The sequence below is a fragment of the Aggregatibacter actinomycetemcomitans genome, from assembly GCF_003130205.1.
Classification (GTDB): Bacteria; Pseudomonadota; Gammaproteobacteria; order Enterobacterales; family Pasteurellaceae; genus Aggregatibacter; species Aggregatibacter actinomycetemcomitans_A.
In genome coordinates, this window is the sequence record NZ_NRDF01000008.1 from 1 (window position 1) to 57,671 (window position 57,671).

A 57,671-nucleotide genomic window follows, 5' to 3' on the forward strand; every position below is an offset into this window, starting at 1 on the left:
TTTTTCAAAGCGTTGCAACCGGACAACAACGGAAGAATGGGCGGCAATATGGAAGTGTTGTGCGGCTTCACGAATGCCCCAATGTTCTTCTAAGACAAGTTTGACAATGTGATGTTTGAATTCGATTGAATAATGTTTACCCATAAAAATCTGCACTTTAACTGGTTGGTTGTGATGTCCAACTTTTGGGGGGCAGATCAAAGTGCGGTTTGTTTTTACGGCGTTTTTATTCGCCTTGTACGGCTAATTCGCTTTGCCGGTCGGTTGTTGCGCGATGGCTAAAAATTCCTTGAAAAAGGTCGGGAAGGTTTTTGCCGTGCAGTTCGGATCCAAAATCGTTACCAGCGTGTCGGAAAGGGCGATGAGCGCAAAGCACATTGCCATGCGGTGATCGTTGTAGGTTTTGATTTCCGCCGCTTTAAATTCCGTGGGTTTTAACGGTTGAATGCGAATAAAATCTTCACCTTCTTCAACCTCTGCGCCTACTTTACGCAGTTCCGTCGCCATGGCGGTTAAACGATCCGTTTCTTTCACGCGCCAGTTGTAAATGTTACGAATCACGGTTTCGCTTTCCGCAAAGAGCGCGGTGGTGGCGATGGTCATGGCGGCGTCGGGAATGTGGTTCATGTCCATATCCACGCCATGTAACGGGGCTTGTTCCGCCAGAATAAAATCGTCGCCCCAAGTGATATTGGCGCCCATTTTTTCTAAGACATCGGCAAACAGGCGATCGCCCTGAATGCTGTTTTTGCCGATGCCTGTCACTTTCACTTTGCCTTTAATGGCGCCTGCGGCGAGGAAATACGAAGCGGAGGAGGCATCGCCTTCCACTAAAAACGTGCCGGGCGATTGGTAGGATTGTTTGCCTTTCACGATAAAGCGTTGGTAATGCTGATTTTCCACAGTCACGCCGAAGGTTTTCATCATGTTGAGGGTGATGTCGATGTACGGTTTGGACACCAAATCGCCGATAATTTCGATTTCGCTGTCGCCCTCCGCAAGGGGCGCCGCCATTAAAAGTGCGGTCAAAAATTGTGATGAAATGGAGCCGTCGATTTTAATTAAACCGCCGCGTAATCCCGTGTTACGAATGGCGATAGGCGGGTAGCCTTCATTTTCTAAATAACGAATATCGGCGCCTGCCTGTAATAACGCGTCTACTAAGTGCTGAATCGGGCGTTCTTTCATGCGCGGTTCGCCCGTTAAAATTACTTCGTTTTGGGCGGAATCCGCGCTGCGAGCCAAACAAAGTGCTGCCGCCAGCGGGCGCATGGCGGTGCCGGCATTGCCTAAAAATAGCGCCAAGCCGTCGTGCCACTGAAAGGCGCCGCCCAAGCCCTGCACTTCGCATACGGATTTATCTTCGGATAACGTATATTGCACACCGAGCTGTTTTAAGGCATTGAGCATGTGGCGGATGTCATCGCTGTCCAACAGGTTGGTTACTTTGGTGGTGCCGTGCGCCAATGCTGCCAGCAATAAGGCGCGGTTGGAGAGGCTTTTCGAGCCGGGTAAATGAATGGTGCCTTCAACGCGGGCAATGGGATTGAGCGTAATGGAAATTGCTTGCTGCATAAGTTGTCCGTTATAAGCCTAAAATTTCGCTAAGTGCGGTTAAAAAACGTTGATTTTCTTCCGGCAAGCCGATGCTGATACGTAAATGATTCGGCAAACCATAACCGGCAAGCGGACGCACGATCACGCCTTTACTCAACAACGCCTGATAAATGGGGGCGGCAGGCTGTTGTAAATCCAGCATGACGAAATTCCCCCTTGGACGGTACATAACGCAGTCCTTTTTCATCGAAGAAATTTTCTAATAATTGCAAGCCGATTCGATTGTTTTCGGCGACTTTCGCTACAAATTCGTCATCTTTAATAGCGGCTGTGGCGGCGGCAAGTGCCAGGCTGTTACAGTTAAAGGGCTGGCGTACGCGATTTAACAGCCCTGCGATTTCCACCGAGGAAGCCGCATAACCGATACGCAAACCGGCTAATCCGTAGGCTTTGGAAAGGGTTCGGCACACGATAAGATTCGGGTATTTCGCCAACAAACCGAAAGAATCCACCCGTTCGCTCGGATCGGTAAATTCCACATAGGCTTCGTCCAATACCACAATCACTTGCGGCGGCACTTGTGCTAAAAAGTCGGCAATTTCTCCCGCTGTTGCAAAGCTGCCCGTCGGGTTGTTCGGGTTGGCTATGTAGATCAATTTGGTCTTCAGCGTGATGGCTTTCAGAAATGCTTTCAAATCATTGCCGTAATTTTTCGCCGGAATTTCCACGCGTTTGGCATTCAAGGCCTGGCTGATTAGCGGATAAACAATGAAGCCGTATTGGGAATAAATCACTTCATCCTGTTCGGAGGCAAAAGTGTGGGCGATGAGTTCGATTAAATCGTTGGAACCGTTGCCGAGGGTGATTTGTTCCGGCTGTAAACTGAATTTCCCGGCAACCGCCTGTTTGAAATAAAATCCGTTAGAATCGGGGTAAAGATTGAGGTTATCTAATTGCGCCTGAATGGCTTTTTTCGCACTTGGCGGCAAGCCGAACGGATTTTCGTTGGAGGCGAGTTTGATGATGTTTTCAATGCCTAATTCGCGTTCCAGTTCTTCAATGGGTTTGCCCGCTTGATAAGGCAAAAGGGTTTTAACGCCTTCATTGGCACGATCAGTGTATTGCATGGTTGCTCCGAGTGGTGATGAAAGAAAAGTGCGGTCAGAATTCCGAATGTTTTTACAATTACCTTTCCTTCCCTTGTTTACGGGGGAAGGTGCCCGAAGGGCGGAAGGGGGCTATATCGTCCCCTCAGCCTGCGGCAGCTCCCCCCGTAAACGGGAGGGAGCGAAGAAGAGTACAGAATAAAATGTGTTTGAAAAACCAACCGCACTTTTATGATAGTTACGCGTTTTCTCCGCGAATTTTTGCATGAAAGCAATCAACGCCTGTACGCCCTCAATCGGCATGGCGTTATAAATGGAGGCGCGCATACCGCCTAACACTTTGTGTCCTTTTAATGCCTGTAAACCTGCGGCGGTGGAGTCGGCGACGAATTTGGCATTCAGTTCATCATTGCCGGTGCTGAAGGTGATGTTCATTAAAGAGCGGTTGGCTTTCGCCACGTTATTGCGGTAGAAATCGCTGCCGTCTAAATAATCGTAAAGCAGTTTCGCTTTTGCCAGGTTGTGTTTTTCGATTTCAGGCAACCCGCCGATAGCCAATAAATGCTTGAATACCAAGGCGCATAAATACCACGCGAAAGTCGGCGGGGTGTTGATCATGGAATCGCTGTTTTTCTGAATTTCGTAATTCCAAATAGACGGTGTGGCTTTGCGCGCGTTGCCGATAAGATCATCGCGCACGATCACGATGGTAATCCCCGCCGGACCGAGATTTTTTTGCGCGCCGGCATAAATTAACCCGAATTTGCTGACATCCACTTTGCGGGAAAGAATGGTGGAGGAGAAATCGCCCACTAACACGCCGTTGCCTACATTCGGCACATCAAAAATTTCTACGCCGCTGATGGTTTCGTTCGGGCAGTAGTGCACGTAATCGTATTGTTCGGCAATATCACTGAAATCTAAAGGTTTCACTTTTAGCTCATCACTCGGTTCCAGAATATTGATTTCGTCAATTTCGCCGAAAGAACGGGCTTCTTTGGCGGCGGTGGCAGACCAGTGACCGCTGTTTAAATACAACGCTTTGCCGTTCTCACGTAATAAATTCATCGGAATGGCGGCGAATTGACCGCGTGCGCCGCCTTGTAAAAACAGGACTTGGTAATTTTCAGGAACATTATAAAGTTTGCGAAAATCCGCTTGGGATTGGATGATTAATTCCATGAACAGTTTGCCGCGGTGGCTGACTTCCATCACCGACGTGCCTTGCCCTTGCCAGTTCAGTAATTCTTGTTGCGCTTGTTCTAATACCGCCTGCGGCATCATCGCCGGACCGGCACTGAAATTAAATACGTTCGCCATATAATTATTTCCTTAAAATAAATAAAAAGAGGATTAAGTTTTATCACCTTGCTGTTTTCTAATCAATGTTTTTTGCGGAAATTTTTTGAATTTATCTCTGCGTTGAAGAATCTGCCCGAAAATACGCGAATGCTTTGACGAAGTAGTGAAAAAAGGCTACATTATCGCCATTCATTTTTTATAACAAGGGAGCAAATCGATGGACAATGTGAATAAATCTTTTCAGGATGTTTTGGAGTATGTGCGTATGTATCGCTTAAAAAATAAACTATTGCGCGATATGGACGATAATAATCGTAAAATCCGCGATAACCAGAAACGCGTATTGTTGTTACAAAATTTAGATCAGTACATTCGTGACGACATGTCTATTCGTGATGTGCGCACGATTATCGAAAATATGCGTGATGACTACGAAAACCGTGTGGACGACTATGTTATCCGCAATGCCGAATTGTCTAAACAACGGCGCGAAATCAGCAGTAAAATGAAGTCACAACAGAAATCCCATAGGGAATCCGCGAAAAAATAAAGTGGCGCGGGAGGTAAAAGAATGGTGAGGCAACTCGCCATTTTTTTGTGGTGAAATGGTGTTAATGTTAATAAAGTGCGGTCAAAATCCGCAGTAAATTTTGACCGCACTTTTTTTCGTAAGCTTCAAGGGAAGCTTAAGGTGAGGCTGGTCCTTAATAGATAAGAGGGACAATTGTAATGGCAACAATGGCCGCGATAATACCGTAAATGATCATCGGTAACACAGTACGCTTGATTATTACGCCTTCTACATTGTTAATGTTCAGGACTGAGCTAACGGCAACGATGTTGTTGATGCATACCATATTACCCATTGAACCGCCTACGGATTGTAATGCAAGTATCAAAGTCGAGGACAATCCGGTAAGTTCAGCAGTAGAAAGCTGTACGCTACCGAAAGTTAGATTAGACACTGTATTTGAACCGGAGAAGAAAGCCCCTACTGCCCCTAAGTATGAAGAAAATATAGTCCAATATTGACCCGTTGCTTCTGCAAAACTTTTACCGATGATTTTTACCATTGAATTATCGCCACCGACTAACATCAGATTTACCATGATTAATGCCCCGACAAGCGCAAAGAATGGGTTCTTTGTTTGTTTGAAACTACTGGCAAAAATATCTTTAGTTTGGGTTTTAGTAATAGAAAATATCGGAATTGCAATCAATACAGTGACAATAAATGGCAGTAATGCCGGCACATAGAGTAATTTATAGCTTGCGCTGATTTGCGTCGAGAAAATATCTTTTAGGCTGAGAATTAACCCTCTGCTTATGTCGAAAGTTCCTAATGAACCCAGCTGAACACTGAACCATGACGTGGTATCGTTCATTATCGATTTAAATGGAAGTTGTTGTAGGCGGGTTATGATTAAAATTATGATTAATAATCCGGTAGGGAATAATGCCTTAGCTACCTTTGGGAAATTAACCGCAGGACCATTTAATGCATCCTCGGTTTTTTCCAAACCAATACCTCTATTAGCTAGAAAAATTGAAATAAACAGACCGATAGCGCCTCCTACCAGTGCCGGAAATTCATAATTAACTTGCGCCAGTAAAAAGTAAGGCACGGTGCAAGAGAAAATTGACAGATAAATATATCGAATGTTTTTGATAATTTCTTTGCTACTGACGATAAAGCGTAATGCAATAAGTGGAATAATAAGTGCCGCTATACTATGAATTAGAGCCGACATAGAACCAATTTCAAGAATTTGATTTTCTGTTAGATTTAACGAGCCAAAACCGAACCATGTTGGCGTACCCACTGCACCGAAAGAAACCGGTACAGAATTCATTACCAGCGTTAACATTGCTACTTTTAGTGCAGGAAAGCCTAGTCCTACTAAAATAGGTGCGGCAATTGCTGCCGGTGTACCAAAACCACTGGCACCTTCAATCATGAAAGTGAAAGACCAGCCGATAATCATAATCTGAGCAACAGGATTAGGGTTAATATTTCCTAACCATTTGCGCAGTGTATTTGTGGCTCCGGAGATTTCTGAAAAGCGGTTAAATAAAATTGCACCGAAAATTACTGTAACCGGCGTCTGTACTGCAACTAATGCTGAAGCGATGTTTGCACTAACAATAGTAATATCGGTACCGAAGAATACTAGTTGGATAATGAATACCACGGCAGCAATCCAAGGGAGCGCTATATAAGATGGTAAAGCATTGCGGTTAACCATTAAATAAATTAATAGAATTATTGGAAAGACACTTAAGAAAAGAGCCATAGAGTACTCCGATGCTAAATTAGTTAAATTAATAGCTCATGTAATTATATGAGCTGTGTAAATATGGTAAAACTGACACCCCTGACCTAACCATAAAAGTTAATTTTCTTGGTTAACAGGGGGATTTTTTATGCTTATTTTTTAGGTGTGAATTCTTGGTTTTTAATTATTATGGTTTTACTCAAATTAAAGGCGGCGTATATAAAATACGCCGTTTGGTGTTTTACGTATTAATAGGTTATAGCTTACTTAAATCTACTAATGCGTCTTTAGTAATGTCACTAATTTTTTGATTACTGGTAAGTGTCATGGCAACATGCATTTCCTTTTTGAAAATATCCAGCATATTTTCCACGCCCAACTGACCTGCCGCACCAAGTGCATATACAAAAGAGCGTCCGATCATGCAGGCATCTGCCCCCAGCGCAATCATTCTGACAATATCTAACCCGTTACGAATCCCCGAATCTGCCAGAATTTTAATTTCACCTTTTACAGCTTCTGCAATCGGTGGAAGGGCCCGTGCACTAGATAACACACCATCTAATTGACGACCACCATGATTTGACACCACGATACCATCTGCACCGAAAAGTACGGCGTCTTTGGCGTCTTTTGGATCTAAGATCCCTTTAATAATCATTGGACCATCCCAGAATTCACGGATCCACTCCAAATCTTTCCACGAGATAGAAGGATCAAAGTTTTCTGTAAGCCAGCCAATGTAGTCATCTAAACCAATTTGCTTACCCATATAGTGAGACACGTTGCCTAATGTATGAGGTTTACCTTTAATTCCGACATCCCATGCCCAAAAGGGATGGGTTATCCCTTGAATGATACGACGGATTTCCTTATAAGGACCGCTCATACCTGAATGCATGTCCCGATAACGTGCACCGGGAGTTGGCATGTCGACAGTAAATACTAAAGTTGAACAACCGGCGGCTTTTGCCCGCTCAAGAGCATTGCGCATAAACCCTCTGTCTTTCAACACATAAAGCTGAAACCACATCGGACGATCAATCTTTGGAGCAACTTCTTCAATAGAGCAGATTGAAACTGTCGAAAGAGTAAATGGAATATTTCTGCTTGCAGCCGCTTTGGCGGCTTGTACTTCACCGCGGCGTGCATACATACCCAGCGCTCCCACGGGCGCAAGAATTGCAGGTATGGATAATTTTTCTCCAAATAACTCAATTTGAGTGTCCAATTGTGACATGTCTTTTAACACACGTTGCCTAAGTGCGATATTTTCCAGATCGTTTACATTACGTTTTAGGGTTTGTTCTGCATAAGAACCACCATCAGCATAATGAAACATAAAAGGTGGAACTTTGCGACGTGCGGCTTCACGATAATCGTTAGCGGACGAAATAATCATTGGTATTACCTCTTTTTATATTACATATTGATAACTATTATTTAACAATAATGTAAGTAATTTTTCTTTGCAAACAATTTAGTCAAGATACTTACATATTTTTTGTAAAATGTGCAGAAGATCACAAAATTGTGACGATTATTTGAGTGAGTTTACCTGTGGAGGTACCAATACTTAGCTGGAAATGGAAGTGTATGATACCGAACAGGCCAGATTTATTCTAAGAGATGAATATTCATAAATAGCAGAAAGAAAGTGCGGTGGAAAAAACAGATAAATTTCTACTGCACTTTTACTCTTAGTTATTAACGCCAAAAGTCTTAGTAGTTTTGTCGTATTTCAAACCGGAGTGGGAACCTTCGGAACCGTTAAAATAGATGTCTTTTGGTTGGGAGCAGGCGGCGATGGTTAAAATGCCGGCGAGGACAAAAAGTAATTTTTTCATGGAACACCTTTACTGATAAATTAAAATAAAATGGGTTGCTAAATTAAATGTGGCGCGATTATAGCACAACAATGTGGCGGGTAGTTAGTTCGGCATAACGTATAAAAACAAAAGGTTTAGTTTTTACTAAACCTTTTGTGGTTTAAAGTGCGGTGGTTTTTACGGGTGTTTTTTTATTATTCGTTAAACATTGCGGAAATGGATTCTTCGTTGCTGATGCGACGAATAGCTTCGGCAAGCATACCGGATAAGGTTAAGGTACGGACTTTGCCTAATACGCGTATTTCCGGAGAAAGTGGGATGGTATCAGTGACCACCACTTCGTCAAGGGCGTCGCTGGCAATATTTTTTGCCGCAGAACCTGAGAATACGGCGTGGGTGGCATAGGCGAATACCCGTCTTGCACCACGTTCTTTCAGGGCTTCCGCCGCTTTGCATAAGGTGCCGCCTGTGTCGATCATGTCGTCAACCAAGATACAGTCACGATCCGCAACATCGCCAATAATGTGCATGACTTTGGATACATTCGCGCGCGGGCGACGTTTGTCTATAATCGCCATGTCGGTATCGTTCAATAATTTGGCAACAGCACGGGCACGAACCACACCACCAATATCCGGAGAAACCACAATTGGGTTGGTAAGGTCGGTTTTTTTGCGAATGTCGTTAAGTAATACCGGTGAACCGAACACGTTGTCTACCGGCACATCAAAGAAGCCTTGAATTTGTTCGGCGTGTAAATCGCAGGTTAATACACGGTCAACACCGACACCGGAGAGAAAGTCTGCAACCACTTTGGCGGTAATCGGTACGCGCGCGGAACGTACCCGACGATCTTGACGGGCATAGCCGAAATAAGGGATGACAGCAGTAATACGCCCGGCGGATGCGCGGCGCAATGCGTCAACCATCACCAATAATTCCATTAAATTATCGTTGGTCGGTGCGCAGGTGGATTGGATAATGAATACATCGCTACCACGTACGTTTTCGTTAATTTGGACTTGTACTTCACCATCGCTGAAACGGCCCACGGTGGCATCACCTAATTTGGTGAACAGGTTTTCGGAAATGCGTTTCGCGAGCTCCGGTGTGGCGTTACCGGCGAAGAGTTTAATATCAGGCATCGTAAATTGACCTCAGGAGTTAGGTTGTAAAATAAGTTGGTTAATTCGTTGAATCAGGCACGTTTTTCAACATTTCATGCAAGGGAGAATGATTTAATCCTTTTGCGACGAAACCAAAACAATTTTTTGGTTTGGCTTGGAGAACTGATTGGGCAGATTTTTTATCATCAAATTCCGCAAAAACGCAAGCACCAGTCCCGGTTAATCTGGCCGGTGCATATTTTACCAACCAGTTCAGTGACTCTTCAACCTCTGAATAATGATCTCGCACAACTTTTTCACAATCGTTTGCATATTTTTCCGCTAATAATTGTGACAGCGATTTTTTCGGCGTATTACGTGGCAAGTGCGGGTCAGAGAACACCACGGCAGTGGAAATAGACACATTCGGCTTGAGCACCAGATACCATTTTTCCGGTGGTTCGCAGTATGTGATTTTTTCGCCTACGCCTTCTGCAAACGCCGCTTTGCCGTGCACGAAAATCGGTACATCGGCGCCGAGGGTTAAGCCCAGTTCGGCAAGCTGCCCGGTGTTCAAACCGGTTCTCCATAAATGATTTAAGGCGACCAATGTCGTTGCTGCGTTGGACGAACCGCCGCCCACGCCGCCGCCCACAGGCAGGATTTTATCTAACAGCAGATCGGCACCCAGCGTGCGGCCGGTATGCTGTTGCAGCAATTTCGCCGCGCGATAAATTAAATTGTCTTCCGCTTTTAAATCGGCAATGGCGGAAGTTAAACGAATCTCGCCATCCGGGCGCACTTTGATGTGTAGCCAATCGCCGAAATCGACAAACTGAAACAGGGTTTGTAGCTCGTGGTAGCCGTCCGCCCGCTTGCCGTTAATGTACAAAAAAAGATTCAGCTTTGCCGGGCAGGGAAAGCGCAAACCTTGTTCGCTTTGCAAGGCTCCAGGGGTGAAAAGTGCGGTGGAAAATTGATACGTTTTCATTGAAACAGCCATTCATCTACGCGGATTTTCAACGTTTGCCCTTCCGTTTTCAGTAAAATATTTTTCGGCATCGGCGGACGATGATTCATGTGATAGGACAAATAGTCTGCCGTCCAAGGTTTGCTGTCGATGGTACGACTGAAGGTGGCTAACAGATGGTTTTCTCCCACTTGATAATCAGCGTTATCTTCCGGTTGACCTTTTAGCCAGAAAGCGAATTGTTCCAGCGGAAAATCCATGCCGATAATTTCACGTAACAGCATTTTTGCATCGGCAGCGGAGCGTTGGCGTCCTTTGTTGTCAGAAATGGTCATTCCTTGATCGTGCATTTGAATTTGCAGGGTTTCGCTGCTGATGGTGGAATAGAGTTTCAGGGTATAATCACGCGGGTTGTTATATTGCCAGTCGAAACGCGTGGAGAAGCGTTCTTTGTTGCTGATGTAACCTAATTGCCCCAGCGCCCGATAGCTTTGGATTTGTTTTAATTGGGTGAAATGCTGCTGCCAAGTGCGGTCGGTTTTTTCGATGTATTTTATGTTAGTCGGACGTTCCTGATCGGTGACACAAGCGGTTAAAAATAACGCGGCTAACACAAGTAAAACGTAGGATTTTAATTTTTTCATAAACAATTTTTATCCCCAAAAATGGTGGCTATTTTACGGTTCGTAATGAGGGCGGCAAGCTTATGCCGATGGTTTAAAGTGCGGTAGGATTTCCGTACGTTTTTGCTTTACGGCAAAAATCCGCCCGCGGTTTAACTGATCGCGAATGGCTTTATTTTCAAAGCCCGCCGCGATGATGGATTGAATATCCACTTTTAATGCCGCCCGATATAGGGCGACGGCAAATTCCTGTTGCGGGTACGCAATGTGCGAGAAACCTTTGCGTCCGCGCGTATCGGCAAAACACACCAGCAAAAATTCCATAAAACGTAACGGTTTGCGCCAAATATCAAAGGTATTGAACAGTTTGACGATGGTTTCCGGGCGTAATTCAAAAATTTTGTGAATGTGGGTGTGATATTCGCAGGTGAGTTCCGCCAGTTGTTGATAATAACCGGGCACTTTTAAGCGTTTGCACAGGCTTTGGGTCGGTGCAATACCGAGCTTTTCATGACTGTGATGATGCGGCCAGTTTTGTTTCGGCGTTTTGGCTTTGCCCAAGTCATGGCAAATGGCGGCAAAACGCACCGCACTTTTGTGGCAATCCACTTGTTCGGAAAGCAACGTCGCCTGTTTTAACACCATCATGGTGTGCACGAAACTGTCAATTTCCGGATGATATTTCGCCGGGTTCGGTACGCCATATAGGGCATCCAATTCAGGGAATAACACCTTGAGCGCACCTACCAGGCGTAAGGTTTCAAAATAAATTTCAGGATTTTTCTCGTTTAGCGCTTTTTCTGTTTCCGCCCATACCCGCTCGGCGGTTAAATGTTGCAGCTCCCCTTGGGCGGTGAGATCTTTCATTAATTGCAGGGTTTCTTCGGCAATCTTGAAACCTAAATAGTGATAACGGGCGGCAAAGCGCGCCACACGCAGAACACGCAGGGGATCTTCAATAAAAGCGGGGGAAACGTGGCGTAACACACGGTTGGTTAAATCCTGTGCGCCACCATAAGGGTCGAACAGATTGCCCTGCAAATCCTGTGCCATGGCGTTAATGGTGAGATCGCGGCGGATTAAATCCTGTTCCAGAGTAATATCGGGAGAAAAATCGCAAATAAAACCGGTGTAGCCCGCACCGGATTTACGCTCCGTGCGGGCGAGGGCGTATTCTTCTTTGGTTTGCGGGTGCAAAAAAACGGGGAAATCCTTTCCCACTTGATGATAGCCTTGTTGGAGTAGTACTTCCGGCGTGGCGCCCACAATAACCCAATCGCGATCTTGAACAGGCAGGTTGAGAAGCTGATCGCGCACAGCCCCGCCAACTAAATAAATTTGAAAATCACTTTCGGACATTATGCCCAACCATCGCGACGACGGCGTTTCGGCATGATTAACGGTAAAATCAACCCAATTAATAAGCCGACGCCAAGCACAGAACCGCCATAAATGAACCATTGAATAGCAATTTCGCGTTTGCCCGCATCTAACATGGCTTCCAAATCGCGGTTTTTGTTTTTGGTGATTTCCAATTCGCGTTTCAGCTGTGAATTTTGTTCTAAGAGTTCGCTGCTTTGTTGTTCCGCTTGTTTGGCACGTCGTTGCATTTCAATAGTACGTTGTTGCCAGTCGCTGTCTATACGGCCTAGCTTCATGCTTAATTCCTGAATTTGGTGTTTTAATTTGGGATTTTCCAGTTTGCTGCTGGCTTCATTACTTAGCTCACTGCTTAAAATCCAGGCTTCGCGATTTTTGCCATCGCGGATTAGAGTATATCGATCTTTTTGATCCAATACAGTTACCGGCTCACCTGATTTAATAGCACCGGCAATTTTATATTGGTCACCTGCACCTTTACGTAAGTAGGTGGAAAGGTTTTCTGTTACATATTTGGTTTCTGCTTGTGCAGTAGTGATACCTAAGCCCAGAAAGGTTAGTGTGAGAAAGTATTTAATGTTTTTTTGCATACTGTAGACCCTAAGTTAGTGAATAAGAATTAAAAGTGCGGTAATCAATGACCGCACTTTTAGTCCGATTAATGAAAAATTGCTTTGAGCAAATAGTAAATAATAATAGAGAACAATGCACCGGCAGGCAGAGTAACAACCCATGAAACCACGATGTTGCGAATTACGGTCAGGTTAATTGCCGCAATTCCGCGCGCGAAACCGATGCCTAATACAGCACCCACTAAGGTTTGTGTCGTGGAAATCGGCAAGCCTGTACCGGATGCCACGACCACGGTCATCGCGGTGGCGAATTGGGCAGCGAAGCCGCGACTTGGGGTTAAATCCGTAATGCCCGTACCGATAGTTGCCATTACTTTGTAGCCCATGACGATCAAACCGCCCATGATACCGGATGCGCCCAGGGGCAAAATCCACCAAACGAGGGGGGTGTTGTTTGCGATTTGGCCACCACTTTTGATAATAGCGACCACCGCAGAAAGCGGACCGATAGCGTTCGCAACATCGTTAGAACCATGGGCAAATGCCATAGCACAAGCGGTCATCAGCATTAAAATACTAAAGATCTTTTCTACGCCGCTAAAGGTACCGCCATGGAGCATTCTTTGTTTGAATTTTTTACTACGAAAGTAAAAATAGCAGTAAATAACGGCTACTGCGCTGATAGAAAAAGAAATCAGGAAGTTTTCCTGACTGCTTAAATTTAACCCTACATGCTTTAACCCTTTGGCCAGGGTAACAATGCACAAGATGAAAATAGTAATACCCATATAATAAGGACCATATTTTTGTGCGTTTTTAAGTGGGCTTTCTGTGTCAAAAATCAGTTTTTGCGTGCTGATAAAAATGGCGTAAGCCAACATACCGGCAATTACCGGTGTAATAAACCAACTGCCAACAATATTTCGGATATTGCTCCAATCAACCGAATGAGGGCCTGCCGTAACACACGCAAAACCAATAACAGCACCGATGATAGAGTGAGTGGTGGATACCGGCCAGCCCATTTTGGAGGCGATTAATAACCAGGCGCCTGAAGCGAAGAGGGCAGCCATCATCCCGAAAACTAAAACTTCCGGTTCATTGACGAATTCCATAGTGTCGATGATGCCGCTTTTGATCGTTTCTGTGACTTCACCACCGGCTAAATAAGCACCGGCGGCTTCAAAAATCATGGCAATAAAAATAGCTTGTTTTGCTGTGACTGCCCCTGAACCAACAGATGTTCCCATGGCATTTGAAACATCGTTAGCTCCTACACCAAAGGCCATAAAAAAACCGAAAATTGCGGTAATTATGATTAATAACGAACCATATTGATTGAGTAATTCCATTGAAAAAATCCCGGATAAATGGAAATTATGAACGTGCTAACATCAGCTCAATGCGCGCTCCGACACGTTGTGCCTGATCGGCAAGTACACCGACCCATTCAATGACTTTGTATAAGAACATTACATCAATCGGGTTAAAGCGATCTTCAATATCAAATAACATTCTTCGCAATTTAATTTGTATTTGGTCGGTATCGTCTTCAATGATATCCAGCTCGTTAATCATTTGATTGACGAAATTTAATTCGCGACCTTTGAAACCGGTTTCCAGTAGTTGATCCATTTCTTCAATCACTTTATGGGCTTGTTCGGTAGCGTCCAAACTGCGACGTACATAGCTCATAAATTCGTTTTTCATTTCCTCCGGAATACTTAATTGACGACCAATCATACGGCCGACAATGTCTTTGGTGTAGTTTGCCAATTTATCTTGTTGAGTCACTAATTCCAACAAATCCGTACGATCGATAGGCATGAATAAACCACGCGGTAATTTTAAACGAATCTCACGTTTTAACGCGTCAGCCTGACGTTCGTGTGCAGAAATATCTAAACGAATTTGCTCCGCTTTTGCCCAGTCGGTATGAAATGTTGCTTCAAAAAAAGGGATTAATAATTCACAACATTCGGTAACTTTATTAGAGTGCTTTTGCAGGGGCTTTAAAGGGGAGTGGGCAAATAATCCGAGGATATTATTCATTGCCATAAAAAGTGACTCCTTTAAGGAAGGTTAATAATTCACGCGCATATTACATTATGTTGATGAAAAATTCACGATTTTAATCGAAAAATCCCCTTATTTATTGGATAATAAACCCCTTATAAATCAGGTAAGAAGATAAAACCTTATGATCTTTAAGGGATTTTATAATGCAGGATGAAATTGAATTAAAGTTAGCGGTGGATTTTGTCGATGTAGCACAATTAGACAAAATTTTAAATCATTTCAAAGTGGTTGAAAAACAATGCGATTTTTTAGCCAACACCTATTATGACACCTCCGATCAGTTTTTTACCCGACATAAAATGGGCTTGCGGGTTCGCCGTCAGCAGGACAATTACACGTTAACGCTAAAAACCGACGGCAATGTTTCCGGCGGATTGCACGTGCGCCCCGAGTATAATGTGGCGTTGCCCGATGCCAAGCCCGATTTGAACGCGTTAATTGAAAAACACGGTTTACGGCTCTGCAATCCGAAGGCGGAATTGCACCCCGTTTTCAGCACGGATTTCGAACGCCGAAGCTGGCTGGTGCAATATGCGCCCGATTGCCAAATTGAAGTGGCGTTTGATCTGGGCAGTGTGGCTGCAGGCGATAAACGGCAGCCTATCCGCGAAATAGAATTTGAAATCAAATCCGGCGAATTGGCGCCATTTTTTGCCTTTGTGATGGATTTCTTAACCCGCTATGAGGGCAGCGTACATTTTTATTCCGTGAGTAAAGCCAAACGCGGTTATCAATTGGCGCAGGGTAAACTCGCCCAATCAAGTGATTGGATCGAACATTGGCGCGGCGTTTTACAGGCGGAAAAACGGGCGCAAAAAACATCGGAAAAATTACTCACAATCGAATCAAGTTCTATTGTTCGCCCCGATGGGGCCGTTGGCAAAGCCAACGTTCAAAATCCGTTGGATTTTGTAACCGCACTTTTGGGCTACGAGCAATCTTTAGTGGAAGAAACTTTGGCGTTAGGGGCAAATTTCTTTGCCGGCAGTTTTATCAAAACCGTTGAACGGGTAGGCGCGTTTTTCAATTTGTATCACTATTATGAAGACAATAAATCCCTGTTGGAAGCGGCATTGAATGAGCAATTGGCAGCCAATCGGCATTATGCGCAGGACAATGTATTGACGGAGGTGACTGAAGAAAATGACCGCATATTGACGCAGCTTCACTATATCATTCGTCTGCACAGCGAAAGTAAAGATAACGCCCTGGCGATGAATAAATTGCTTGAACTCATTCAAACGCCGCAATACGCCCAACGTATGCTTCATCTCATCACTTTAACTATCGGTGGGTAATCTATGGCAAAGGCAAAAACGGCTTATGTATGTAACGATTGCGGCGCGGAATATTCCCGCTGGCAGGGGCAATGTTCCGCCTGTAAAGCCTGGAACACCATCACCGAAGTGCGGTTGGTTTCCGGCTCAAATAATAAAGCGGATCGGTTTAGCGGCTATGCGGGCGAAACCCGTGCCAAAATTCAAACCTTGAGTGAAATCAGCCTACAGGAAACCCCGCGTTTCAGTAGCGGATTTTTTGAGCTGGATCGTGTACTGGGCGGCGGTGTCGTGCCGGGCAGTGCGATTCTTATCGGTGGGCACCCGGGGGCGGGGAAAAGTACTTTATTATTGCAGGTAATGTGTAATTTATCGCAAAAAATGACCGCACTTTATGTCACTGGTGAAGAATCTTTGCAACAAGTGGCGATGCGTGCCAAACGCCTTGGCTTGCCGCCGGAAAAATTGAATATGCTGTCGGAAACTTCCGTAGAGCAAATTTGTAACCTGGCGGATCAGCTCAAACCGCAGATCATTGTCATCGACTCCATTCAGGTTATGCACTTGGCGGACATTCAATCTTCCCCCGGCAGCGTGGCACAAGTGCGTGAATGCGCTTCGTTTTTAACCCGCTACGCGAAAACCCGCCAAGTGGCGATTGTGATGGTGGGACACGTCACCAAAGACGGCACCCTTGCCGGACCGAAAGTGTTGGAGCACGCCATTGACTGTTCTTTATTATTGGAAGGCGAAACGGACTCCCGTTTCCGCACTTTACGCAGCCATAAAAACCGTTTCGGCGCCGTAAACGAATTAGGCGTGTTCGCCATGACGGAACAAGGGCTGCGCGAAGTGAAAAACCCGTCGGCGATCTTTTTGAGTCGCGGCGACGAACAAACGCCCGGCAGTTCCGTGATGGTGTTATGGGAAGGCACGCGCCCGCTGTTGGTGGAAATTCAAGCCTTAGTGGATCATTCCATGCTCGCCAATCCGCGCCGTGTCGCCGTGGGGCTAGAACAAAACCGTCTCGCCTTATTACTCGCCGTTTTGCACCGCCACGGTGGTTTGCAAATGGCGGATCAGGATGTTTTTGTGAACGTGGTGGGTGGCGTTAAAGTGACCGAAACCGGCGCGGATTTAGCCTTACTCCTCGCACTCATCTCCAGCTTCCGCAACCGCCCGCTGCCACAGGATTTAGTGGTCTTCGGCGAAGTGGGTTTAGCAGGCGAAATCCGCCCCGTGCCAAGCGGTCAGGAACGCATTAGCGAAGCCGCCAAACATGGTTTTAAACGCGCCATCGTGCCTTTTGGCAATAAACCGAAACATAAGGTGGAGAATATGGAGGTGTTCACGGTGCGGAAGTTGGGTGATGCGATTGGGGTGTTGGATCGGTTTTAAATCGGGTTTCGCCGATGGCGAGTTCCTATTTTCGCCAAGGCGACCTTCTTTCTTTTGCCTGCCCAAAAGAAAGAAGGCAAAGAAAAGGGCACCCCGGATAAATTGCTTTTCCTCTCTTAGCATTAATTTTTTTCACGGAAAATTTCTAACTCGCTACGCTCAAACAGAAGAAATTTTCCTAAAAATTAACGCACGTTCGGGCAATTTATACGGGGACCCCGTTGGAGCGTTATTTGAAAAGTGCGGTGCGTTTTTGATTTGTTTTTAAGATTAAAGACGACGCTATTATGTAGCTGTTGCACAAAGATGAAATTACGGTTCCTGAGATGGTTGGTGAGCCTGTCGAACCACTGTCGAAGGATGAGTAATTTCATCCCATTTAGGCACAAAACTCATGCTTCGACTAATCCTTCGACAAGCTCAGAAACCGTCTCAGCAACCGTTTTGTGCATTTACTATATAATGCCGAAAAACGAGTGGAAAATGTACCGCACTTTAAGTTTTGTGAAATAAAGAAAGGTTATTCGGAGAAAGAATAATTTCCCCCGTTTAAGGCGCCCCTTTTTCTAAGTATTTTTTAGGGAAGTTACGCCAGCGACGCGTCAAGCGGAGTCTGCTAACTTTCCGTTAAGAAAAATACTTAGAAAAAGGGAAAAGCGACTTATCCGGGTCGCCTTTCTTTTGGTTCCTTTTCTTTGGCGAAGCAAAGAAAAGGAACTCGCCATCGGCGAAACCCGATATACCAACCCCAAAACAACATCCCCTCACTTTATTACTGAATTTTCCCTCAAATTACGCTAAAATCTCCCCTCAATTTTCAAACTCAGCTCAAAACCTCATGGAAAAAAAACTACCCAAAGCCCTTGATGCTATCGACATAAAAATTCTCAACGAATTGCAACGTAACGGAAAAATTTCCAATATTGATTTGTCCAAGAAAGTAGGGTTATCGCCGACACCTTGCCTGGAGCGGGTGAAGCGGTTGGAAAAGCAGGGCGTGATTGTGGGGTATCGTGCTTTGCTGAATCCTGCATTATTGGATTCGCCGTTGTTGGTGATCGTGGAAATTACGCTGGTACGTGGCAAGCCCGATGTGTTTGAAGAATTTAACGCGGCGGTGCAGCAGTTAGATGAAATTCAGGAATGCCATTTGGTTTCCGGTGATTTTGATTATTTATTGAAAACACGGGTGGCGGATATGGCGGCTTATCGTAAATTGCTGGGAACCACCTTGCTGCGTCTGCCTGGGGTGAACGACACGCGAACCTATGTGGTGATGGAAGAAGTGAAACAAACGAATTTTTTACAGTTAAAATAGCGCATGATTAAACATATTACCGGGCATTTTTCGCCGAAGTATTACCTATTACATTTGCTGTTAGGATTGACCGCACTTTTCGGTTTTTATCTGATTATCGCCTGGTCAGGCTATACGCCGCTGGACAATTCTTGGGCAACCTCCGGCTTCGCGCCGGAAACCATCAACAAAGCGGGCGCGTTCGGTGCGTGGTTTGTGGATTTGTTTTTTGTATTTTTCGGCTACATAGGCAATTTGATCCCTTTCATTTTATTTTTTATCCCCGTTTATTTAATTCGTTCCAAGCGGGTGGAAAGTCTCACTTGGATTAAATTCGCACTGCGTTCGTTCGGTTTCATTTTGTTGCTTTGCGGTTTAACCATGCTTGCCACACTTTCACTGAATAACCCGGCGTCTTACCTGGCGGGAGGCGTGTTGGGCGGTAGCTTGACCCTGAATTTATACCCGAGTTTAGGCAAATTCGGTGTATCCTTGCTTGCTGTGATTTTTGCGGTGGTGGGCTTTATTTTCTGCTCCGGTGCTTCTTTTATTCGTCTCTTAATGAAATTTTACCGTTGGCTGACCATGCAAAATCCGCCTGAAGACCTGGAAAAAGCCGACGAAACTGAAAGTGAGGAAGCGCACATGGCAGAGCCGCCGGAAGAGATCGTGATTGGGAAAACTCCAGCGCAGGAAGCGATGGAGCAGCCTACCGAATTGGTCAATCCTGCGGATCGCATTAATATTTCCGGCTTACCAAAAGCGCAGGATATGTTTCATGTGCCGATGAATAATGGGAACGAGGTCAATGCTTTTGCATCGGAAAACTCTGGTGAATTCGTTAAATACGATTTTGAACAACAGGAAATCTTGCCGAATGTGAGTATTTCTATGCAGCGCGGTCAGGCAGAATTGTTGACGCAACAGGATTTCACTCCGGCATGGCAGCAAACAAATGCCTTTGGTGAAGAGAAAAGTGCGGTTGATTTTGGCGGTAAATTTGCGACGTCAGAGGATATGCCGAGCGTGTCGTTGGCTGAACCGGCAGTCAACCTGGCGGAGGAAGATCCCGAACAAAGCGAACTTGCCCGCCAATTTGCTGCGCAAGAGCAACAACGTTTGCGGGAAATGGAACAGCGCGCGAAAGACATGGGTGTGCAGGACGTCTATCAGCAAATTGTGCAGGAACCAACGGCGGAAACCGCACCGAAGACAGCCAATTATCGTCCTTACGGCAATTCCTTGATTCACCCTGCGTTTCAGCAACATAAAAAGAACATCGAAAAGCCGACGACGCCGTTGCCGAGCCTGGATTTATTGGAACATCGTCCGATCCGCGAACAGGATATTACTCAAGCGGAAATTGTCGAAACCTCACAACGTATTGAACAACAATTGCGCAATTTCAATGTGAAAGCGAAAGTCAAAGATGTTTTAGTGGGACCGGTGGTGACACGCTATGAATTGGAATTGGATCCCGGCGTGAAAGCTTCCAAAGTTACGGGATTGGATACGGATTTGGCACGCGCTCTGATGTTCCGTTCCATTCGTGTGGCGGAAGTGATTCCGGGCAAACCTTATATCGGTATCGAAACGCCGAATGATCACCGTCAAATAGTACCGTTGCGCGATGTGTTGGACAGCGATGAATTCCGCAATTCCAAAGCCTTGCTTTCCATGGCGTTAGGTAAAGACATTAGCGGCAAACCAATGGTGGTGGATCTTGCTAAAATGCCACATTTATTGGTGGCAGGGACCACGGGTTCCGGGAAATCTGTCGGCGTAAATACCATGATTTTAAGCCTGCTTTACCGTGTTAAACCGGAAGAAGTGAAATTCATCATGATTGACCCGAAAGTGGTGGAATTGTCTATTTATAATGATATTCCGCATCTTTTAACGGAAGTGGTCACAGACATGAAAAAAGCGGCAAACGCGTTGCGCTGGTGTGTAGACGAAATGGAGCGTCGTTATCAATTATTGTCTGCTTTACGGGTGCGTAATATTGAAGGATTTAACGAGAAAGTTGATGAATATGAGGCATTAAATATGCCGATTCCGAACCCGTTATGGAAGCCGGGCGATTCCATGGACACTTTGCCGCCACCGTTGGAAAAACTGAGTTACATTGTGGTGATTGTGGATGAATTCGCCGATTTGATGATGGTGGCAGGCAAACAGGTGGAAGAGCTTATCGCACGTTTGGCGCAAAAAGCCCGTGCGGTTGGGATTCACTTAATTTTGGCAACCCAACGCCCTTCTGTAGATGTGATTACCGGTTTGATTAAAGCCAATGTGCCGAGCCGCATTGCCTTTACCGTGGCGACTAAAATTGACTCGCGTACTATTCTTGATGCAGGCGGTGCGGAATCCTTATTGGGTAAAGGCGATATGCTGTATTCCCCACAGGGTTCTACCGAACTAGTCCGTATTCACGGTGCTTTTATGACTGATGATGAAGTCGTGCGCGTGGTAGATGATTGGAAAGCACGCGGTAAACCGAATTACATTGACAGCATTTTAGAGGGCGATGAGGAAGATGCGGGCGCGGAACGTTTAAGTGAGCGTGGTAGCGAAACCGATGGGTTGTTTGATGAAGTGGTAGAGTTCGTGGTCAGCACAGGCACCACATCTATTTCTGCGATTCAACGCCGTTTTCGCGTAGGCTTTAACCGTGCTGCCAATATTATGGATCAACTGGAAGAACAGGGTATTGTCTCGCCGGTGCAAAATGGTAAACGTGAAGTGTTGGCGCGCGGCACGGATTATTAATCCGTGATATGCATTAAACAACAGTTTATTTATCCATTGATGAACAAATCTCAAGGTGCGTGTGAATGCACCTTCTTATATGGAATATAGGTAACGCTATGAAAAAAACACTGCTAAAACTGACCGCACTTTCTCTGCTTGGTCTCTCTTCTGTGGCTTGGGCAAATGCCGATGCTGAGCTGCAAAACCGCTTAAACAAAGTGGATGTGTTAAGTGCGGATTTCGCGCAAACCGTGAGTTCGGCGAACGGTAAAAACGTGCAGCAAGGCAACGGAAAATTGCAAATCAAACGCCCGAATTTATTCCGTATGGACACCAAAGCTCCGCAGGAAACCCAAATCATTGCCGACGGACAAACTTTGTGGTTCTACGATCCTTTTGTGGAGCAGGTCACCGCCAATTGGGTGAAGGATACGGTGAACAATACTCCGTTCGTGTTGCTGACCAGCGATGATAAAAGCCATTGGGCGCAATATACCGTTCAGCAAAAAGACGATACCTTCGTGTTAACCCCGAAAGCAAAAAACAGCAACATCAAACAATTTGATATTCGTATTGATCCGAACGGCGTATTAAAGGGCTTTAGCATCATTGAAAGAGACGGGCAGTCCAATCAATATGTGTTGCGCAATATTACCAACCAAAATTTAGACGACGGATTGTTTAAATTCAGCGTGCCGAAAGGCGTCGAGTTAGACGACCAACGGAAAAAGTAAGCGGGTTCGAGCATGTCTAACTTCAGCTTTGATTTCAACGAAAATGATTTTCGCCCGCTCGCCGCAAGAATGCGCCCTACCACGTTGGCGCAATATTGCGGTCAGTCCCATTTATTGGGCGAAGGAAAACCGTTGCGCAGAGCCATTGAAGCGGGATATGTCCATTCCATGATTTTCTGGGGCCCGCCCGGCACCGGCAAAACCACCTTGGCGGAGATCATCGCCCATCGCATTAACGCGGAAGTGGAGCGTATTTCCGCCGTCACCAGTGGCATTAAAGAAATCCGCGAAGCCATCGACAAAGCCAAACAAAATAAACTGGCGGGTTTACGCACCATTTTGTTTGTGGATGAAGTGCACCGTTTTAACAAAAGCCAGCAAGACGCTTTCCTGCCGCACATTGAAGACGGTACCATTATTTTTATCGGCGCCACCACGGAAAATCCCTCCTTTGAACTCAACAACGCCTTGCTTTCCCGCGCGCGGGTTTACATTCTTAAACCGCTTTCCGCGCAGGAAATCGAACATGTTTTACAGCAAGCCATTGATGACCCGGAAAACGGTCTGGGAAAAGTGCGGTTAAATTTACAAGAGAATTTATTGTCTCTATTGGCGGAATATGTCAACGGCGACGCACGCCTTGCCTTGAATTGCCTGGAAATGATGGTGGATATGGCAGGTGAATCGGAAAACGGCAAAATTTTAGACCGCACTTTACTCACGGAAGTGTTGGGCGAACAGCAGGCGCGTTTCGACAAACAAGGTGACCGTTTCTACGATTTTATTTCTGCGCTGCACAAATCCATTCGCGGCTCCGCCCCTGACGCCGCTTTATATTGGTATGCGCGCATTATCACTGCCGGCGGCGATCCCCTTTATGTGGCGCGTCGTTTATTGGCAATTGCCTCGGAAGATGTCGGCAACGCCGACCCGCGCGCTATGCAGGTGGCGCTCGCCGCCTGGGATTGTTTCACCCGCGTCGGTGCCGCCGAAGGCGAACGCGCCATTGCGCAAGCCATCGTCTATTTAGCCGTCGCACCGAAAAGCAACGCCGTTTATCTCGCCTTCAAAGCCGCCAAAAAATTGGCGACCGAATCCACCGATTTCGATGTCCCCGAACACCTCCGCAACGCCCCGACCAACCTCATGAAAGACCTCGGCTTCGGCGCCGAATACCGCTACGCCCACGACGAGCCCAACGCCTACGCCGCTGGCGAAAACTACTTCCCGCCACAACTGAAAGACACCCAATTCTATTTCCCGACTACCAGAGGCATGGAAATTAAGATAAAGGAGAAGTTGGAATGGCTGCGGGGGCTGGATCAGGAAAGTGGTAAGAAGCGATATAAATAGGTATCGGGATTTCGCCCGAGGCGCCTTACTTTCTTTTGCTTGCCCAAAAGAAAGTAAGCAAAGAAAAAGGCACCCCAGCTTCACCGCTTTTCTTCGCTTAGTTGCAATTTTTTTAACGCTAAATTTCGAACTCGCTACGCTCAGACAAGCGAAATTTAGCTAAAAATTGCAAGTCGCTCAGGCGGTTCAGATGGGGACCCCGTTGGAGCATGGCAAAAAGTGCGGTTGGTTTTCTTATTGTTTTTTAGGGGATTACTTTAAACACGCTCCAAAATTTAACCGCACTTAAGAAAATGTTTATCTGCAAAGAAAATAACAAATAAAAAAGGCTACTCCCAACGAACTAGCCTTTCCATTCAATAATGGTTAAATCAACCTAAATTACAAATACCCAAACATTCCCGTAAAGATATATCCAAAGATACAGGACGTAATCACACCGATTAAGCCCGGTAGGATAAAGCTGTGGTTGATAACGAATTTACCGATGTGGGTGGTGCTGGAGCGGTCGAATTGGATTGCCGCCAAGTCACTTGGGTAAGTCGGTAAAATGTAGTAGCCGTAACAGGCGGCGGCGAAGGCGAGGATGATTGCCGGGTCAACGCCGATGTTCAATGCCAACGGCACAAAGGCAACTAAGGCGGCGGCTTGTGAGTTTACGAATTTAGAGATTAATAGCAACATCACGGCGTAAGTCCAAGGGTGGGCTTTTACGATGTCGCCTAATGCTGCTTTCATCATTGGGGTGTGGACGGTGAACATGGTTTCCGCCATCCAGGAGATCCCGAATACGGCAACTAATGCGATCATACCGGAACGGAAGATTTCATTTTTACTGATTTTGCTCGCATCGGTTTTGGTAAAGATGATGATTAATGAACCGGCTAGCAGCATGAAAATTTGGATAACGTGAACCATGCCTAACGTCACTTTTTTCTGCGCGGTATCTTTTAGCGCGATGGTGGCGTTGGCAATAGTGTCCGTTTTATCGCCGGCGGTGATAATCACATTGTTATCTTGCGCAGATAAGGTCTGTGTCAACACGCCTTTGTTGTCGTAGATTTCAACATTTTCATAAGCGGTTTGTGCTTTGGCTTTGCTGTCTTTCACGTCAAGCGCCACTTTGCCGTCTTTGGCAAGGGCAACGATTTTGCCTTCTTTTACGTTGAAACTTTGTACCGCTTTATTATCGGATACCACTTCAACCACCTGCGCCGGTGCGCTCTTCTCAAAGGACGGACGCAAATCCTTAAAGTAACCCAGCAAGGCAACGATGATAATGGCACCGAAGAAGATCCACATGGCGTTCCAGCTGGATTGCGGTAATTTTTTATCCAGCAGGGACGTGCTGTCGCCGTACACATATTTTTTGAATTCCGGATCTTTTAACTTCGTTTGGAACTCTTGGTCTTTATCTAAATCTTTACCGCGGAACCAGCTGAAAATGCCGATCGCCAATACGCCGCAAAGGGTGGATGGCACGGTGATTTTTAACAGATCCAAATAACCGTCGAAACCGGCTAAGTGATTTTGCGCATTCACCAAGAACGCGGTTAAGGTCACTACCGCAACGGATACCGGAGACGCGATGATCCCCATTTGGGAAGCGATAGAACTCGCCGCCATCGGGCGTTCCGGACGGATGTTATTTTTAATGGCGATATCGTAAATAATCGGCAACATGGTATAAACCACGTGACCGGTACCGCAAAGAATGGTGAGGGTGCAGGTAACGAACGGTGCGAGGATACTCACATATTTCGGATTTTTACGCAGCAATTTTTCTGCGATTTGCAACATCACGTCCAAACCGCCGCTGGCTTGTAATGTTGCGGATGTGACCACTACGGCGAGGATGGTAAGCATAACGTCGATTGCCGGTTTCCCCGGTTCGATGCCAAAGCCGAAGACCAATACAATCAGACCGATACCGCCCAGTAAACCCAGTGCAATACCGCCTTTTTTCGCGCCGTAGAACAAACAGATTAAGACGATGGCAAGCTGGATAGCAAATTGTCTGCCTTCGCTGAGGTTAGATAAAAACTCCATAAATACTCCGGAAATGAATGTTATTTTGTGATTAAAAAATCGGCGTTAGTCTAACATTAAGGCTACTTCTTAAGTAGTAGAATTATGCAGATTGTTGCGATAAATCAAAATTCCGGGCATTAGGAATTCAGCGTTTAGCACACTAAATCGCTTAAGCTTTTTGGCAAAAATTTTTAACGGGCAGGGAAAAAACGTTCATAAAAACGACCGCACTTTAGTCTATGTTTTTGCTAGTCTATTTTGTTAATACGATATAGAATAAACACCGTTTTCAATATGGTATTAGCAACAGAATAAAGGTAACAACTTATGATCGATCCGAATTTATTACGCAATAATCCGGCGGAAGTGGCTGAAAAATTAAAAATTAAACGCGGTTTCGTGCTGGATACGGCAAAAATTACGCAATTAGAAGAACAACGCAAAGCATTACAAGTTAAAACCGAAAATTTACAGGCGGAGCGTAATGCCCGTTCCAAAGCCATCGGGGCGGCAAAAGCCCGTGGTGAAGACATTGCCCCTTTGTTGGCGGAAGTGGATCACATGGCGGAAGAATTGGAGCAGGGTAAAGTTGAATTGGATAAAGTACAAAACGCCTTAAATGACATCGCCTTAAACATTCCTAATATTCCCGCCGATGAGGTTCCGTTAGGCAAAGACGATAGCGAAAATCTTGAAGTGTCCCGCTGGGGTGAACCGCGTAAATTTGATTTTGAGGTGAAAGATCACGTAACCCTGGGTGAAAATCTGCAAGGCTTGGATTTTGCGGCGGCGGTGAAATTGACTGGTTCCCGTTTCGTGGTGATGAAAGGGCAAGTTGCCAAATTACACCGCGCCATTGCGCAATTTATGTTGGATTTGCACACCGAACAACATGGCTACACCGAAGCCTACGTACCTTATTTGGTGAACCACGACACCCTTTACGGCACAGGTCAGTTGCCGAAATTCAGCGAAGATTTATTCCACACCAAACCGTTGGAAGGGCAAGACCCAAACGAGGTGCAACGCACTTATGGCTTGATTCCGACGGCGGAAGTGCCGGTAACCAATTTGGTGCGCGGTGAAATTTTAGAGGCGGAAAATTTACCGCTAAAAATGACCGCACATACGCCGTGTTTCCGTTCCGAAGCGGGATCTTACGGACGTGATACGCGCGGCTTAATTCGTATGCACCAGTTTGATAAAGTGGAATTGGTGCAAATCGTTGAGCCGGAAAAATCCATGGAGGCGTTGGAAGAATTGACCGGTCATGCGGAAAAAGTGTTGCAGTTGCTCGGTTTGCCGTATCGTAAAGTATTGCTTTGCACCGGTGACATGGGCTTCGGTTCCTGCAAAACCTACGATTTGGAAGTGTGGGTGCCGGCGCAAAATACCTATCGTGAAATTTCCTCCTGCTCCAATATGTGGGATTTCCAAGCCCGCCGTATGCAAGCCCGTTGCCGTTCAAAAGGCGACAAGAAAACCCGTCTGGTGCACACCTTAAATGGTTCGGGTTTGGCGGTAGGACGTACTTTGGTGGCGGTGTTGGAAAACTACCAAAACGCCGATGGTTCCATTACCGTGCCGGAAGTCTTACGTCCGTACATGGGCGGATTGGACGTGATTGGCAAATCCGCGAAATAATCTGAAATACTTGTGGGTGCGTTTGCACCCACATTGCTATATCCTGTCTTAAAAAACGTGGTCAAAATCCACCGCACTTTATACGGCAAAATACGCCAGTTTCACTTCACTCAATGTGCCGAGTAATTCTTCCGCCATGGCTTTGTAATGAAGCGTGTCGGATTTTTCCACCATCACGACACGAACGATATTCTCAACTTCTTCACCGCTTAAAATCAGATGATTTAATGCCACCTGCATTGCCGGTAGGCTTGGATTGAAGGCGGCATTTTCCGCATAACTGCCGTGATAAATATGCTGATTTCGGGTTTGGATGGCAATGCCGTGGAAAGAATTGGAATACGGCGCATGAGCCTGGTTTGCCATGGTGAGCGCTTGTAACACCAACGGATCGTCGGTATTCAGGGATAATTGATTATCGTGTTGGTCCAGCAAATGCAGCCGAATATTGAGATCCTTCGGGCCGAACGCATCAGGTAAATAATGCTGCAATAAATTGTTTTGGCTGTGCGGCAAGTGAATTTGTAGCGTCTCCGCACTGTTCAATTCATTCATAAACTGGCGGCAATGTCCGCACGGCGTGTAGTTCACCGTGACATCGGTCAGTTGTTTTTCACCGCGCATCCAAGCGTGGCTAATGGCGCTTTGTTCCGCATGAATGGTTTGTTGAATATCCGTTCGGCAAAATTCCTGATTGGCACCGAAATAAAAATCGCCGCCGATGCCATGCACAACCGCACCCACATTAAAATGCGAAATCGGCGTGGTGGCATAACAGGCGGCGATAGGCAGGAGTTGCAGGGCGAGCTGTTTTGGCGTGATTTGATGCTTATTGCACAGGTGTTGCACGGCAAAGTGCGGTAGAAATCCGACGTATTTTTGTTCCTGCAAAATATGCCAAACATCTTGTGCCAAGGCAGTATGTTCAATCTTGCCTACGGCATTTTGAATCTTGTCTGAAATGTGTGCCGACATAAAATCTCCTTTTACTACGTATTATTTTTCTTATCTTAGCACTTTCACAATAAAAAAGTGCGGTCGAAATTTTACATGAATTTTCAACCGCACTTTTGCTTCTCTTGTTTGTGTCGGAACAAATTATTTCGCTGCTTTCAGCTCTTGATAATATTGTTCGTAGTATTGAATCGCATCGCCTACATCATCTTGCCAGTAGCTTTTTTGCAGTACGTCGGCAGATGGGTAAATCGCCGGATCTTCGGTGATTTCTTTCGGTAAGGCTTTTTTCGCTTCAAGGTTAGCGGTTGGGTAACCGATAGCTAAGGTTAATTTTTCCGCCGCTTTTGCGCCCAACATATAGTTAATTAATTTGTGCGCGCCGTCCGGGTTTTTAGAGGTGACCGGAATAGCGAGGGTATCCACCCAAAGTACTGGACCTTCTTTCGGGAACACCATGTCTAAAGGCGCTTGTTCTTTTTTCGCGATACGTACGGAGCCGTTCCATAACTGACCGACTTCCACTTCACCGGAAATGAAAGAGTTTGCCGGGTTGTCGGAATTGAAAGAAAGCACGTTCGGACGTAATTTCAGTAATTCTTCGTAAGCCTGTTTGATAATCGCCGGATCTTGTGTGTTCGGATCCTGACCGATTTTCAATAACGCGATGTTGAATACTTCGCGGGCATCGTCCAATAGTTGCACTTTGTTGGCAAATTCAGGTTTCCATAAATCGCCCCAAGAGGTGAAATCGCTGCCTTTGTAGGTGTTGGTGTTAAAGGCAATGCCCGGTGCGCCTAACAATTGCGGAAGAGAATATTTGTTGCCTTTGTCGTAAGGTTTGTCGAGCCAATCAGGGTCTAATTCTTTAATGACAGGTAACTTGCTGTGAGCAAGTTCTTTTAACATCCCTTCGCGTGCCATTTTGGACACGAAGTAGTTAGAAGGCGCAATAACATCATAACCGCCGGCTGCGCCTTGGGTTTTGATTTTTGCATACATGGTTTCGTTGGATTCGAGACTGGAAACGATCACTTTAATACCGGTTTCTTTGGTGAATTCATCAAGAAGACCATCCGGTACATATTCAGTCCAAGTGTAAAGATACACGGTATCATTTGCGGGTACTTCAGCTTTAGGGGCTTCCGGCGTTGCTTGCGCTTGCTTGTTGTCTTTATCGTTACAACCGGTAAGTGCAACAGCGATCATACTTGCGGTGAATAAACCGGCAAATTTTTTCATTTTTGTTTGTTCTCCGTAAAAGAGGGGTAAAAAAACCACCTGTATGAAATGCAGGTATAAAAAAACGCCTTGATTGTGCGTCAAGGCGTATTGTATGTGCTATTAAATTATTTGTGAAGCATTATTATGTCTAGATGTCTTTGTGTTTCTTGCCGATAAATTGGCTGGCAATGACTAATAATAATGACAACACGATCATGATGGTTGCAAGGGCATTCACTTCTGGCGTTACCCCGGTTTTCACCAAGGAGAAGATACGTAACGGCAGGATTTCATAGCTGACACCGCTCACGAAGGAGGAAACCACAACGTCATCCAGTGAAATAGTGAAACTTAGCAACCAACCGGACACCACCGCCGGTAAGGCAAGCGGCAGGATGATTTTGCGTAAAATCGTGATCTCACGTGCCCCCAAATCTTTCGCCGCTTCCAGCATTCTTGAGTCGAAGCCGTTTAAGCGGGAGAAAATGGTGACGGTAACGTAAGGCAGACAGAAAGTCACGTGTGCCAATAATAATGACCAGAAACCTAAAGAAATGCCTACAACCATGAATAAAGCCAGTAAAGATACCGCCATTACGATATCCGGCGACATCATCACGATAAACAACATACCGCTCACCGCTTGTTTACCACGGAAACGATAGCGATAAAGCGCGATAGCCGTTAAGCCGCCAACGATTGTTGCAAGCGTTGCAGCAAAAAAGGCAATGGTGACGGAATGAATTGCCGCCTGAATTAAGGTGTCGTTGTTAAATAAACGTTCGTACCAGTTCCAACTGAAGCCTTTCCAACTTAAACCGTAGCGGTCTGAATTGAAAGAGTTCGTCACTAAAATAACAATCGGGATATACAAATAAGCGTATACCACAAACATAAAGATATTGCGTAGTAAACGGCTCATTATTCCAACTCCACTTTTTTGTTCAATAATTTATTCGCGCGGTAGTACACCAAGATGAGTAATGCCATCAAAATGGTCAATCCGATACTGATTGCGGAACCGAACGGCCAGTTACGGGAAATTAAGAATTCGCTCTTAATCACGTTACCCACAAGCAACACTTTCGCGCCGCCGAGTAAGTCCGCTACATAGAACATCCCCATTGCCGGCAATAATACCAACAAGCAACCGGCAACGATGCCCGGCATGGTCAACGGCAGAATCACGCGGAAGAACCGTTGGAACGCGTTTGCCCCCAAGTCTTTTGCCGCTTCCAATAAGCGTCCGTCTAATTTTTCAATGGCGGAGTAGAGCGGCAGAATCATGAACGGCAGAAGCAAATAGACCAAACCGATAATCACCGCCACTTCGGTGTTCAGAATCCGAATCGGTTCACTCAAAATGCCCAATTCCAATAACATGGTGTTCAACACGCCTTTCACGCCGAGGAACACTTTCATGCCGTAAATACGAATAAGCGAGTTTGTCCAGAATGGTAGCACTACAAGGAACAATAAGAGCGGTCGATATTTCGGGTGAATTTTACTCACCATAAAGGCGAACGGATAGCCGATCAGTAAACAAATAATGGTGGCAATGATCGACATATACAATGAATTCCACACTACCTGCGCATAAAGCGGATTAAACAGGTTGATGTAGTTTTCAAAGTTAAATGGCAAGGTATAAAAGTTGCTACCATCTCGGGTTAAAAAACTTACGACTAATACCAATAAGTTTGGGATCAGCACGAAGAAGATTAGCCAGCTGAAGATAATCGCAACAGTAATTTTCTGGAATTTATTATTGATTATCTTCATCGTTGAGTACAACCTCCCAACCTTCGTGCCACGTAATGCCTACACGTTGACCAATACTGTGATCCATGTGTGGATCGTCTTCGTTAAAAAATTCGCTGACCAGCACGCGTTTGCTGTTGTGTTCAAATTCTACAGTGGATTCCAAGGTCATGCCTTTATAAGTGCGGTCGATAATATGACCGATAATGGCTTTGGAATGTTCGTGTTCGTCAAGTTCTTTAATTACAATATCTTCCGGGCGAAGCAGCACTTGAAGCTGCTGATCTTTTTCCACCGGAATGTCCGTATAAATATCACAAACGCGACCTTCCACGTTCGCCAGCACCACATTTTCCGATTTACGTTCAATCACGGTGGCGTCAAATACGTTAATTTCGCCGATAAAACGTGCGACGAACAGGTTTGCCGGTTCTTCATAAATTTCACGCGGAGAGCCGTCTTGCGCAATTTTACCTTTACGTAATAACACGATACGGTCGGACATGGTGATCGCTTCTTCCTGATCGTGGGTCACGAAAATAAAGGTAATGCCTAATTGACGCTGCAACACTTTCAGTTCGTATTGCATTTGTTTACGCAATTTGTAGTCCAGCGCGGAGAGGGATTCGTCGAGTAATAAGACTTTAGGTTTATTTACAACCGCTCGGGCAATGGCAATACGTTGTTGCTGACCGCCGGAAAGCTGGGTCGGCTTACGATCCGCCATTTCTTCCAATTGCACCATGCGCAGGGCTTCTAATACGCGCGGTTTAATTTCCGCTTCCGGCACTTTTTGCATACGCAAACCGAAAGCGACGTTTTCAAAGATGGTCATGTGCGGAAATAATGCATAGCTTTGGAATACGGTGTTAACGTGGCGTTTCTCTGCCGGCACGTTGGTGATGTCTTCACCGTCCAAAATGATGTTGCCCGAATCTAATTCTTCCAAGCCTGCAAGCAAACGCAATACTGTTGTTTTGCCACAGCCGGAGGGGCCGAGAATTGTCAAAAATTCACCGTTATTAATGGTTAAATTGAAGTCTTTAATAATGGTGTTGGAACCGTAGGATTTAGTAATGGAACGAAGCTCGATAATTGGCTTGTTTTGAACTGTATTTTCCACTAGCTTTGGTTTTCTCCCTAATGTACCGAATGTTTCGATATAAATTAGAAACGAATGCCTACAAAATGCAGGCGGCGACTGTAAAAATGAACGCTAATGATATAGCGATCGGGACATAATGAAAAGCAATTAATAGTGATTTTTCATAAAAAGTCGGATATTTGTTATATATCAAGGAACTGTCATTATTTTACGGCTAGACTAACAGCAATTTTTCAATGCATTTTTTCGGAAAGCAAAATACTCAAAACAGGAGAAGAATAATGCAGGATTTATTATCTCAAGAATCCGTATTGGAGCGTTTTTTCAACTATGTGAGTTACGACACGCAATCCAAGCCCGGTGCCAAAGTTTCGCCCAGTACGCCAGGGCAGTTGGTATTGGCCAAACATTTGCAACAGGAGCTTATCGCTTTGGGCTTGCAGGATATCGAATTAAGCAAGCACGCGGTTCTCGCCGCATTTTTGCCCTCCAATGTGGCTCCCGATTCGCCGACCATCGGTTTGATTGCGCATTTAGACACCTCGCCCGACTGTAGCGGCAAAAACGTTCAGCCGGAAGTGATTGAAAATTATCGCGGCGGCGATATTGCTCTTGGTATCGGCGAAGAGTTTATCAGCCCTGTGTATTATTCCTTCCTGCACCAATTAACGGGAAAAACCCTGATTGTAACCGACGGCAACACCTTATTAGGCGCGGACAACAAAGCAGGAATAGCGGAAATTATGACCGCACTTTATCGCCTAAAAATGGAAAATCTGCCCCATTGCAATATCCGTATCGCTTTCACACCCGATGAAGAAATCGGCTTGGGTATGCAGTTTTTTCCTTTTGACGATTTCCCTTGTGATTGGGCGTACACCATCGACGGCGGCGCGGTGGGCGAGCTGGAATATGAAAATTTTAATGCCGCTTCCGCCAAAATCACATTTCACGGGCGCAACATTCACCCCGGTGCCGCCAAGAAAAAAATGGTGAATGCGCTGACGTTGGCGTGTGAGTTTCAAAATGCGTTCCCGGCGGCGGAAACACCGGAAAATACCGAACAGCGCGAAGGTTTTTTCCATTTAAATCATTTTTCCGGCGACATTGAAAAAGTGGAGTTGCATTACCTGATTCGTGATTTTGAATGGAATGCCTTTAAGCAACGCAAACAATTCATTATAACGTTGGTGGAAAAATTTAATCGTGAAAAACGTTTGCCGAAACCCATTGAATTAACGATTTCCGACAGCTACAAAAATATGAACGAAACGGTGAAAAAAGTCCCGCAATCCATTGAATTGGCGGATTTGGCGATGCAACAATGTGGTGTTACCCCCAACCATAAATTGATTCGCGGCGGCACCGACGGCGCCTGGCTGGCAGAAAAAGGGTTGGCTTGCCCGAACATTTTCACCGGCGGCTACAATTTCCACAGCAAACACGAATTGATTACCCTGGAAGGTATGAAAGACGCGGTGAATGTGATTGTAAAACTGGTAGAGCTGGCGGCTAAGGCGTCATGATAAAAATGCTTGTAAAAAGGACCGCACTTTATGTAGCCACAAGAGGTTATGTTTAAAGTGCGGTCATTTTTTACATTAATTTTTAGTTGCCGGTAACGTGCCCTGATTCCATTTTTGTGCATTTTCCGGGCGTTTGACTTGCAATAAGAAATGCTGATTTGCTTTTGCCTGCCCTTGCACCACCGTGCCTGATGGCGTGGAGAAGGAAATACCGCCTTTTAACAGCTGTTGTACGCTGCCGGTGTTGAATTGGGCGCCGGACCAGCCGAGGCTGAAATCGTAACCGGAGGCAATCCAGAATTCAGAATTTTGGCGTACGAGGTGCTGATATTTCGGGGCGATAAGAATGTTGATAAATACCCGATCGCCTAACGAATTCAGTTCTAAGTTTTTAATGGTTCCCACTTCCACACCGCGATACATAATCGGCGATCCTGCGGTGATATTTAACGCATCGTTGGTTTCCAATACAAGCGGTAACCCGTTGGTATATTTAATGTTATTGTTGATGGATTGGGTTAAGGCAAATTGCGTTTTGCTTTTGCCGGAACCCACTTCCACATCAATGTACGGTTGCAATAAGCTGTCGATATTTTCAATACCGCTGGCGGAAATCTGCGGTGAAATTACTTTAAAGCGCGAGCCTTCTTTGGCGATTAGCGCCATGTAATTCGGGTTAATTAATGCTTTGGTGATGATTTTATTGCTTTTTTGATCAAGCTGAATGCTGTCGATTTCACCAATGGTTAAGCCTAAATAACGTAATGCCATGCCTTTACTGAGGTTGGTGGCGTTCTCGGCAGTCAGGGTGATTTGTTGCCCCGCAGACTTGGCGCGTAGTTCGTTCGGATAAAGGGTATGGTTGCCTTTGCTGCCGCTGTTATCAAAACTGATAGCGCCTTTTAACGAACGAGTCAACGGCGTTGCCTGAATGCTGATGCCTTTTGGGGTAATGTCGATTTGTGCCGCACTTTCCACCCAGAAGACGCTTTTGTCTGTCAATAAATGGCGGTATTTTGGATAAATAAACACATCCACGGCAAAATGTTGGATTTGCGGACGAATATCCAAAATTTTACCCACTTCATATTGGCGATAAAGCACCAATGAGCCTTTGTTAATGCTTGGTAGATTGGCGGTGGTAAGGGTAATGCTTGGTTTCGGTTGATTGTCGGTAATGCCGGCTTCCGCGTTGGTTAAATCGCTGTAAAGGGCGTAGTTTTCTTTCGCTTTGCCCTGATTTTTACCCGCCACCACGCGAATACCGCCTTGTAGCCATTTTTCCGGTGTGGCGGCTTCAAAACGTAAGCCGTCAACACCCAAACTCACTTCAAAATTAGAGGCGGCGATAAATAGGGTATCGCCGTGAATTAAATGGCGATACTCTCCGGCGATGGCGACTTTGAATTTGACGCCGTCGGTATCAATTTGCTGAGACACGATTTCGCCGATTTGAATGTTGTTATAAATCAACGGTTGCCCTTCGTTGATGCCGTAAGTTTCCGGTGCGGTTAAATTCAGCACCAAGGTGTTCGGCTGTTTCAGCAATAACTCGCTTTCTTTAATCACATCGAAATCCGTTCGGTTTTCACCGTCGCCCGGCAACACTTCAAAATATTTGCCACGTAGCAGTTTTTGTACATCGGTTAAATCTGCCAGGCCCGGTTTTTTCACGCGCAATACAATGTTGCTGTTAGCTTTGAACAAATTGGCAAGATTCGGATCAATTAATAACGTACCACTTAACATTTCATCGTTATTTTCCACCGCACTTAATTCGGATAACACGCCGATTTCGGTATTTTGGTAATAAACGTGGGTTTTCCCTGCTACCAAACCGACAGTGTTCGGAATGTTTACATTAATGTTGATACCGCGTTTTGCCGCTTGCAGGTTAGAATAAAGCGTATAGCTTTCGTTCATTTCCGCTTCCGGGCTGTTGCTTGGTGAATCAAAGGCAGCAGCACCTTGCACTACAGAATTAAGGCTGTCTACGTTGATGTTTAAACCGGAAACGTCAACGTTAGCGCTGATGCCGCTGATATTCCAGAAATGGCTGTCTTTTTTGACAAATTTGGCATAAGGCTTATTGATGACCACATCAATTTCCACTTTTTTACCATCTTCGGTGAAATGGAAATCATAGATTCGACCTACGGGTATATTTTTGTAATAAATGGATGCACCAATTGAAATAGATCCCAAATCGTCGGCAATTAAATGAATCAGTAAATCACCCGGAATAAGCTGTGCTATAGGGCCTTTCGTTTCTGCCATGAATTCATGTTCGGTATCACCCCCGCCCGGTTGTAAGGTGATGTAATTACCTGAAACCAGTGCATCTAAGCCTGAAATCCCGGCAAGGGATGCACTTGGTTTCACCAACCAGAATTTGGTGTTTTCCCGTAAGACGGTTTTGGCTTCAGGGTAAATACTGGCGACCACTTCCACTTTTTGCAGATCATCGGTGAAATTCACCTTTTTTACTACCCCGATTTGCAAACCTTGGTAGCGAATTTGTGTTTTGCCGGCAACGATACCGTCACCGTTGGCAAAGGTGATTTTTACGCTGATACCCTGTTCCTGTACAATTTGAAAGAACAAAATGGCACCGATACACAGGGCGACAAAAGGTAACAACCAAAATGGCGAAATACGCCGGTTCTGACGCACCTGCGCGTTGACTTCCGTTTCATTATTTTGATGTTGCGTGTTTTGCTTGTTGTCTGTCATAGATTTCCCAAATTAAGCGGCTGTCAAATTGCTCCGCTACAATCATTGTCAAAAATACCGCCGCGCCGAAATAGAGCGCCGCCGTACCTACAGAAAAGTCGATAATCTGCCCTCGGGTAACCAAGGACATCATCAGTGCCAATACGAATAAATCAAGCATTGACCAGCGTCCGACGAAATGTACGATATGTAACAAACGCATTTGCCAGCGAATAGAGTGTTTCAGTTTAAAGTGTATGCAGGTAAGCAGGTATAACATAATCAGCACTTTGCTAATAGGCACGAAAATACTGGCGGTAAATACCACGAAAGCAATGAAGTAACTGCCCATATCGATAAAACTGATCACGCCCGACATTAAGGTATCCGCACTTGGCGCACCGTTTAAATAAATCACCGACATCGGCAATAAATTTGCCGGAAACAGCATAATAATGCCCGCAATTAACAGTGCCCAGGTGCGTTGTAATTTAATGGAATTTGACAAATCAATTTGCGAATAGCAACGCGGACAAATCTCGTGCCCTTTGCGATCAGTGAGCGGATTGATAAAACTATACTGGCAGGAATGGCAAAAGCGCAGATCTTCCACATGGGTGAGGTTGCTTACCGCTTTGCTTTGCGGGTAAAAATCGTTCCACACTTCATCGGGGTTAATTTTAATAAATAAAAGGGTGGTTAAAAGTGCGGTAAAAATAAAAGCAATTAAGTAAATATTCAGTTCCAATGTGGCGTATTCCTGCACCTTGAAAATGCTTACTCCCAACGCCACCAAATACACGTCAAACATCACCCAGGGTTTTATATAGCCGAGAGAAATCAGCAAATTGCGCGGTTTGATGTGCATGATCTGTGACAGCCTCAGCAGAATAACCAGTAGCGCAAAGGCAATAGGCATAAACACGGCGCAAAGAAACACTAAAAATGCCGTGTAAGAAAAACCTTGTGTCGCCATTTTCCATACGCCCAGCCAGACCGAGGCGTCAATTTTTTCGCCTAATAAATCAATGCTTAAAAGCGGGTAAGTTAACGCGAAAGGCATCAGGATTAAAATGGAGATGGCGATAATCGAACAGCGTTTTAAACTCCAGCGGCTGGTGGCGTATAACACATTATGGCAGCGCGGACAAAGGGCACGTTGCCCTTGTTGTAATGCAGCAATTTTAACCACGACATTGCATTCGCCGCAACGAACGAGGCGGTGAAAAGTAGCGTCGGCTAAATTTAACGTGGAATGTGCTGTCATGAATCAAGTTACCTAAATAAAGAAGCGCGTATTTTATACTGTATTTTTCGTTTTTAGTACGAATTTATCTTGTTTAGACAGAAAAAGTGCGGTCATTTTTTGCGGAATTTATTATTTCTTTTTAGTAGATAGGTTATTAATTGTGTCATTTTTTCTGAAAGTAAGCTAAACTACGGCAAGTTTTTCTACTTATTTTCTACTTAAAATCTATGCAGGATTTCGCAATGACCGAAGTACAAAAGTTAACAAATAATAAAGAGATTATTGCCTATTTAGCGGAAAAATTTCCGCTATGTTTTTCTATTGAAGGGGAAGCCAAACCGTTAAAAATCGGTTTGTTTCAGGATTTAAGTGAAGCGCTGAAAGATGACGAGCGCGTAAGCAAAACCCAACTCCGTCACGCCTTGCGTCAATATACTTCAAACTGGCGTTACCTACACGGTTGCAAAGCCGGCGCAATGCGCGTGGATTTACAGGGTAATCCGGTGGGGGAACTGGAGCAAGAACATGTTGATCATGCCGCGCAACAATTAGCGGAAGCTAAAGCCTTAATTGCCCAAAAACGTGCGGCGGAAAAAGCGGCAAAAGGCGAAAATGAGAAAAAACGTCCTGTCCGTCGCAATCAGAAGCAAGGTGAAAAGCCTGCCCGCAAACCTAAATTTAATTTCAATAACGTGGATATGACGACGTTGCAAGTTGGTCAGCAGGTAAAAGTCAAAGCAGCTGACCATGCGAAAAACGCCACCATTTTGGAAGTCTCCGGCGATGCTGCCAGGGTGGAATTGGAAAACGGTTTGGTGATTACTGTCACGGCAGATCGTTTATTTGCCTAAATTCTTTTAATTAACAAAGCTATCTTTCACAGATAGCTTTGTTTATTGCCGTATTTTAATTAGGAAAGTTTGAATGAAATTTACGAAAACAAAAAGTTATCTGACCGCACTTGTATTAAGTTCTTTTTTGCTTAATGTCAATGTTGCGGACGCGGTACAACCGAAATTAAAACAAAGTGATCTGGTCTCTTTACAGCCGTCGGAATCCAACATGTTTGCCACGAAACGTGCGACAACCCGCCTAACTCAGTCTCATTACCGTAGATTTCAGCTGGATGATGAATTTTCGAAAAAGATTTTTGATCGTTACCTGAAAGCGTTGGATTTTAACCGTACGACGTTTTTGCAATCCGATATTGATGAAATGTTCACCAAATATGGCAATAAAATTGATGACGAGTTGAATGCCGGTAATTTAGATATTGCTTTTAGTATGTATGAGTTAATGATGAAACGCCGTTATGAACGTTATCGTTATGCCTTGTCTTTGTTGGATAAAGAACCACATTTGAACGATGATGATCAAATTGAAATTGATCGTGAAAAAGCAGCCTGGCCGAAAACCGAAACAGAAGCGAATAAGCTATGGGAAGCGCGCGTTAAAAACGACATCATCAGCTTGAAATTAAAAGATAAAAAATGGTCGGAAATTAAAGAGAAGTTGGTTAAGCGTTATAATTTGGCGATTCGTCGTTTAACCCAAACTAAAGCGGATGATGTGGTACAAACCTATTTAAACGCTTTTGCCCGTGAAATTGATCCGCATACCAGTTATTTAGCTCCACGTACGGCAAAAAGTTTCAATGAAAGCATGAACTTATCTTTAGAAGGGGTCGGTGCCACATTGCAAACGGAGGATGGTGAAACCAGTATTAAATCTTTAGTTCCTGGAGCGCCTGCCGAACGCAGTAAAAAATTAAAAGCAGGTGATAAAATTATCGGTGTTGGTCAGGAGAAGGGCGAAATCGAGGATGTTGTCGGTTGGCGTTTGGAAGACATCGTTGACAAAATCAAAGGGAAAAAAGGCTCTAAAGTTCGTTTGGAAGTGGAACCGGCAAAAGGTGGAAAATCCCGTATTGTGACATTGGTTCGCGATAAAATTCGTATTGAAGATCAAGCAGCGAAATTAACTGTTGAAAAAGTTGACGGCATCAATGTTGCCGTGATTAAAATTCCAAGTTTTTACCTCGGTTTAACGGAAGATGTGAAAAAATTATTGGTAGAGATGCAGAATAAAAAAGCCGCTGCGTTAATCGTGGATTTGCGGGAAAACGGCGGCGGTGCGTTGACCGAAGCGGTCGGTTTAAGCGGCTTGTTCATTAGCGATGGGTCTGTGGTGCAAGTGCGAGACGCCTATCAACGTATTCGTGTACACGAAGATCCCGACAATACGCAACAATATACCGGTCCGCTATTGGTGATGATTAACCGCTTCAGTGCGTCTGCGTCGGAAATTTTTGCTGCCGCGATTCAGGATTATAACCGCGGCATTATTATCGGACAAAATACCTACGGAAAAGGCACGGTACAGCAAAGTCGTTCACTCAATTTTGTGTATGACTTGGATCAAACTCCGCTCGGCTTAATTCAATATACCATTCAAAAATTCTATCGTATTAATGGCGGAAGTACCCAATTAAAAGGTGTTGCACCGGATATTAAATTTCCGGATGTGATCGATACGCAAGAGTATGGTGAAGAAAAAGAGGATAACGCCTTGCCTTGGGATAAAATTCCGTCGGTGAATTATTCCGAAGTGATGACGGCGCGTGATGTCATTTCCGAGTTAGCTAAAAAACACAAAGAAAGAATCGCGAAAAATCCGGAATTTATTGCTTTAAACGAGGATTTAAAGATTCGTGATGAGCGTCGTGATCGTAAGTTCTTATCCCTGAATTATCAAAAACGCAAAGCGGAAAACGATAAGGACGATGAAAAACGGTTGAAAGACATTAATGAGCGCTTTAAACGTGAAGGTAAGAAACCGTTAAAAGACATTAATGATTTACCGAAAGATTACGAAGCCCCGGATTTCTTCCTGAAAGAAGCAGAATTCATTGCGGCGGATGTCGTAAAATTTGATGCGGAAAAAACCGGGCTGAAAGACGCGGATACCTCTGCAAAACAGTAAACGTTTCATTTCCTGACCGCACTTTTTAAAAAGTGCGGTCATTTTTAGCTAAGTTCAGAGATTAAGGCACAGCGATTAATGAGTACGAAATCTTTTAAATTGACGGCATTGGCGTTAGCTATGGCGTTCTATGTGGGAAATGCGGTTGCGGAAGAAATGAAGCCTTCGGAGGCTGGCACGGAGCAGACCCGGGCACAAACTGATTTAGGTTTGGCGCAGCAGCAACTGGCTTTAGAAAGTAAAGCGGAAGAAGAACGTCTTGCCGCCGAGAAAAAAGCCGAAGAGGCGCGTTTAGCGGCAGAGAAACAAGTGCTGGCAGAGCAGGGCTTAGCCGAGCGTATCGGTGAAACGAAACTGCAATTTAAACCGTTAATCGCAAAAATTTATGCAGAAAATAATTTTATGCCGCTGTGGCAGGATGAAAAAGCCAAACAACAGTTCTTGCGCGATTACGCGTTAATGGTGGCAAGTGGCATTTCCAAGCGGTCTGCCAACGCCTTAAATGCGGTAAGCCAATCTGCCGATAAAGAAGCATTTGTGCAAGACGTGATCTTAACCGATGCGTTTTTAGATTATTTGTTTTATGCCAATAATGTGAAGAAATCTGCGCAAAAATGGTTATATTCGGAAAATAGTTACAAAGCCAGTAAACCGGATGAAAACCAAGTCGATTCCTGGCTAAGTGCGGTCAAAAATAATGATGTTTTTGCTTTCGTGAATAACTTATCCAGCGAAAATCCATTGTTTAAGCAAACCTTAGCCAAGGTAGAAAATTTAATTTTAAATGGCAAATTAGACAAAAACGGCATTAATGAATTGCATCGTTTTGCCATCAATGCGCAACGTTTGCGTATCCTGCCTGAATTTGATAACGGAATTTTCGTGAATGTTCCGAGTTATCAATTAAATTATTATCGTGACGGCAAGCTGGTTTTGAATTCCCGTGTGATTGTGGGCACCAACAAGCGCAAAACACCGGTTATGTTCAGCCGCCTGAGCAATGTGGTGGTCAATCCGCCTTGGAATGCGCCGACCCGTTTAATTAACGAGGACATCATTCCGAAAGTGTGCCGGGATCCAAGTTACATTTATCGTAACGGTTATACGATCATCGATGGCAAAGGCAATACCATTGACCCTTATACCATTGACTGGGAAAACATGACAGCGAAGAAATTCCCGTACCGTTTACGCCAAGTACCAAGCGACAACAGCGCATTGGGCAACTATAAATTTAATATGCCGAGTTCTGATGCTATTTATTTGCACGATACGCCAAAACGTAGCTTATTTGGTAATAAAAGACGTGATTTAAGCTCCGGTTGTGTGCGTGTGGAAAAATCCGAAGAATTGGCAACAGTTCTGTTAAAAGAAGCGGGTTGGACGGCGGAAAGAAAACAAAGTGTACTGAAAAGCAGAAAAACGACTTCTGTAACTGTTAAATCCAATAACCCGGTTTTCTTATATTACGTCACTGCATGGGTTGATAAAGGGCAAGTACATACCTTGCCGGATGTTTATGGCTATGACAAAGCACCCAATCTGAGCTATATTGACTGGGACATTTTGAAAAAATATCTTCAACCCTTAGCCTCGAACTAACATTCGCAATGTAAGTCAAAACAACAGATTTTAAACATATTCAGGAAAATATAATGAGCAATATTAACCATAGTCGTCGCAAATGGTTATCTTTAGGGGGAATTGTATTGGGTGCAACTTTGTTGCCCGATACGGTTTTAGCTGTGGTTTCAACGCCAAGACCCCGTATGTTGAGCTTTCGCAACATCAATACCCAAGAGAAATTAAGCGCGGAATTCGTGCTTGGTCGCGGGTTTTCCAACACGACATTACGACTTTTAGATCATTTACTGCGTGATAAACGCAATAATCAAGTACATAAAATGGATCCGCAGCTTTTCACTAAGTTTTATCGGGTTCAGCAAAACCTCGGTTTACGCAACACCGAAATCCAAATTATCTGCGGTTATCGTTCCGCTGCCAGCAATGCGGCAATGCACCGTCGCAGTCGTGGTGTCGCCAGCAATAGTTATCATATCCGTGGTCAAGCCATTGATTTTCGTATTGATGGTGTTCCGTTAGCGAAATTACGCGATGCAGTGGAGGCATTAAATAACGGCGGCGTCGGTTTCTATCCGCGCAGTAACTTTGTTCACATGGATACCGGTCCTGTCCGTACCTGGAGAGGAAGTTAGTCCATTGCTAAAAACGTTGTTATTTTTAACCGCACTTTGGTGCGGTTTTTTACTGAATAAACAAGGCTGGTCATTATGAATATTGAGATTATTCCCGTCACCGCATTTCAGCAAAATTGCTCTTTAATCTGGGATAACAAGAAAAATGCGGCAATTATTGATCCGGGTGGTGAAGCAGATAAGTTAATCAAACGCATTGAAGAATTAGACTTGAATTTACAGACGATTTTACTCACTCACGGGCATCTGGATCATGTGGGGGCGGCGGAAAAAGTCAAACAACATTTTAATGTGCCTATCCTCGGTTCAAATTCCAAAGATGATTACTGGTTTAAGGGCTTGCCGCAGCAATCGGAAAAGTTCGGGATGTTATTTGAAGTCGCTGCCTTTGAGCCGGATCGTTGGTTGGATGAAGAAGGCGAAATTTTACATATCGGTGATTTTACCTTTGAAGTTCTGCATTTGCCGGGACACACGCCCGGGCATATCGGTTTTATCGAACATCAAAAACGTGTGGCGTTTACCGGCGATGTGTTATTCAAAAGCGGCATCGGGCGCACGGATTTCCCGGGCGGCAGTTATGACGAGATTATTGCTTCCATTCGGGAAAAATTATATCTGTTGGATGATGATATGGTTATTGTTCCGGGACACGGGCCTTACACAACCATCGGCACGGAAAAACAAACTAACCCTTATGTGACGCAGGAATAAAATCATTAACCGCAAAAATATCGGGTATTTTATTCAAATTGCTGATTTTTTTGACCGCACGTTATGGCGTGAAGACGTTAAATTTTTGTAAAAATTCTGACTTGGATCACAATATAAATTGAATTTCTCGGGCATAATATGCCCTTTAAATGTAGCGGCGTTTTTTATGTCGTTGCCATGACGTTGTTTGTTAGTGTATTCATTTTTAAGGTGGTATTTATGCAGCATAATTCTTTACAGGAATGGCTTGCCTCCAGTGCGTTGGGTGGCGCGAATCAAGCGTATATCGAAGAGCTTTATGAAAGTTATCTTGAAGATCCGGGCAGTGTGGATAGCAGTTGGCAGGCGATTTTTAAAACGTTGCCAAAATCCACCGCACTTGAACAGCCCCACTCGGTCGTGCGTGATTATTTCCGCCGTTTAGCCCGAGAGAATCATTCGCAGAGCATTACCGTTATCGACCCCGAAGCGAGTGCGAAATTAGTTAAAGTACTCCAGTTCATCAACGCTTATCGCTCCCGTGGTTATATTGAAGCCACTCTTGACCCCCTCAATTATTACCGTTGGAAAACCTCCTCCGTTCCCGAGTTAGATTATCATCAACATGGCTTAACCGATGCCGATTTGGACGAAAGTTTCAATATCGACTATGCCGTTTACGGCAAAGAAACCATTAAACTCAGCGACTTAGCCCGTGATTTGAAAGCCACTTATTGCGGCAATATCGGCTTGGAATTTATGCACATTCATGATATGGAACAGCGTAACTGGTTGCAAAGTAAACAGGAAAAATGGATTCAACAGCCGCTTTTTATGAAAGACGAAAAAGTGAATTTACTCAAAGAATTGACGGCGGCGGACGGTTTGGAACGCTACTTAGGAGCAAAATTCCCGGGGGCAAAACGTTTTTCCCTAGAGGGAAGTGATGCCTTTATCCCAATGATGAAAGAAATTATTCGCCATGCCGGACGTAATGACATCGACGATATTGTTATCGGCATGGCGCACCGTGGGCGCTTAAATATGTTGGTGAACGTGTTGGGTAAAAAACCGGCGGAATTATTCGATGAATTTGCCGGTAAACACGCGGAAACCAATCGCACCGGCGATGTGAAGTATCACCAGGGTTTTTCTTCCGATTTTGCGGTCGATGATAAACGGGTGCATTTAACCCTGGCGTTTAACCCGTCTCATTTGGAAATCGTCAGCCCGGTGGTTATCGGTTCCGTACGCGCCAGACAAACCCGCAAACAGGATTTGGAACATAACCAGGTGCTTGCCGTTACCGTGCATGGGGATTCCGCCGTGGCAGGGCAGGGTATTGTGCAGGAAACCTTGAATATGTCCAATGCACGCGGTTACAAAGTGGGCGGCACAATTCGTATCGTCATTAATAACCAAATCGGTTTCACCACCTCCAACCCAAACGACACCCGTTCCACCGAATTTTGTACCGACATTGCGAAAATGATTCAGGCGCCGATTATTCATGTGAACGGCGACGACCCGGAAGCGGTGGCTTTCGCCGCCCGTATGGCGGTGGAATATCGCAACGCCTTCAAACGGGATATTTTCATTGATTTAATTTCTTATCGTCGTCACGGGCACAATGAGGCGGACGAACCTTTAGCTACCCAACCGATGATGTACGGCATCATCAAAAAACACCCGACACCGCCGAAAGTCTATGCCTCCCGTTTAATTCAGGAAGGCACCATCAGCGAAGAAGATGCCACCGAAATGACCAATTTATATCGCGATGCGTTGGACAACGGCGAATGCGTCGTGCCGGAGTGGCGCGCTATGGATATGGCGAAAGTAGATTGGTTGCAATACCTCAATTATGACTGGACGGCGCCATACGAAAGCCACTTCCCGTTGGAGCGTTTCCAAACGTTGGCGAAACGGGTTTCCCATTATCCTGATTACGTGCAGCCGCATCCGCGTGTGGAAAAAATCTATGCGGATCGTAAAGAAATGGCTCAGGGCGATAAATTATTGGATTGGGGCATGGCGGAAACCATGGCGTACGCCACCTTGTTGGATGAAGGCACTCATGTGCGTTTGTCCGGTGAGGATGCGGGGCGCGGTACCTTCTTCCATCGCCATGCGGTCGTGCATAACCAAAAAGACGGCACCGGCTATGTGCCGTTGACCCAATTACACGCCAACCAAGGACGCTTTGAAGTGTGGGATTCCGTGCTGACCGAGGAAGGGGTGCTTGCCTTTGAATACGGTTATGCTACGACGGATCCGAAAACCTTAACCATCTGGGAAGCGCAATTCGGTGATTTCGCCAATGGCGCGCAAATCGTGATTGACCAATTCATCAGCTCCGGCGAACAAAAATGGGGCAGAATGTGCGGTTTGGTGATGTTGCTGCCGCACGGTTATGAAGGGCAAGGCCCGGAACACTCTTCCGCCCGTTTGGAGCGCTATTTGCAGCTCTGCGCGGAACAAAATATGCAGGTGTGTATCCCGTCAACGCCGGCGCAGGTTTATCACATGTTGCGTCGTCAAGCGATTCGCAAAATGCGTCGTCCGCTCATCGGTATTTCGCCGAAATCCTTATTGCGCCACCCGCTGGCGGTATCTACGATGGACGAACTGGTGAACGGCACTTTCCAAACCGTTATCGGGGAAATTGACGCACTCGATCCGAAACAGGTCAAGCGCGTGGTGATGTGTTCGGGCAAGGTGTATTACGATTTGTTGGAACAACGCCGTAAGAACGAACAAACGGACGTTGCCATTATTCGTATCGAACAACTTTATCCGTTCCCGCATGATGATGTGAAAGCGGTGCTTGCGCCTTATGCTCATGTGACGGATTTTGTGTGGTGTCAGGAAGAACCGCTGAACCAGGGCGCGTGGTATTCCGGCAAACACAATTTTGAAGCGGTCATACTGGAAAGCGCGAAATTAACCTATGCCGGTCGCCCGGCTTCCGCCTCTCCGGCGGTGGGCTATATGTCATTGCACACCAAACAACAAAAACAATTGGTGGAAGACGCGTTGACACGTTAATGAGGAGATAAAGTGCGGTGATTTTTTGCCGCGTTTTTCGTGCGAAAAAAAACACGGCGAAAACCGACCGCACTTTTCATCAAAATATAAGACTTAGCTAAACGAACATAAAAAAGGAATAAACATTATGACGATTGAAATTCTTGTCCCCGATTTACCTGAATCCGTTGCCGATGCCACGGTGGCGACCTGGCATAAAAAAGCGGGCGATGCGGTGAAACGTGATGAAGTGATTGTGGAAATTGAAACCGACAAAGTGGTGCTTGAAGTGCCGGCGCAGGCGGACGGCGTGCTTGCCCGGATTTTGCAGGAAGAAGGGGCGATAGTTGTCAGCAAGCAATTGCTTGGCACTCTGGAAGATTCGGTGACAGCGGCAGCCATTGCCACGGAAAAAAACGCGGAACCGACACCGAAAGATCGTCGCACGGAAGTGCCTGATGAACCGCATGTCACCGATGCGCAAGGCCCGGCGGTACGTCGTTTATTAGCCGAACACGGTTTACAACCTTCCGATGTCGCCGATGTAAAAGGTACCGGCGTGGGCGGCAGAATTACCCGTGAAGATGTGGAAGCGATCCTCGCCCAACGCACCGCTGTTGCGGCACAACCGCAAGTGGCGGAAGACACCCTCAGTACCGTGGCGTATGCCGCACGTAGTGAAAAACGCGTGCCGATGACTCGTTTGCGTAAACGTATTGCAGAACGTCTGTTGGAAGCCAAAAACACCACCGCCATGTTGACCACGTTCAATGAGGTGGATATGCAGCCAATCATGAACCTGCGCAAACAATACGGTGAAAAATTTGAAAAACAACACGGCGTGCGTTTAGGTTTTATGTCTTTTTATATCAAAGCCGTGGTGGAAGCCTTAAAACGTTATCCGGAAGTGAATGCCTCCATTGACGGCGACGATGTGATTTATCACAACTATTTCGACGTGAGCATTGCCGTTTCCACGCCGCGCGGTTTGGTCACGCCGGTATTGCGCGATTGCGACAACCTTTCCATGGCGGACATTGAAAAATCTATCAAAGCTTTGGCGGAAAAAGGTCGTGACGGAAAATTAACGGTGGAAGATTTAACCGGCGGTAATTTCACCATTACCAACGGCGGTGTGTTCGGTTCGTTGATGTCTACCCCGATTATCAACCCGCCGCAAAGCGCTATTTTAGGCATGCACGCCATTAAAGAGCGCCCGGTGGCGTTAAACGGTCAAGTGGTGATTCGCCCGATGATGTATTTGGCGCTGAGCTACGATCACCGCTTAATTGACGGGCGGGAATCCGTCGGTTTCTTGGTGACGATAAAAGAGCTGCTGGAAGACCCGACAAGATTATTACTTGAAATTTAATAAGAAAACCGCTTGTTTCTTGCTTGCAAGACAAGCGGTTTCGGTTTATAAAAACGCCTTAAGAAAAAAACGTTGTTTATTCTTCGCAGATAAGCTTGCTTATTTGAGCACGCCAACGGGTTGTTGGCAAGCCAACATTCAAAAAATAATATTTTTTACAACCGCACTTTTTATCAGAATATTTATCACGCAACAGAGGATTTTGTATGAATTTACATGAATACCAAAGTAAGCAGGTTTTTGCCGAATATGATTTACCGATATGCCGAGGCATCGCTTGTAAAACCGCAGACGAAGCGGCAGAAGCGATCAAACAGCTGAAAGGCGATGTTTGGGTTGCCAAGTGCCAAGTGCATGCGGGTGGGCGCGGAAAAGCCGGTGGCGTGAAGTTGGTGCGTAATGAAGCGGAAGTGCGCGCTTTTGCGGATAAATGGCTAGGGCAACGTTTGGTGACCTTTCAAACCGACGCCAACGGACAACCGATCAACATTATTTATGTGGAAGAAACGGTCAATATTGAACGTGAATTATATTTGGGCGCGGTGATCGACCGTGCTTCACAAAAAGTGGTCTTTATGGCATCTGCCGCTGGTGGCATGAATATTGAAGAGGTGGCGGCGAAAACCCCGGAATTATTGCATAAAGTGGTGTTGGACCCGCTGGTGGGTGGAATGCCTTATCAAGGGCGCGAATTGGCGTTTAAGCTGGGGTTAAAGGGCGATCAAATCAGCCAATTCACCCATATTTTTACCCAACTGGCGAAAATGTTTATAGAGCGGGATCTCTCTCTGCTTGAAGTCAACCCCCTTGTCGTCACGCAAGAAGGCAAACTTTCCTGTTTGGATGCCAAAATCGTGGTGGACAGCAATGCACTGTATCGCCAGCTTGATTTAGCCACCATGCACGATATTACCCAAAGCGATGCGCGTGAAGCCTTGGCGGAATTACATCAACTGAATTATGTGGCGCTGGACGGCAATATCGGCTGTATGGTTAACGGCGCCGGGCTTGCCATGGGCACGATGGATATTGTGAAACTGCACGGCGGACAACCTGCAAACTTCCTTGATGTAGGTGGCGGCACAACCAAAGAACGGGTAGCGGAAGCCTTCAAAATCATTCTTTCCGATAAAAATGTCAAAGCCGTATTGGTGAATATTTTCGGTGGCATCGTGCGTTGCGATCTGATCGCCGAAGGCATTGTGGCGGCGGTGAACCAAGTGGGCGTACATGTGCCGGTAGTGGTGCGCTTGGAAGGCAACAACGCGCCTTTAGGACGGGAAATTTTAGCCAACAGTGGTTTTAATATTATTGCGGCGAAAACCCTCACGGACGCGGCGGTGGAATCTGTCAAAGCAGCAAACGGTAATCTATAAGGAGTGAATGATGTCAATTTTAATCAATAACAATACCAAAGTGATTTGTCAGGGCTTCACCGGCGGACAAGGCACATTCCACTCCCAACAGGCATTGGCTTACGGTACTCAATTAGTGGGCGGCGTGTCCCCCGGCAAAGGCGGCACAACCCATCTGGGCTTACCGGTGTTCAACACCGTGCGGGATGCCGTGGAAGCAACCGGCGCCACCGCAACGGTGATTTATGTGCCTGCACCAGGCTGTAAAGACGCCATTTTAGAAGCCATCGACGCGGGCATTCAGTTTATCGTGTGCATTACCGAAGGGATTCCGACATTAGATATGTTGCTGGTCAAACAGCGTTTAAATCAAACCGGCGTACGTATGATCGGCCCGAACTGCCCGGGTGTGATTACACCGGAAGAATGCAAAATCGGCATCATGCCGGGCGATATTCACAAGAAAGGCAAAATCGGCATCGTTTCCCGCTCCGGCACGCTCACCTATGAAGCGGTCAAACAAACCACCGACGAAGGTTTCGGGCAATCCACTTGTGTGGGTATCGGCGGCGATCCGATTCCCGGCTCCAACTTCGTGGATATTCTCAAATTATTCCAAGAGGATCCGCAAACGGAAGCTATCGTCATGATCGGCGAAATTGGCGGCTCGGCGGAAGAGGAAGCGGCGGCGTTCATTAAACAACACGTCACCAAGCCAGTAGTCAGCTACATCGCCGGCGTCACCGCCCCGAAAGGTAAACGCATGGGACACGCTGGCGCCATAATCAGCGGCGGCAAAGGCACCGCCGATGAAAAGTTTGCCGCCCTCGAAGCCGCCGGTGTGAAAACCGTCAGAAGCCTAGCGGACATCGGCGTGGCATTGCAGGACGTGTTGAAGAAATAATTGGCGTTAGTGAGATAAAAAGTGCGGTCGGTTTGAAAAACGTTTTTTAAATCGACCGCACTTTGATCTACTCCCCAAAACTTGGACAGATTAACCTGAGTTTGGGGAGATAGATCATTTGGATTCCCTTAAAAGTGCGGCTGTAATTTTCGTTAAATCAAAACAAACTTTATGCTACTAACGCAGTTTGTTTTAAGCGGTTTTTCAGTTTGGTATATTCCACTACTACATAGTGTTCTGCCCAAGCTTGATCCTCAATTTTATCAATACGCACCGCGCTGTATTTGTATTCCGGCGTTCTTGAACCCGGGTTTAAATGTTCGGCGGTGAGTTCATTGCATTTGCCGATCCACCATTGGTAGGTCATATAACAGGCGCCTTTATTAGTACGGGTGCTCACATTGGCGCGGGAAATCACCTTACCGCGTACAGATGAAATCCACACCAAATCATTATTTTTAATGCCTAATGCCTTTGCGTCTTGGTCGTTCATTTGAACGAATCCCGGTTCATCCGCCAAGGCGGCTAATGCGCGGCAGTTACCTGTCATAGAACGGCAGGAATAGTGTCCCACTTCGCGTACGGTGGATAGTACCAACGGGAATTCTTCGGAAAGATCTTCCATGGGCGGTTCCCAGTCGCAGGCAAAGAATTCGGCTTTGCCGCCTTTGCGGTCGAAAATTTGTCCTTCATACAAATACTGCGTACCTTGGTCTTCCGGTCCTTCGTCGGTACAAGGCCATTGAATATAACCCAGTCCCTCCATTTTTTCATAAGTTGCACCTTTATAAATCGGGCAAAGTTCACGCAGTTCGTCCCAAATTTCTTTGGTGTTGTTATAGTGCATCGGGTAACCCAAGGCTTGCGCCATGAGGCTGATGATTTCCCAGTCGTCCTTGACATCGCCCACCGGTTCAACGGCTTTATAGAAGCGTTGGAAACCACGGTCGGCGGCACTGTACACGCCTTCATGTTCGGCACAGGAGGTTGCCGGCAAAATCACATCCGCTTCTGCAGCGGTTTGGGTCATGAAAATATCCTGTACGATGATGAATTCCAAATCCTTGAAGGTTTGTTTCATGGCGTTAATATCCGGTTCGGTTTGTAATGTGTCCTCACCCATGATGTAAAACGCTTTGAGTTTGCCTTCTTTCACTGCGTGCGGTACTTCACTTAACGGCACGCCCGGCTTGGTCGGAATGGACGGTACACCCCAGGCTTTGGCAAATTTCGCGTTAATTTCCGGATCGGCAAAACTTTGATAGCCCGGCAGGGTGTTAAACAATGCACCCATATCGCACGCACCCTGTACGTTGTTTTGACCACGTACCGGGTTCACACCTACATTCGGTTTACCAAGATTACCCGTCAACATTGCCAAACTTGCCAACGCACGAACGGTTTCCACCCCTTGGCGAAATTGACATACACCCATGCCCCACAAGATCGTGGCGGTTTCCGCTTTCGCATAAGTGCGGGCGATTTCACGCAACATATCAGGTGCAATGCCGGTGATGTGTTGCGTGGATTCAGGTGTGTATGCTTTAATGGTTTCATAGAACGCATCAAAGTTTTCGGTGTGTTCATCAATGAATTTTTGATCTTGCAACCCTTCTTCCAAAATCACATTCATCATGGCATTTAAGAACGCCACGTTACTACCGTTGGCAAGCGGCGCATAAATATCCGCAATACGGGCAGTTTCGATTTTACGAGGGTCACAAACAATGATTTTCGCACCTTTTTCTTTGGCGTGATTAATCCGACGCGCCACGATTGGGTGTGAAGTGGAGGCATTATAGCCGAAGATAAATACACATTTGGTGTCTTCAATCTCAACGATTGAATTGGACATTGCGCCGTTACCGACCGATTTGAGCAGACCTGTTACAGAAGGGCCGTGTCATACGCGCGCACAACAGTCAACGTTGTTATTTCCTAATACCGCACGGGCGAATTTTTGCATAACAAAGTTGACTTCGTTACCCGGACCGCGGGAAGACCCTGTCACCATAATGGATTCGTTACCGTATTTTTCACGGATTTCTCTGAGACGGTTAGCGGAGTAGGAAATTGCTTCTTCCCAGCTTACCGGTGTGAATGATTCGCCACGTTTGTAGCGGATCATCGGTTGAGTCAGGCGAGGAGTCAGGATTTTGGTGTCATGCACGAAATCCCAGCCGTAATATCCTTTTAGACACAACTCCCCTTCGTTGGTCTTGCCGTTTGCACCCTCAGCTCCCACAATTTTGTTGTTTTCAACCAAAAGATTGATCTTACAACCTGAGGCACAATACGGACACACAGTAATCACTTTTTTAATTGCCATAGTAATGTCCTTATTTGAGATATAACACGAGATGGATAAATTATTGTTATTGTCCAAAGCCATCATACTCCTAAACACTAGGATAGACCTACAAAAAGCATGGATTTATTGATATAGAACAGGTTTTTTGCGAATTTTGGGATTTGATAGTGAAATTATGTCATCACTAAAGATGGGGTAATAACTTTAACCGATTAAATAAACTGATATTTTCCTTTTCCTTGTCCTTCTACCTTTTTAATAATGCCGATTTTTAGCATTTTTCCAAGCAGATCGGAGGAAGGCGAGGCAGTAAGCGTTAAAATAGCAATAAGGTCAGCACGGGAAAAAATAGAATAGCCGACCGCCAGGTATAATTTTTCAATGTGACTGATGGTTTTATATGAAAGCCCTTTTTGATTTTTTAAAAAGTCCTTCAAATTTTGAATATCCTGTTTTTCGGGTTGAATGTCCTGTTTTTCGAGTTGAATATCCTGTTTTTGGGGTTGAATATCCTGTTTTTTAACTAAAACAGGACTATTGATATGTAACAATCGATTACTTAAGAGATGATTTTCATTGAGTAACAAATTTCTAAGAAATAACACGATGTACTCTGTCGTTTCATGTATGTCCTGCGCCAAGTTATTATAATTGGCTCGAACTAACGCATTTCTGAAATACCATGAATGTTCGGCAAAAATATCATTTGTGACATCAAACCCTAAAGTTTTAAGGTATTTAATAAAAAAGACAGCTGTTGTTCTTGTATTTCCTTCTTTAAATACATGGATTTGCCATAACCTAGCGATAAAAATCGCCAAATGTTCAATAACTTCATTCAGTAAGAGATTTTTATAACTGAAATTTCTCTCTTGAGCTAAATCATATTCCAACGTAGCCTTCAATTCCGAAGCACTGCCATAAGACACCGTAGCGCCTTCTAAAACCCACTCTTTTTTAGTGATGTTGTATGTACGAATCTGACCGGCATGAGAATAAATGCCATTAAAAAGATATTTATGAATAGATAAATATTGAGTGGTATTGAAGGAAAACGCCGGTTCAGACAATAACTTCGCAATACGCACCGAAACTTTATCCGCTTCTTCAGTACGCTCATCATTCTCCGAATGCGGCTTTTCTTCATAATATCGACCAATCCACCGCTCTGCCGTATCAAGGGAAATTTCCCCTTCAATATTTTTAATTGCCGTATCAATTAAATAGCGGGAAGGTTTTAACCCATCCACATCCTGCAAACCAATTGCCGTTTTCCACGCATAACCTTTCTCTTTTTTATCGGCTTCAACGTGTCGGATATATTCGGCAAAGGGATCTTTTGTCATGGGTTGTCCTTGTTAGGTAGAAAAGTGCGGTCGTTTTTTCTTACGTTTTTTTATAGCGCATGAACGTGTGCGGGTGAAATTCTAGCTTGAGTAAGAGGATTCTACAATCTGAAATTGTATTGTTTGATTTTCATAAACCGTGAACATATTACATCGAAAAAATATAAGAAAAACCCACCGCACTTCCCTACAACACCAGAATCTCCGCAAGCACCCGTCCGTCTTTCAAAAAATCATACATAAACTGCACGGATTCTTTTACCGCGTCGGTCATGGGGAAACCGAAAGAAACCAGATCCGGTTGAATGCCCACAAAGACGATTTTTTTAATGTCTTGTTCCAACTGTTCGATTAAAAAGTTAAGGGGCATATTATGCGTGCTCATGAAGAACATTTCGGCGATGGCTTCTTTTTCGATAATGCGGATTTTGCCGGGCGCCAGCTCCATATCGGCGGCATCGAAAATCAGCAGAAGCTCGGGTTTAAGTTGCCGTACGATGTGGGTGACATTTTCCGGGGCGGATCCGCCGTCAAGTGCGGTCCAATTTTCCAACGGATTTTCAGTTAACAGCCGATACAGGTACGGACCGGCGCCGTCATCGCCCATCATACTGTTGCCGACGGTGAGAATGATATTGTTACTCGTCACGACGTTTCACCATGATATACATCACCGGCTCGCGCTGAATGGAAGCCAAGGTGTCCATTAAAATTTCGGTCCATTGTTGATGTTGCGGGGTGAAATGAGCTTTATTTTCGTCCAGCGCCTTCGCCAATAAATTCACATGACCGGAATCAATCACGATTTCGCCGAATTTCATTAACCCTGCAAATTTACGCTTTGCCTCCCCTTCCGGGAACGCGGCGACAAATTGTTGATAATCCTCATAGTCGCAAATCAGTAATTTTTTGAAGCAATCAATCACACCCACATGGTGACCGATTGCCAAGGAGTAATACATTACTTGCTGCGCCTGTTCCGGCACTTGTTCATCGTTTTCTACGAAACGCTCATTTAATAGATAGAAAAAGACTTTGGTTGTCATGATATGTCCTTATAACGACGGAGGATGATAATCTTAGTGCCGGTTTACACTGATGGCGCGCGTCGGGAGACTACAGCTGTTCGAAATATTATAATTCATTGATATTTTTAAATATCTTGCCTTCCTCCGTTTACGGGGGACAAAACGCAATGCGTTTTGAGCGTTGGCGCTGCCAACGACCCCAACGGGGTGAGCAAGTGAGTTTCCGAGCTTGCGAATAACGTGCCCGAAGGGCGGAAGGGGGGATTTATCTTGATGTTTTTCACAGGATTATGCTTAAAAATTGTGATTTCGCCCCCCTCAGGGCTTCGCCCAGCTCCCCCCCCGTAAACGGGGGGAGCCAAGTTTTTTTCTCTTTATATAAATAGTTACAATGTTTAAAACAACTGTGGTCGGGAGACGCGCGCTATCGTTTTAGCCAATAAATCAACCGGAAAACGGCATACTGATGGCGTGCAGGCGGTTGACGATTTCGCTCAGGCGAGGATCCGCTTCCCGTTCCAAGTATTCCCCTAAACGCACGCCGAACGGCACTCTGTCGTCTTCCGACATCATCGCCATAAATTGATTGGCGATGTTGCCGCCTTGGCGGTAACCGGCGAGACGGCGCGCCTCCCGCTCTAAACTGATACGCAAATCCAACGGAATGCCCGGGAAGCGTAATTTGGCGTCGGCATTCGGGTCGGCTTTTTCCTGTTTGCCTTTCAGTTTTTGATCGAGCAACCCTAACGCTATGGCGAAACCGTAAATGGTCGCCGCCGGGGTCGGCGGGCAGCCCGGGATATACACATCAATCGGCACGATTTGATCGCTGCCGCCCCAGACGCAATACAAATCATGGAAAATCCCGCCGCCACAGCCGCAAGCGCCGTAAGAAATACAGATTTTCGGATCGGGCGCCGCCTGGTAGGCACGCATTGCCGGCGTACGCATAGCACGGGTTACTGCGCCGGTGAACAACAGAATATCCGCATGACGGGGCGATGCCACCACTTTAATACCGAAACGCTCCGCGTCGAAGGTCGGCGTGATGGTGCTGAAAATTTCGATTTCGCAACCGTTGCAACCGCCGCAGTCCACACGATAGACATACGCCGAACGTTGAATATTCTTCAACAGGGTTTGTTTCATTTTGGCGATATTTTCATCTATGCTGAATGGCGTTGAAATACCATTGACCGGCATTGGAATTTGTGTGTTCATCGTCTTTCGCCTCCTGCTAAAACTCTTGAATTTTGCACCGCACTTTCTTCCCGTTGCTCGATCATTTGTTTGAAATTCAGGCGCACTGGTTCTTTGAAGTCGATGAGTTTCAGCCGCATATTGGATTCCATGTTTGCAGTTTTTTCCAAACTGCCTTGCCGTTTGCACACCGGGCAGGTATGCAATACCGCCAGTTTTTGTTTGACCAAATTCGGGTCATCCAAAGTTTGTTTGAATAAATCAATGGTGTAATTCAGCTCTTTATAGGAAATGAACGGTTGACCGCATTCCTGACAGGCAACGGTCGCAAAGGTGGTTTCTTGATAAAGATCCTGTTTGTTGGTCACCGATAATTCAAAATCCTGCGTTAAACGAATGGCTTTGGTCGGACACACTTCTTCACAACGACCGCAGAAAATACAGCGCCCTAAGAATAAGGACCAAGTGCGATCGCCGGTCACCGGGTCGGTACGCATGGTTAAGGCGTTCGCCGGACACGCCATGGTACAGGCGGCACATACAATACATTGATCGGAATTGAGTTCCGGTTTGCCTCTGAAATCATCATCCACTTCATAAGGTTTGAACGGGTATTTGGTGGTAACGTCACCGGCTTTAAATACGGTTTTAAGTAACTTAAACATGCTTCCGCCTCCCTTATTTCAATGGTGAGTTTTTACGTTCGATGCCGTAGCGTTCGATTTCTTTGTAATCCACGGTTTTCGCCTTGCGTTTGCGCACATCCACCACGGTAACGCGGTCGGTACAGGAATAGCAAGGGTCGAGACTACCGATAATCAACGGCGCGTCGGAAACCGTATTACCACGCAACATATAACGTAATGTCGGCCAGTTGGCATAGGTTGCCGCACGACAACGCCAACGGAACAATTTTTGGTTGTCCCCCAGCATTGACCAGTGAATATCTTCACCGCGCGGCGCTTCGGTGATGCCGAGGGCAAAACGTCCCGGTGTGTAATTGAAGCCTTCTTTCAGGATTTCGCCGCTAGGTAAGTTATCTACCATGTAATCGATGATATTCATGGATTCAAACACTTCGTTGATCCGCACTTTCACGCGGGACAACACGTCGCCGTTTGGTTCGGTGAACAAGTCGAAAGGCACATCGCCGTAACCGGAGAACGGATGCACTTTACGTACATCGCGGGCAAAACCGGAACCACGAATCATCGGTCCCACCGGGCTGAAATCACGGGCAATGTCTTTCGCCAAAATCCCCACGCCTACGGTGCGTTGTTCCATGTTCGGCGTAGAAAGCAGAATTTCCGACAAGGTTTTAATTTCCGCACGCATTTCCGCAATCAGCTTGATACATTGTTCACGTTGATGTTTCAGCATATCGCGACGCACCCCGCCGATGAGATTAATACCGTAAG

General features: G+C 45.6%; 45 protein-coding genes and 1 pseudogene (1 of these 46 running past the window's edge). 18 read left to right on the plus strand and 28 right to left on the minus strand.

The window, feature by feature from the left end; all coding sequences use genetic code 11:
- Positions 1–243: 243 nt before the first annotated feature.
- From aroA to serC, 3 genes and pseudogenes are all read right to left on the minus strand, one after another.
- Positions 244–1,575, minus strand: a complete 1,332-nt coding sequence (gene aroA, locus DK423_RS07025; protein ID WP_061885992.1) for a 3-phosphoshikimate 1-carboxyvinyltransferase — start codon at positions 1,573–1,575, stop codon at positions 244–246.
- A 10-nt stretch (positions 1,576–1,585) separates the two neighbouring features.
- A pseudogene (gene hisC, locus DK423_RS07030) lies at positions 1,586–2,684 on the minus strand (histidinol-phosphate transaminase).
- Between the two features lie 111 nt (positions 2,685–2,795).
- A complete protein-coding gene (gene serC / locus DK423_RS07040) occupies positions 2,796–3,983 on the minus strand; it encodes a 3-phosphoserine/phosphohydroxythreonine transaminase (RefSeq protein WP_005558018.1) in 1,188 nt (395 codons plus the stop codon).
- Between the two features lie 199 nt (positions 3,984–4,182).
- Between serC and DK423_RS07045 the strand changes: the two genes are divergently transcribed.
- Complete coding sequence (locus DK423_RS07045) at positions 4,183–4,515, plus strand: DUF496 family protein (RefSeq protein WP_005558019.1); 333 nt, start codon at positions 4,183–4,185, stop codon at positions 4,513–4,515.
- 154 nt (positions 4,516–4,669) lie between these two features.
- Here DK423_RS07045 and DK423_RS07050 read toward each other — a convergent pair whose 3' ends face one another.
- From DK423_RS07050 to DK423_RS07090, 10 genes are all read right to left on the minus strand, one after another.
- On the minus strand, positions 4,670–6,259 hold the full coding sequence (locus DK423_RS07050) for an L-lactate permease (protein ID WP_005558020.1): 1,590 nt from the start codon (positions 6,257–6,259) through the stop codon (positions 4,670–4,672).
- A gap of 238 nt (positions 6,260–6,497) precedes the next feature.
- Positions 6,498–7,643, minus strand: coding sequence for an FMN-dependent L-lactate dehydrogenase LldD (gene lldD / locus DK423_RS07055; protein WP_005558021.1), 1,146 nt, complete (start codon positions 7,641–7,643; stop codon positions 6,498–6,500).
- 298 nt (positions 7,644–7,941) lie between these two features.
- Positions 7,942–8,088, minus strand: coding sequence for a hypothetical protein (locus DK423_RS11175; RefSeq protein WP_005558022.1), 147 nt, complete (start codon positions 8,086–8,088; stop codon positions 7,942–7,944).
- 176 nt (positions 8,089–8,264) lie between these two features.
- Positions 8,265–9,215: a ribose-phosphate pyrophosphokinase gene (locus DK423_RS07060; RefSeq protein WP_005558023.1), complete on the minus strand. Its 951-nt coding sequence runs from the start codon at positions 9,213–9,215 to the stop codon at positions 8,265–8,267.
- Positions 9,216–9,255: 40 nt separating this feature from the next.
- On the minus strand, positions 9,256–10,167 hold the full coding sequence (gene ispE, locus DK423_RS07065) for a 4-(cytidine 5'-diphospho)-2-C-methyl-D-erythritol kinase (protein ID WP_005558025.1): 912 nt from the start codon (positions 10,165–10,167) through the stop codon (positions 9,256–9,258).
- Positions 10,164–10,790 (minus strand): lipoprotein insertase outer membrane protein LolB, encoded by a 627-nt coding sequence (gene lolB / locus DK423_RS07070; protein ID WP_005558027.1) that lies wholly within the window; start codon positions 10,788–10,790, stop codon positions 10,164–10,166. The genes ispE and lolB overlap by 4 nt, the downstream gene beginning before the upstream one ends.
- Positions 10,791–10,850: 60 nt before the next feature.
- Positions 10,851–12,128, minus strand: coding sequence for a multifunctional CCA addition/repair protein (locus DK423_RS07075; protein ID WP_005558028.1), 1,278 nt, complete (start codon positions 12,126–12,128; stop codon positions 10,851–10,853).
- Entirely contained in the window at positions 12,128–12,739 is a 612-nt protein-coding gene (locus DK423_RS07080; RefSeq protein WP_005558030.1) for a TIGR04211 family SH3 domain-containing protein, read from the minus strand. The genes DK423_RS07075 and DK423_RS07080 overlap by 1 nt, the downstream gene beginning before the upstream one ends.
- A gap of 68 nt (positions 12,740–12,807) precedes the next feature.
- Positions 12,808–14,073 carry an inorganic phosphate transporter gene (locus DK423_RS07085; protein ID WP_061886078.1) on the minus strand — a complete coding sequence of 422 codons (1,266 nt, stop codon included), beginning with the start codon at positions 14,071–14,073 and terminating at the stop codon, positions 12,808–12,810.
- 25 nt (positions 14,074–14,098) lie between these two features.
- Positions 14,099–14,779, minus strand: coding sequence for a TIGR00153 family protein (locus tag DK423_RS07090; RefSeq protein WP_005558032.1), 681 nt, complete (start codon positions 14,777–14,779; stop codon positions 14,099–14,101).
- 164 nt (positions 14,780–14,943) lie between these two features.
- Between DK423_RS07090 and DK423_RS07095 the strand changes: the two genes are divergently transcribed.
- From DK423_RS07095 to DK423_RS07120, 6 genes are all read left to right on the plus strand, one after another.
- Entirely contained in the window at positions 14,944–16,098 is a 1,155-nt protein-coding gene (locus DK423_RS07095) for a CYTH domain-containing protein (protein ID WP_005558033.1), read from the plus strand.
- 3 nt (positions 16,099–16,101) lie between these two features.
- Entirely contained in the window at positions 16,102–17,475 is a 1,374-nt protein-coding gene (radA, locus tag DK423_RS07100; RefSeq protein ID WP_061885912.1) for a DNA repair protein RadA, read from the plus strand.
- An 838-nt stretch (positions 17,476–18,313) separates the two neighbouring features.
- Positions 18,314–18,793 (plus strand): leucine-responsive transcriptional regulator Lrp, encoded by a 480-nt coding sequence (gene lrp / locus DK423_RS07105; protein ID WP_005558035.1) that lies wholly within the window; start codon positions 18,314–18,316, stop codon positions 18,791–18,793.
- Between the two features lie 3 nt (positions 18,794–18,796).
- Complete coding sequence (locus tag DK423_RS07110) at positions 18,797–21,544, plus strand: DNA translocase FtsK (RefSeq protein WP_005558036.1); 2,748 nt, start codon at positions 18,797–18,799, stop codon at positions 21,542–21,544.
- A 98-nt stretch (positions 21,545–21,642) separates the two neighbouring features.
- On the plus strand, positions 21,643–22,260 hold the full coding sequence (gene lolA, locus DK423_RS07115; protein WP_005558038.1) for an outer membrane lipoprotein chaperone LolA: 618 nt from the start codon (positions 21,643–21,645) through the stop codon (positions 22,258–22,260).
- Positions 22,261–22,272: 12 nt separating this feature from the next.
- The gene (locus DK423_RS07120; RefSeq protein ID WP_061885914.1) at positions 22,273–23,613 is read left to right on the plus strand and encodes a replication-associated recombination protein A; all 1,341 of its coding nucleotides are present in this window, start codon (positions 22,273–22,275) and stop codon (positions 23,611–23,613) included.
- A 381-nt stretch (positions 23,614–23,994) separates the two neighbouring features.
- Here the strand turns inward: DK423_RS07120 and DK423_RS07130 are convergent, their stop codons facing one another.
- The gene (locus DK423_RS07130) at positions 23,995–25,662 is read right to left on the minus strand and encodes an anaerobic C4-dicarboxylate transporter (protein WP_061886603.1); all 1,668 of its coding nucleotides are present in this window, start codon (positions 25,660–25,662) and stop codon (positions 23,995–23,997) included.
- A gap of 309 nt (positions 25,663–25,971) precedes the next feature.
- Between DK423_RS07130 and serS the strand changes: the two genes are divergently transcribed.
- A complete protein-coding gene (gene serS, locus DK423_RS07135) occupies positions 25,972–27,288 on the plus strand; it encodes a serine--tRNA ligase (protein ID WP_005558045.1) in 1,317 nt (438 codons plus the stop codon).
- A 78-nt stretch (positions 27,289–27,366) separates the two neighbouring features.
- Here serS and cdd read toward each other — a convergent pair whose 3' ends face one another.
- The 5 genes from cdd to potA all read right to left on the minus strand — a co-directional run bounded on the left by cdd (position 27,367) and on the right by potA (position 32,350).
- The gene (gene cdd, locus DK423_RS07140) at positions 27,367–28,263 is read right to left on the minus strand and encodes a cytidine deaminase (RefSeq protein ID WP_005558047.1); all 897 of its coding nucleotides are present in this window, start codon (positions 28,261–28,263) and stop codon (positions 27,367–27,369) included.
- A gap of 123 nt (positions 28,264–28,386) precedes the next feature.
- Positions 28,387–29,484: an extracellular solute-binding protein gene (locus tag DK423_RS07145; protein WP_032996742.1), complete on the minus strand. Its 1,098-nt coding sequence runs from the start codon at positions 29,482–29,484 to the stop codon at positions 28,387–28,389.
- Between the two features lie 130 nt (positions 29,485–29,614).
- On the minus strand, positions 29,615–30,388 hold the full coding sequence (potC, locus tag DK423_RS07150) for a spermidine/putrescine ABC transporter permease PotC (protein ID WP_109043932.1): 774 nt from the start codon (positions 30,386–30,388) through the stop codon (positions 29,615–29,617).
- A complete protein-coding gene (potB, locus tag DK423_RS07155) occupies positions 30,388–31,248 on the minus strand; it encodes a spermidine/putrescine ABC transporter permease PotB (protein ID WP_032996744.1) in 861 nt (286 codons plus the stop codon). The genes potC and potB overlap by 1 nt, the downstream gene beginning before the upstream one ends.
- Complete coding sequence (gene potA / locus DK423_RS07160) at positions 31,232–32,350, minus strand: spermidine/putrescine ABC transporter ATP-binding protein PotA (protein ID WP_005558057.1); 1,119 nt, start codon at positions 32,348–32,350, stop codon at positions 31,232–31,234. The genes potB and potA overlap by 17 nt, the downstream gene beginning before the upstream one ends.
- A 263-nt stretch (positions 32,351–32,613) precedes the next feature.
- On the opposite strand from potA, the gene pepT reads away from it, so the two are divergent.
- Positions 32,614–33,858 carry a peptidase T gene (gene pepT / locus DK423_RS07165; RefSeq protein WP_005558059.1) on the plus strand — a complete coding sequence of 415 codons (1,245 nt, stop codon included), beginning with the start codon at positions 32,614–32,616 and terminating at the stop codon, positions 33,856–33,858.
- A gap of 75 nt (positions 33,859–33,933) precedes the next feature.
- Here the strand turns inward: pepT and DK423_RS07170 are convergent, their stop codons facing one another.
- Positions 33,934–36,591: a PqiB family protein gene (locus DK423_RS07170; protein WP_005558061.1), complete on the minus strand. Its 2,658-nt coding sequence runs from the start codon at positions 36,589–36,591 to the stop codon at positions 33,934–33,936.
- Positions 36,554–37,837, minus strand: coding sequence for a paraquat-inducible protein A (locus tag DK423_RS07175; protein ID WP_061885857.1), 1,284 nt, complete (start codon positions 37,835–37,837; stop codon positions 36,554–36,556). The genes DK423_RS07170 and DK423_RS07175 overlap by 38 nt, the downstream gene beginning before the upstream one ends.
- A 209-nt stretch (positions 37,838–38,046) precedes the next feature.
- On the opposite strand from DK423_RS07175, the gene proQ reads away from it, so the two are divergent.
- The 9 genes from proQ to sucD all read left to right on the plus strand — a co-directional run bounded on the left by proQ (position 38,047) and on the right by sucD (position 50,368).
- Positions 38,047–38,670: an RNA chaperone ProQ gene (proQ, locus tag DK423_RS07180; RefSeq protein ID WP_005558064.1), complete on the plus strand. Its 624-nt coding sequence runs from the start codon at positions 38,047–38,049 to the stop codon at positions 38,668–38,670.
- A gap of 73 nt (positions 38,671–38,743) precedes the next feature.
- A complete protein-coding gene (gene prc, locus DK423_RS07185) occupies positions 38,744–40,801 on the plus strand; it encodes a carboxy terminal-processing peptidase (RefSeq protein ID WP_005558065.1) in 2,058 nt (685 codons plus the stop codon).
- A 78-nt stretch (positions 40,802–40,879) separates the two neighbouring features.
- A complete protein-coding gene (locus DK423_RS07190) occupies positions 40,880–42,403 on the plus strand; it encodes a L,D-transpeptidase family protein (RefSeq protein WP_005558066.1) in 1,524 nt (507 codons plus the stop codon).
- Between the two features lie 53 nt (positions 42,404–42,456).
- Complete coding sequence (locus DK423_RS07195) at positions 42,457–43,017, plus strand: YcbK family protein (RefSeq protein ID WP_005558067.1); 561 nt, start codon at positions 42,457–42,459, stop codon at positions 43,015–43,017.
- Between the two features lie 75 nt (positions 43,018–43,092).
- A complete protein-coding gene (locus DK423_RS07200) occupies positions 43,093–43,731 on the plus strand; it encodes an MBL fold metallo-hydrolase (protein WP_005558068.1) in 639 nt (212 codons plus the stop codon).
- Between the two features lie 219 nt (positions 43,732–43,950).
- Positions 43,951–46,758 (plus strand): 2-oxoglutarate dehydrogenase E1 component, encoded by a 2,808-nt coding sequence (sucA, locus tag DK423_RS07205; RefSeq protein ID WP_176607398.1) that lies wholly within the window; start codon positions 43,951–43,953, stop codon positions 46,756–46,758.
- Positions 46,759–46,885: 127 nt separating this feature from the next.
- On the plus strand, positions 46,886–48,109 hold the full coding sequence (odhB, locus tag DK423_RS07210; protein WP_005558071.1) for a 2-oxoglutarate dehydrogenase complex dihydrolipoyllysine-residue succinyltransferase: 1,224 nt from the start codon (positions 46,886–46,888) through the stop codon (positions 48,107–48,109).
- Between the two features lie 206 nt (positions 48,110–48,315).
- Positions 48,316–49,485, plus strand: coding sequence for an ADP-forming succinate--CoA ligase subunit beta (sucC, locus tag DK423_RS07220; RefSeq protein ID WP_005558072.1), 1,170 nt, complete (start codon positions 48,316–48,318; stop codon positions 49,483–49,485).
- 10 nt (positions 49,486–49,495) lie between these two features.
- Positions 49,496–50,368, plus strand: a complete 873-nt coding sequence (gene sucD / locus DK423_RS07225) for a succinate--CoA ligase subunit alpha (protein ID WP_005558074.1) — start codon at positions 49,496–49,498, stop codon at positions 50,366–50,368.
- 169 nt (positions 50,369–50,537) lie between these two features.
- On the opposite strand, the gene fdhF is transcribed toward sucD, so the two are convergent.
- From fdhF to DK423_RS07260, 7 genes are all read right to left on the minus strand, one after another.
- Positions 50,538–52,691, minus strand: coding sequence for a formate dehydrogenase subunit alpha (fdhF, locus tag DK423_RS07230; RefSeq protein WP_080567491.1), 2,154 nt, complete (start codon positions 52,689–52,691; stop codon positions 50,538–50,540).
- Positions 52,692–52,891: 200 nt separating this feature from the next.
- Positions 52,892–54,025: a Fic family protein gene (locus DK423_RS07235; protein WP_061886600.1), complete on the minus strand. Its 1,134-nt coding sequence runs from the start codon at positions 54,023–54,025 to the stop codon at positions 52,892–52,894.
- 187 nt (positions 54,026–54,212) lie between these two features.
- Positions 54,213–54,674 carry a hydrogenase maturation peptidase HycI gene (gene hycI, locus DK423_RS07240; RefSeq protein ID WP_005558082.1) on the minus strand — a complete coding sequence of 154 codons (462 nt, stop codon included), beginning with the start codon at positions 54,672–54,674 and terminating at the stop codon, positions 54,213–54,215.
- Positions 54,664–55,071, minus strand: a complete 408-nt coding sequence (locus tag DK423_RS07245) for a formate hydrogenlyase maturation HycH family protein (RefSeq protein ID WP_005558083.1) — start codon at positions 55,069–55,071, stop codon at positions 54,664–54,666. The genes hycI and DK423_RS07245 overlap by 11 nt, the downstream gene beginning before the upstream one ends.
- A gap of 426 nt (positions 55,072–55,497) precedes the next feature.
- Entirely contained in the window at positions 55,498–56,274 is a 777-nt protein-coding gene (locus DK423_RS07250) for an NADH-quinone oxidoreductase subunit B family protein (protein WP_005556273.1), read from the minus strand.
- Positions 56,271–56,918 (minus strand): formate hydrogenlyase complex iron-sulfur subunit, encoded by a 648-nt coding sequence (locus DK423_RS07255; protein ID WP_005556275.1) that lies wholly within the window; start codon positions 56,916–56,918, stop codon positions 56,271–56,273. The genes DK423_RS07250 and DK423_RS07255 overlap by 4 nt, the downstream gene beginning before the upstream one ends.
- Positions 56,919–56,931: 13 nt before the next feature.
- Positions 56,932–57,671 carry the 3' portion of a hydrogenase large subunit gene (locus DK423_RS07260; protein ID WP_061886803.1) on the minus strand. Its footprint extends 991 nt past the window's final position, so the window shows 740 of its 1,731 coding nt (coding positions 992–1,731); the start codon falls outside the window, past its right edge — the gene reads right to left on this strand; the stop codon is at positions 56,932–56,934.

Excerpts from the sequence above, each read along its gene's own strand:
- aroA (WP_061885992.1), bottom strand. The coding sequence starts at position 1,575 with ATGCAGCAAGCAATTTCCATTACGCTCAATCCCATTGCCCGCGTTGAA.
- serC (WP_005558018.1), bottom strand. The coding sequence starts at position 3,983 with ATGGCGAACGTATTTAATTTCAGTGCCGGTCCGGCGATGATGCCGCAG.
- DK423_RS07045 (WP_005558019.1), top strand. The coding sequence starts at position 4,183 with ATGGACAATGTGAATAAATCTTTTCAGGATGTTTTGGAGTATGTGCGT.
- DK423_RS07050 (WP_005558020.1), bottom strand. The coding sequence starts at position 6,259 with ATGGCTCTTTTCTTAAGTGTCTTTCCAATAATTCTATTAATTTATTTA.
- lldD (WP_005558021.1), bottom strand. The coding sequence starts at position 7,643 with ATGATTATTTCGTCCGCTAACGATTATCGTGAAGCCGCACGTCGCAAA.
- DK423_RS11175 (WP_005558022.1), bottom strand. The coding sequence starts at position 8,088 with ATGAAAAAATTACTTTTTGTCCTCGCCGGCATTTTAACCATCGCCGCC.
- DK423_RS07060 (WP_005558023.1), bottom strand. The coding sequence starts at position 9,215 with ATGCCTGATATTAAACTCTTCGCCGGTAACGCCACACCGGAGCTCGCG.
- ispE (WP_005558025.1), bottom strand. The coding sequence starts at position 10,167 with ATGAAAACGTATCAATTTTCCACCGCACTTTTCACCCCTGGAGCCTTG.
- lolB (WP_005558027.1), bottom strand. The coding sequence starts at position 10,790 with ATGAAAAAATTAAAATCCTACGTTTTACTTGTGTTAGCCGCGTTATTT.
- DK423_RS07075 (WP_005558028.1), bottom strand. The coding sequence starts at position 12,128 with ATGTCCGAAAGTGATTTTCAAATTTATTTAGTTGGCGGGGCTGTGCGC.
- DK423_RS07080 (WP_005558030.1), bottom strand. The coding sequence starts at position 12,739 with ATGCAAAAAAACATTAAATACTTTCTCACACTAACCTTTCTGGGCTTA.
- DK423_RS07085 (WP_061886078.1), bottom strand. The coding sequence starts at position 14,073 with ATGGAATTACTCAATCAATATGGTTCGTTATTAATCATAATTACCGCA.
- DK423_RS07090 (WP_005558032.1), bottom strand. The coding sequence starts at position 14,779 with ATGGCAATGAATAATATCCTCGGATTATTTGCCCACTCCCCTTTAAAG.
- DK423_RS07095 (WP_005558033.1), top strand. The coding sequence starts at position 14,944 with ATGCAGGATGAAATTGAATTAAAGTTAGCGGTGGATTTTGTCGATGTA.
- radA (WP_061885912.1), top strand. The coding sequence starts at position 16,102 with ATGGCAAAGGCAAAAACGGCTTATGTATGTAACGATTGCGGCGCGGAA.
- lrp (WP_005558035.1), top strand. The coding sequence starts at position 18,314 with ATGGAAAAAAAACTACCCAAAGCCCTTGATGCTATCGACATAAAAATT.
- DK423_RS07110 (WP_005558036.1), top strand. The coding sequence starts at position 18,797 with ATGATTAAACATATTACCGGGCATTTTTCGCCGAAGTATTACCTATTA.
- lolA (WP_005558038.1), top strand. The coding sequence starts at position 21,643 with ATGAAAAAAACACTGCTAAAACTGACCGCACTTTCTCTGCTTGGTCTC.
- DK423_RS07120 (WP_061885914.1), top strand. The coding sequence starts at position 22,273 with ATGTCTAACTTCAGCTTTGATTTCAACGAAAATGATTTTCGCCCGCTC.
- DK423_RS07130 (WP_061886603.1), bottom strand. The coding sequence starts at position 25,662 with ATGGAGTTTTTATCTAACCTCAGCGAAGGCAGACAATTTGCTATCCAG.
- serS (WP_005558045.1), top strand. The coding sequence starts at position 25,972 with ATGATCGATCCGAATTTATTACGCAATAATCCGGCGGAAGTGGCTGAA.
- cdd (WP_005558047.1), bottom strand. The coding sequence starts at position 28,263 with ATGTCGGCACACATTTCAGACAAGATTCAAAATGCCGTAGGCAAGATT.
- DK423_RS07145 (WP_032996742.1), bottom strand. The coding sequence starts at position 29,484 with ATGAAAAAATTTGCCGGTTTATTCACCGCAAGTATGATCGCTGTTGCA.
- potC (WP_109043932.1), bottom strand. The coding sequence starts at position 30,388 with ATGAGCCGTTTACTACGCAATATCTTTATGTTTGTGGTATACGCTTAT.
- potB (WP_032996744.1), bottom strand. The coding sequence starts at position 31,248 with ATGAAGATAATCAATAATAAATTCCAGAAAATTACTGTTGCGATTATC.
- pepT (WP_005558059.1), top strand. The coding sequence starts at position 32,614 with ATGCAGGATTTATTATCTCAAGAATCCGTATTGGAGCGTTTTTTCAAC.
- DK423_RS07170 (WP_005558061.1), bottom strand. The coding sequence starts at position 36,591 with ATGACAGACAACAAGCAAAACACGCAACATCAAAATAATGAAACGGAA.
- DK423_RS07175 (WP_061885857.1), bottom strand. The coding sequence starts at position 37,837 with ATGACAGCACATTCCACGTTAAATTTAGCCGACGCTACTTTTCACCGC.
- proQ (WP_005558064.1), top strand. The coding sequence starts at position 38,047 with ATGCAGGATTTCGCAATGACCGAAGTACAAAAGTTAACAAATAATAAA.
- prc (WP_005558065.1), top strand. The coding sequence starts at position 38,744 with ATGAAATTTACGAAAACAAAAAGTTATCTGACCGCACTTGTATTAAGT.
- DK423_RS07190 (WP_005558066.1), top strand. The coding sequence starts at position 40,880 with ATGAGTACGAAATCTTTTAAATTGACGGCATTGGCGTTAGCTATGGCG.
- DK423_RS07195 (WP_005558067.1), top strand. The coding sequence starts at position 42,457 with ATGAGCAATATTAACCATAGTCGTCGCAAATGGTTATCTTTAGGGGGA.
- DK423_RS07200 (WP_005558068.1), top strand. The coding sequence starts at position 43,093 with ATGAATATTGAGATTATTCCCGTCACCGCATTTCAGCAAAATTGCTCT.
- sucA (WP_176607398.1), top strand. The coding sequence starts at position 43,951 with ATGCAGCATAATTCTTTACAGGAATGGCTTGCCTCCAGTGCGTTGGGT.
- odhB (WP_005558071.1), top strand. The coding sequence starts at position 46,886 with ATGACGATTGAAATTCTTGTCCCCGATTTACCTGAATCCGTTGCCGAT.
- sucC (WP_005558072.1), top strand. The coding sequence starts at position 48,316 with ATGAATTTACATGAATACCAAAGTAAGCAGGTTTTTGCCGAATATGAT.
- sucD (WP_005558074.1), top strand. The coding sequence starts at position 49,496 with ATGTCAATTTTAATCAATAACAATACCAAAGTGATTTGTCAGGGCTTC.
- DK423_RS07235 (WP_061886600.1), bottom strand. The coding sequence starts at position 54,025 with ATGACAAAAGATCCCTTTGCCGAATATATCCGACACGTTGAAGCCGAT.
- DK423_RS07245 (WP_005558083.1), bottom strand. The coding sequence starts at position 55,071 with ATGACAACCAAAGTCTTTTTCTATCTATTAAATGAGCGTTTCGTAGAA.
- DK423_RS07250 (WP_005556273.1), bottom strand. The coding sequence starts at position 56,274 with ATGAACACACAAATTCCAATGCCGGTCAATGGTATTTCAACGCCATTC.
- DK423_RS07255 (WP_005556275.1), bottom strand. The coding sequence starts at position 56,918 with ATGTTTAAGTTACTTAAAACCGTATTTAAAGCCGGTGACGTTACCACC.